This is a genomic window from Stenotrophomonas sp. TWI1409 (assembly GCF_039673015.1).
GTDB lineage: Bacteria > Pseudomonadota > Gammaproteobacteria > Xanthomonadales > Xanthomonadaceae > Stenotrophomonas > Stenotrophomonas maltophilia_A.
Genome location: NZ_JBDJKU010000026.1, coordinates 1 through 55,435 on the forward strand (window position 1 = coordinate 1; position 55,435 = coordinate 55,435).

General features: G+C 64.4%; 58 protein-coding genes and 5 tRNA genes (1 of these 63 cut by a window edge). 57 read left to right on the forward strand and 6 right to left on the reverse strand.

Going from position 1 to position 55,435, the window contains the following annotated elements:
* Positions 1-135: 135 nt before the first annotated feature.
* Genes ppk2 through hemA form a run of 4 tightly spaced genes read right to left on the reverse strand, consistent with a single transcriptional unit; the run spans position 136 to position 5,020 of the window.
* On the reverse strand, positions 136-918 hold the full coding sequence (gene ppk2, locus ABE423_RS10460) for a polyphosphate kinase 2 (RefSeq protein WP_024957330.1): 783 nt from the start codon (positions 916-918) through the stop codon (positions 136-138).
* A 46-nt stretch (positions 919-964) separates the two neighbouring features.
* The gene (locus tag ABE423_RS10465; RefSeq protein WP_346485981.1) at positions 965-2,671 is read right to left on the reverse strand and encodes a tetratricopeptide repeat protein; all 1,707 of its coding nucleotides are present in this window, start codon (positions 2,669-2,671) and stop codon (positions 965-967) included.
* A gap of 5 nt (positions 2,672-2,676) precedes the next feature.
* Entirely contained in the window at positions 2,677-3,759 is a 1,083-nt protein-coding gene (prfA, locus tag ABE423_RS10470; RefSeq protein WP_010481754.1) for a peptide chain release factor 1, read from the reverse strand.
* A complete protein-coding gene (gene hemA / locus ABE423_RS10475) occupies positions 3,737-5,020 on the reverse strand; it encodes a glutamyl-tRNA reductase (RefSeq protein ID WP_010481752.1) in 1,284 nt (427 codons plus the stop codon). Before hemA ends, prfA begins: the two co-directional genes overlap by 23 nt.
* 63 nt (positions 5,021-5,083) lie before the next feature.
* Between hemA and ABE423_RS10480 the strand changes: the two genes are divergently transcribed.
* From ABE423_RS10480 to ychF, 9 genes are all read left to right on the forward strand, one after another.
* Positions 5,084-6,769 carry a tetratricopeptide repeat protein gene (locus tag ABE423_RS10480; protein ID WP_180838369.1) on the forward strand — a complete coding sequence of 562 codons (1,686 nt, stop codon included), beginning with the start codon at positions 5,084-5,086 and terminating at the stop codon, positions 6,767-6,769.
* Entirely contained in the window at positions 6,766-7,425 is a 660-nt protein-coding gene (gene lolB / locus ABE423_RS10485) for a lipoprotein insertase outer membrane protein LolB (protein WP_125895165.1), read from the forward strand. Before ABE423_RS10480 ends, lolB begins: the two co-directional genes overlap by 4 nt.
* Positions 7,422-8,291 carry a 4-(cytidine 5'-diphospho)-2-C-methyl-D-erythritol kinase gene (gene ispE / locus ABE423_RS10490; protein WP_180838368.1) on the forward strand — a complete coding sequence of 290 codons (870 nt, stop codon included), beginning with the start codon at positions 7,422-7,424 and terminating at the stop codon, positions 8,289-8,291. Before lolB ends, ispE begins: the two co-directional genes overlap by 4 nt.
* A gap of 11 nt (positions 8,292-8,302) precedes the next feature.
* Positions 8,303-8,379, forward strand: a tRNA-Gln gene (locus ABE423_RS10495).
* A 139-nt stretch (positions 8,380-8,518) separates the two neighbouring features.
* Positions 8,519-9,478 carry a ribose-phosphate diphosphokinase gene (locus ABE423_RS10500; protein WP_005415400.1) on the forward strand — a complete coding sequence of 320 codons (960 nt, stop codon included), beginning with the start codon at positions 8,519-8,521 and terminating at the stop codon, positions 9,476-9,478.
* Positions 9,479-9,588: 110 nt separating this feature from the next.
* Positions 9,589-10,206 (forward strand): 50S ribosomal protein L25/general stress protein Ctc, encoded by a 618-nt coding sequence (locus ABE423_RS10505; protein ID WP_014036085.1) that lies wholly within the window; start codon positions 9,589-9,591, stop codon positions 10,204-10,206.
* A 48-nt stretch (positions 10,207-10,254) separates the two neighbouring features.
* A complete protein-coding gene (pth, locus tag ABE423_RS10510) occupies positions 10,255-10,833 on the forward strand; it encodes an aminoacyl-tRNA hydrolase (RefSeq protein ID WP_019338143.1) in 579 nt (192 codons plus the stop codon).
* 41 nt (positions 10,834-10,874) lie between these two features.
* Positions 10,875-11,456, forward strand: a complete 582-nt coding sequence (locus ABE423_RS10515) for a DUF4375 domain-containing protein (RefSeq protein WP_232528226.1) — start codon at positions 10,875-10,877, stop codon at positions 11,454-11,456.
* Positions 11,457-11,554: 98 nt separating this feature from the next.
* Positions 11,555-12,646, forward strand: a complete 1,092-nt coding sequence (ychF, locus tag ABE423_RS10520) for a redox-regulated ATPase YchF (RefSeq protein WP_049422893.1) — start codon at positions 11,555-11,557, stop codon at positions 12,644-12,646.
* Positions 12,647-13,236: 590 nt separating this feature from the next.
* On the opposite strand, the gene ABE423_RS10525 is transcribed toward ychF, so the two are convergent.
* Positions 13,237-15,975 (reverse strand): TonB-dependent receptor, encoded by a 2,739-nt coding sequence (locus ABE423_RS10525; protein WP_182267310.1) that lies wholly within the window; start codon positions 15,973-15,975, stop codon positions 13,237-13,239.
* Between the two features lie 170 nt (positions 15,976-16,145).
* On the opposite strand from ABE423_RS10525, the gene ABE423_RS10530 reads away from it, so the two are divergent.
* The 47 genes from ABE423_RS10530 to ABE423_RS10760 all read left to right on the forward strand — a co-directional run bounded on the left by ABE423_RS10530 (position 16,146) and on the right by ABE423_RS10760 (position 52,766).
* Positions 16,146-17,165 (forward strand): cyanophycinase, encoded by a 1,020-nt coding sequence (locus ABE423_RS10530; RefSeq protein WP_134951748.1) that lies wholly within the window; start codon positions 16,146-16,148, stop codon positions 17,163-17,165.
* A gap of 105 nt (positions 17,166-17,270) precedes the next feature.
* Positions 17,271-18,287: an isoaspartyl peptidase/L-asparaginase gene (locus tag ABE423_RS10535; RefSeq protein ID WP_121504929.1), complete on the forward strand. Its 1,017-nt coding sequence runs from the start codon at positions 17,271-17,273 to the stop codon at positions 18,285-18,287.
* A 137-nt stretch (positions 18,288-18,424) separates the two neighbouring features.
* Positions 18,425-18,510 (forward strand) — tRNA-Tyr (locus ABE423_RS10540).
* A 24-nt stretch (positions 18,511-18,534) separates the two neighbouring features.
* A tRNA-Gly gene (locus ABE423_RS10545) sits at positions 18,535-18,608 on the forward strand.
* A gap of 49 nt (positions 18,609-18,657) precedes the next feature.
* Positions 18,658-18,733 (forward strand) — tRNA-Thr (locus ABE423_RS10550).
* 41 nt (positions 18,734-18,774) lie between these two features.
* Complete coding sequence (gene tuf, locus ABE423_RS10555; RefSeq protein WP_004154360.1) at positions 18,775-19,965, forward strand: elongation factor Tu; 1,191 nt, start codon at positions 18,775-18,777, stop codon at positions 19,963-19,965.
* Positions 19,966-20,068: 103 nt separating this feature from the next.
* Positions 20,069-20,144, forward strand: a tRNA-Trp gene (locus ABE423_RS10560).
* Positions 20,145-20,193: 49 nt separating this feature from the next.
* A complete protein-coding gene (gene secE, locus ABE423_RS10565; RefSeq protein WP_005408202.1) occupies positions 20,194-20,607 on the forward strand; it encodes a preprotein translocase subunit SecE in 414 nt (137 codons plus the stop codon).
* Positions 20,608-20,617: 10 nt separating this feature from the next.
* Positions 20,618-21,178, forward strand: coding sequence for a transcription termination/antitermination protein NusG (gene nusG, locus ABE423_RS10570; protein WP_004154362.1), 561 nt, complete (start codon positions 20,618-20,620; stop codon positions 21,176-21,178).
* Between the two features lie 298 nt (positions 21,179-21,476).
* Positions 21,477-21,905, forward strand: a complete 429-nt coding sequence (rplK, locus tag ABE423_RS10575; protein ID WP_004145248.1) for a 50S ribosomal protein L11 — start codon at positions 21,477-21,479, stop codon at positions 21,903-21,905.
* Positions 21,906-21,909: 4 nt separating this feature from the next.
* Entirely contained in the window at positions 21,910-22,608 is a 699-nt protein-coding gene (gene rplA / locus ABE423_RS10580) for a 50S ribosomal protein L1 (protein WP_004154350.1), read from the forward strand.
* A 386-nt stretch (positions 22,609-22,994) separates the two neighbouring features.
* Positions 22,995-23,531: a 50S ribosomal protein L10 gene (rplJ, locus tag ABE423_RS10585; protein ID WP_010480377.1), complete on the forward strand. Its 537-nt coding sequence runs from the start codon at positions 22,995-22,997 to the stop codon at positions 23,529-23,531.
* Positions 23,532-23,594: 63 nt separating this feature from the next.
* Entirely contained in the window at positions 23,595-23,963 is a 369-nt protein-coding gene (gene rplL / locus ABE423_RS10590; protein WP_010480374.1) for a 50S ribosomal protein L7/L12, read from the forward strand.
* Positions 23,964-24,291: 328 nt separating this feature from the next.
* Positions 24,292-28,446: a DNA-directed RNA polymerase subunit beta gene (gene rpoB, locus ABE423_RS10595; protein ID WP_049401089.1), complete on the forward strand. Its 4,155-nt coding sequence runs from the start codon at positions 24,292-24,294 to the stop codon at positions 28,444-28,446.
* Between the two features lie 89 nt (positions 28,447-28,535).
* Positions 28,536-32,759, forward strand: a complete 4,224-nt coding sequence (gene rpoC / locus ABE423_RS10600) for a DNA-directed RNA polymerase subunit beta' (protein WP_125895178.1) — start codon at positions 28,536-28,538, stop codon at positions 32,757-32,759.
* A 284-nt stretch (positions 32,760-33,043) separates the two neighbouring features.
* On the forward strand, positions 33,044-33,418 hold the full coding sequence (rpsL, locus tag ABE423_RS10605) for a 30S ribosomal protein S12 (protein WP_004145320.1): 375 nt from the start codon (positions 33,044-33,046) through the stop codon (positions 33,416-33,418).
* Between the two features lie 12 nt (positions 33,419-33,430).
* Complete coding sequence (rpsG, locus tag ABE423_RS10610) at positions 33,431-33,904, forward strand: 30S ribosomal protein S7 (protein ID WP_004145321.1); 474 nt, start codon at positions 33,431-33,433, stop codon at positions 33,902-33,904.
* A gap of 141 nt (positions 33,905-34,045) precedes the next feature.
* Positions 34,046-36,187, forward strand: coding sequence for an elongation factor G (gene fusA / locus ABE423_RS10615; RefSeq protein WP_049435135.1), 2,142 nt, complete (start codon positions 34,046-34,048; stop codon positions 36,185-36,187).
* Positions 36,188-36,239: 52 nt separating this feature from the next.
* Entirely contained in the window at positions 36,240-37,430 is a 1,191-nt protein-coding gene (gene tuf / locus ABE423_RS10620) for an elongation factor Tu (RefSeq protein WP_004154360.1), read from the forward strand.
* A 332-nt stretch (positions 37,431-37,762) separates the two neighbouring features.
* Entirely contained in the window at positions 37,763-38,074 is a 312-nt protein-coding gene (gene rpsJ, locus ABE423_RS10625; protein ID WP_005408208.1) for a 30S ribosomal protein S10, read from the forward strand.
* A gap of 11 nt (positions 38,075-38,085) precedes the next feature.
* Complete coding sequence (gene rplC, locus ABE423_RS10630; protein WP_004145336.1) at positions 38,086-38,736, forward strand: 50S ribosomal protein L3; 651 nt, start codon at positions 38,086-38,088, stop codon at positions 38,734-38,736.
* 12 nt (positions 38,737-38,748) lie between these two features.
* Entirely contained in the window at positions 38,749-39,354 is a 606-nt protein-coding gene (gene rplD / locus ABE423_RS10635) for a 50S ribosomal protein L4 (RefSeq protein ID WP_004145337.1), read from the forward strand.
* Positions 39,351-39,650 carry a 50S ribosomal protein L23 gene (gene rplW, locus ABE423_RS10640; protein ID WP_004145338.1) on the forward strand — a complete coding sequence of 100 codons (300 nt, stop codon included), beginning with the start codon at positions 39,351-39,353 and terminating at the stop codon, positions 39,648-39,650. The genes rplD and rplW overlap by 4 nt, the downstream gene beginning before the upstream one ends.
* A gap of 10 nt (positions 39,651-39,660) precedes the next feature.
* Entirely contained in the window at positions 39,661-40,488 is an 828-nt protein-coding gene (rplB, locus tag ABE423_RS10645) for a 50S ribosomal protein L2 (RefSeq protein WP_004145339.1), read from the forward strand.
* Between the two features lie 6 nt (positions 40,489-40,494).
* On the forward strand, positions 40,495-40,764 hold the full coding sequence (gene rpsS, locus ABE423_RS10650) for a 30S ribosomal protein S19 (RefSeq protein WP_004154485.1): 270 nt from the start codon (positions 40,495-40,497) through the stop codon (positions 40,762-40,764).
* Positions 40,765-40,776: 12 nt separating this feature from the next.
* Positions 40,777-41,112 carry a 50S ribosomal protein L22 gene (gene rplV / locus ABE423_RS10655; protein ID WP_004145348.1) on the forward strand — a complete coding sequence of 112 codons (336 nt, stop codon included), beginning with the start codon at positions 40,777-40,779 and terminating at the stop codon, positions 41,110-41,112.
* Between the two features lie 18 nt (positions 41,113-41,130).
* Entirely contained in the window at positions 41,131-41,865 is a 735-nt protein-coding gene (gene rpsC, locus ABE423_RS10660) for a 30S ribosomal protein S3 (RefSeq protein ID WP_004145350.1), read from the forward strand.
* A gap of 5 nt (positions 41,866-41,870) precedes the next feature.
* On the forward strand, positions 41,871-42,284 hold the full coding sequence (rplP, locus tag ABE423_RS10665) for a 50S ribosomal protein L16 (protein WP_004154486.1): 414 nt from the start codon (positions 41,871-41,873) through the stop codon (positions 42,282-42,284).
* A complete protein-coding gene (rpmC, locus tag ABE423_RS10670; RefSeq protein ID WP_004154487.1) occupies positions 42,284-42,469 on the forward strand; it encodes a 50S ribosomal protein L29 in 186 nt (61 codons plus the stop codon). Before rplP ends, rpmC begins: the two co-directional genes overlap by 1 nt.
* An 11-nt stretch (positions 42,470-42,480) precedes the next feature.
* A complete protein-coding gene (gene rpsQ, locus ABE423_RS10675) occupies positions 42,481-42,750 on the forward strand; it encodes a 30S ribosomal protein S17 (RefSeq protein ID WP_004154489.1) in 270 nt (89 codons plus the stop codon).
* 11 nt (positions 42,751-42,761) lie between these two features.
* Complete coding sequence (rplN, locus tag ABE423_RS10680; protein ID WP_004145357.1) at positions 42,762-43,130, forward strand: 50S ribosomal protein L14; 369 nt, start codon at positions 42,762-42,764, stop codon at positions 43,128-43,130.
* A 16-nt stretch (positions 43,131-43,146) separates the two neighbouring features.
* Positions 43,147-43,464 (forward strand): 50S ribosomal protein L24, encoded by a 318-nt coding sequence (rplX, locus tag ABE423_RS10685; RefSeq protein ID WP_004154490.1) that lies wholly within the window; start codon positions 43,147-43,149, stop codon positions 43,462-43,464.
* Between the two features lie 11 nt (positions 43,465-43,475).
* Complete coding sequence (rplE, locus tag ABE423_RS10690; RefSeq protein ID WP_004154491.1) at positions 43,476-44,018, forward strand: 50S ribosomal protein L5; 543 nt, start codon at positions 43,476-43,478, stop codon at positions 44,016-44,018.
* An 18-nt stretch (positions 44,019-44,036) separates the two neighbouring features.
* On the forward strand, positions 44,037-44,342 hold the full coding sequence (gene rpsN, locus ABE423_RS10695) for a 30S ribosomal protein S14 (protein WP_005408209.1): 306 nt from the start codon (positions 44,037-44,039) through the stop codon (positions 44,340-44,342).
* 258 nt (positions 44,343-44,600) lie between these two features.
* Positions 44,601-44,999, forward strand: a complete 399-nt coding sequence (gene rpsH, locus ABE423_RS10700) for a 30S ribosomal protein S8 (RefSeq protein WP_005408210.1) — start codon at positions 44,601-44,603, stop codon at positions 44,997-44,999.
* 18 nt (positions 45,000-45,017) lie between these two features.
* Positions 45,018-45,542 (forward strand): 50S ribosomal protein L6, encoded by a 525-nt coding sequence (rplF, locus tag ABE423_RS10705; RefSeq protein WP_010483977.1) that lies wholly within the window; start codon positions 45,018-45,020, stop codon positions 45,540-45,542.
* A gap of 80 nt (positions 45,543-45,622) precedes the next feature.
* Positions 45,623-45,982, forward strand: coding sequence for a 50S ribosomal protein L18 (rplR, locus tag ABE423_RS10710; RefSeq protein ID WP_024957318.1), 360 nt, complete (start codon positions 45,623-45,625; stop codon positions 45,980-45,982).
* Positions 45,983-46,143: 161 nt separating this feature from the next.
* Entirely contained in the window at positions 46,144-46,686 is a 543-nt protein-coding gene (rpsE, locus tag ABE423_RS10715; protein WP_004145411.1) for a 30S ribosomal protein S5, read from the forward strand.
* On the forward strand, positions 46,679-46,870 hold the full coding sequence (gene rpmD / locus ABE423_RS10720; RefSeq protein WP_004145412.1) for a 50S ribosomal protein L30: 192 nt from the start codon (positions 46,679-46,681) through the stop codon (positions 46,868-46,870). Before rpsE ends, rpmD begins: the two co-directional genes overlap by 8 nt.
* 6 nt (positions 46,871-46,876) lie before the next feature.
* Complete coding sequence (gene rplO, locus ABE423_RS10725) at positions 46,877-47,320, forward strand: 50S ribosomal protein L15 (RefSeq protein ID WP_004154498.1); 444 nt, start codon at positions 46,877-46,879, stop codon at positions 47,318-47,320.
* A gap of 7 nt (positions 47,321-47,327) precedes the next feature.
* On the forward strand, positions 47,328-48,695 hold the full coding sequence (gene secY, locus ABE423_RS10730; protein ID WP_125895182.1) for a preprotein translocase subunit SecY: 1,368 nt from the start codon (positions 47,328-47,330) through the stop codon (positions 48,693-48,695).
* 347 nt (positions 48,696-49,042) lie between these two features.
* Positions 49,043-49,399 carry a 30S ribosomal protein S13 gene (gene rpsM / locus ABE423_RS10735; RefSeq protein WP_004154500.1) on the forward strand — a complete coding sequence of 119 codons (357 nt, stop codon included), beginning with the start codon at positions 49,043-49,045 and terminating at the stop codon, positions 49,397-49,399.
* Positions 49,400-49,410: 11 nt separating this feature from the next.
* Entirely contained in the window at positions 49,411-49,800 is a 390-nt protein-coding gene (gene rpsK, locus ABE423_RS10740) for a 30S ribosomal protein S11 (protein WP_004145443.1), read from the forward strand.
* 15 nt (positions 49,801-49,815) lie between these two features.
* Entirely contained in the window at positions 49,816-50,445 is a 630-nt protein-coding gene (rpsD, locus tag ABE423_RS10745; RefSeq protein ID WP_004145446.1) for a 30S ribosomal protein S4, read from the forward strand.
* A 55-nt stretch (positions 50,446-50,500) separates the two neighbouring features.
* Positions 50,501-51,499: a DNA-directed RNA polymerase subunit alpha gene (gene rpoA / locus ABE423_RS10750; protein WP_010483975.1), complete on the forward strand. Its 999-nt coding sequence runs from the start codon at positions 50,501-50,503 to the stop codon at positions 51,497-51,499.
* A gap of 191 nt (positions 51,500-51,690) precedes the next feature.
* Positions 51,691-52,074 (forward strand): 50S ribosomal protein L17, encoded by a 384-nt coding sequence (gene rplQ, locus ABE423_RS10755; RefSeq protein WP_005408217.1) that lies wholly within the window; start codon positions 51,691-51,693, stop codon positions 52,072-52,074.
* A gap of 185 nt (positions 52,075-52,259) precedes the next feature.
* Positions 52,260-52,766 carry a disulfide bond formation protein B gene (locus tag ABE423_RS10760; RefSeq protein ID WP_010483974.1) on the forward strand — a complete coding sequence of 169 codons (507 nt, stop codon included), beginning with the start codon at positions 52,260-52,262 and terminating at the stop codon, positions 52,764-52,766.
* A gap of 108 nt (positions 52,767-52,874) precedes the next feature.
* Here ABE423_RS10760 and ABE423_RS10765 read toward each other — a convergent pair whose 3' ends face one another.
* Complete coding sequence (locus ABE423_RS10765; protein WP_346485993.1) at positions 52,875-55,001, reverse strand: TonB-dependent receptor; 2,127 nt, start codon at positions 54,999-55,001, stop codon at positions 52,875-52,877.
* A 221-nt stretch (positions 55,002-55,222) separates the two neighbouring features.
* Between ABE423_RS10765 and ABE423_RS10770 the strand changes: the two genes are divergently transcribed.
* On the forward strand, positions 55,223-55,435 hold the 5' end (the start) of the coding sequence (locus tag ABE423_RS10770) for a 3-deoxy-7-phosphoheptulonate synthase class II (RefSeq protein WP_032129763.1). Its footprint extends 1,179 nt past the window's final position; the window shows 213 of its 1,392 coding nt (coding positions 1-213); it begins with the start codon at positions 55,223-55,225; the stop codon falls past the right edge of the window.

Sequence of the window (55,435 nt, forward strand, 5' to 3'; positions counted from 1 at the left end):
GCGCCAGCGAGCCCCCATGGACGGGTCTACGGCGTGTCCTGCCCACCCACACCGCCCCGCCATCCCGCGGATAGCCGCTGTTGCTGTTGCCGTTGCGTTGAGCAGGTGCAGGGCCGCAGGCCCTGCCGACCCACCCTAATCTTCGACCGGGAAGTCCTCGATCGGCTTCAGTACATCGTAGTGCTCGCGATGCAGCTTGCCCTTCAGCTTCGGCAGCTCCGGCAACGGTGCATCCACCCGCGTGTCCGGCAACCGGTCCAGCAGGTTGCGCACCAGCGTCAGCCGACCCAGCCGCTGGTCGTTGAAATCCACCAGCGTCCACGGTGCCGCCTCGCGATGCGTCGCGCGCAGCATCGCCTCGCGGGCCTCGGTGTAGGCGCTGTACTTGCTGCGGGATTTCAGGTCCACCGGGGAGAGCTTCCAGCCCTTCAGCGGATCGAGGTGGCGCTCGGCGAAGCGTTTTTCCTGCTGTTCCTGATCCACGCACAGCCAGTACTTGAACAGCAGGATGCCGTCGTCCACCAGCAGTTGCTCGAATACCGGCGCCTGATGCAGGAACTGCTGGTACTCGGTTTCGCTGCAGTAGCCCATCACCCGCTCCACGCCGGCACGGTTGTACCAGCTGCGGTCCATCAGCACGATCTCGCCGGCGGCCGGAAGGTGCGAGGCGTAGCGCTGGAAATACCACTGCGTGGCTTCGCGGTCGGTCGGCTTGGGCAGTGCCACCACCCGGCATTGACGCGGGTTGAGGTGCTGGCTGATGGCCTGGATCGCGCCGCCTTTGCCTGCGGTATCTCGGCCTTCGAACAGCACCAGCAGGCGTTGCCCGCTGTGCTGCACCCAGCGCGCCATCGCGGTCAGTTCCAGCTGCAGCGGCAGCAGCAATTCGTCGTAGTCCTTGCGCTTGAGCTTGGCCATCATCACACCACGCGGGGAGGGAGCCCGAGCGTAGCGCAGGGATCGCTCAGGCGATGTCGAGGCCCTGCCAGCCATGCTCGCCGGCCAGTCGCTGCAGCAGCGCCGACAGGTCGCGGGCGAAGCTGGCCATGTCGAACAATCCACTGCGCTCGCGTGCCTGCGCCAGCTCGGCGTGCAACGCTGCCAGTGCTGCCGGGTCGTTGCCCAGCACGCTAGCGGTGGCGATGAATGCCGCATCGTCGGCGACATTCATCCGTGCCAGCCCCAGATGGTGATTGAGGCTGCCGGCCACGCGCGCGGCGAAGGTGTCGCCCGGGCAGGTCAGTACCGGGCAGCCGGCCCACAGCGCATCGGAGGCGGTGGTGTGTGCGTTGTACGGATGCGTGTCGAGGAACAGGTCGGCCAGCGGATAGCGAGCCAGGTACTGCGGATGTGGCAGCTTGGCCATGAACACCAGGCGGGCCGGGTCCAGGCCGGCAGCCTGCGCGGCGGTGCGCAGGCGGCCGTCGGCCTGGCCGGGACCGGACAGCAGCCACAGCACGCTGCCGGGCACCGCCTGCAGCACCGCGAAGGCGCGGCCCATGCTGCGTGGATTGAGCTTGTAGCTGTTGTTGAAGCAGCAGAACACCACGCCCTGTTCGGGCAGGCCGCACTCGGCCCGGGACGGTGCCGGTTCGAGCAAGCGGGTGTTGTCCGAGGGCTGGAACGCACGCGGCAGGCGCAGTACGCGCTCGCTGTAGTGGGGTTCCAGTGACGGCGGCAGAACGAAGCTGTCGCCGATCACCGCATCCATCCACGGCGCACCGGACGTGCCGGGATAGGCCAGCCAGTTCAACTGCAGCGGGGCAGGGCGCATCGCCAGCACTTCCGGCGTACCGCCGCCGCCCCAGCCGCGCAGGTCGAACAGCAGGTCGATGCCCTGTGCGCGGATGCGTGCAGCAGTGTCTGCATGGCGCAGCGCGGCCACATCATGCAGCTGCGTGGCCACCTGCAGGCGCTGGCGGATGCGGCTGCCGTCATCGTGGTTCAACGCGAACAGGTGCAGCTGCAACGCCGGGTCACGACGCAACTGCTCGAACAGGGCCACGGTCAACAATCCGGTGGGATGGGCGCCGAAACCATTGGAAAGGAAGCCGACCCGCAGCGGGCCCTGGGAACGCACCTTCACTGGCGGCAACGGCCGCACTGAAGTGGCAACGGCGGATGCACGGGCACGCGCGCAGGCCAACTGCTCGGCTGCGCTGGCATCTTCGCTGAGGAACGCGAACGGTTCGACCACGCCCTGCCCAGAGGCAAGTGCACCACGTACCTGTGCCGCCAGCGCGTCCACGTCCTGCCAGTCGCACAGGCGACGCTGCCAGGCCAGGCGCTGGGCGGCGATATAGGGTTCGCCCGGCATCAGTGCATGCGCACGGCGATAGGCTGCCGCCGCGCCTTCGGCATCATCGGCATCTTCCAGCGCATGGCCCAGCCACAGGGCAATGCCCGGGTGCTGCGGGGCCAACGCCGAGGCCTGGCCGAGCAGTTTCGCCGCATCGGCATGCGCGCCGGCCATCCAGGCCACGCGGCCCAGCCGCGCCAGCGCTTCAGGGTGGTTCGGGCGCAGCTGCAGTGCACGGCGCGCGGCCTGCTCGCCGGCGGCGATGTCGCCGGCTTCCAGTTCCAGGTCCGCCAGCATCACCCAGGCGACGAAGTCGCCCGGCTGGCGTGCAATCGCCTGTTGCAGGTGCTGCCGCTGCTGCCAGGCCGACATGCGACTCAGCCCGCCGACAACTGGGCCAGGGCGTCGACCTGGTGCTCGTGGCTGAGCCGCTGCAGCAGCGGGTCGAGGTCGCCGGCCAGCACGTTGGGCAGGTCGTACAGGGTCAGGCCTTCCACGCGGTGGTCGGTGATCCGGCCCTGCGGGAAGTTGTAGGTGCGGATGCGCTGGCTGCGGTCACCGCTGCCCACCTGCAGGCGCCGCGATTCGGCCTGCGCCGCGTCCTGGCGCTGGCGCTCGGCATCGAGCAGCTGTGCCTTCAGGCGCTTCATCGCCTTGTCGCGGTTGGCGTGCTGGCTGCGCTCGGTCTGGCATTCCACCACCACGCCGGTCGGCACGTGGGTGATGCGGATGGCCGATTCGGTCTTGTTGACGTGCTGGCCGCCGGCACCGGACGAACGGAACGTATCCACCTTCAGGTCGGCCGGGTTGATGACGATGTCATCGACCTCATCGGCCTCGGGAATGATCGCCACGGTGGCCGCCGAGGTATGGATGCGGCCCTGCGATTCGGTGGCCGGCACGCGCTGCACGCGGTGCGTGCCCGATTCGAACTTCAGGCGCGAGAACGCGCCACGCCCGACCACGCGCGCCACCACTTCCTTGTAGCCGCCATGCTCGCCCGGGCTGTCCGATTCGATCTCGACCTTCCAGCCCTGGCGCTCGGCGTAGCGGGCGTACATGCGGAACAGGTCGCCGGCAAAGATCGCGGCCTCGTCGCCGCCGGTACCCGCGCGCACTTCCAGGAACAGGTTGCCTTCGTCACGCGGGTCGCGCGGCACCAGCAGCAGCGCCAGCTCCTGCTCCAGTTCCTGCAGGCGCGCCTGTGCAGCAGCGATTTCCTCATCGGCCAGCTCGCGCAGGTCCGGGTCGGCGCGCATGCCTTCGGCGGCGGCCAGATCGGCCTTGGCACGGGCTTCATCGGCCAGGGCGATGGCGATCGGTTCAAGTTGGGCGAATTCGCGCGAAAGGTCGCGGAAACGAGTGTTGTCGGCGACCACATCGGGTTCGGCGAGCAGGCGTTCCAGTTCTTCGCGGCGCTCGGCCAGCGCTTCCAGCTTACGGCGCAGGGTCGGCGTCATCGGGTCTCACGGGTGGGTGGCGGTAACCCGGCGTGGCCGGGAACAGGCGCTCGGCGGCGCGGGTCAGGTCGGCATCGCCACTCAGCGCGGCCGCACGCAGGGCGGCGGTCGGCGGATGCAGCAGGCGGTTGGTCAGGCCGTGGGCAAGCAGCTCCAGCACTTCGTCGGCCGGCTTGCCGTTGGCCAGTTGCTGGCGTGCGCGCTCCAGCAGCTCGGCACGGGTGGCTTCGCCGAACGCGCGCAGCTGCCGCAGCGGCGCCTGATGGGCGCTGGCCTGCTGGGTCTCGACGAAGCGCGACACCTGCAGGTCGATGATCGCCTCGGCTTCGGCGGCGGCCTCGCGGCGGCCACGGCGGTTGTCTTCCACCGCGCGTTCGAGATCGTCTACGGTGTAGAGGAAGGCATCGTTGAGCGTGCCGACCTCGGCCTCGATGTCGCGCGGTACGGCCAGGTCGAACAGCAGCATCGGCTTGTGCCGGCGCGCGCGCAGGGCCTTGGCCACCATTTCGCGATGGATCACCGGTTCGCGCGCAGCGGTGGCCGAGAACACCACGTCGGCCTCACCCAGGTGGCGGTCCAGTTCGGTCAGCGGCAGCGCCACGCCACCATGTCGGCTGGCCAGTTCCTGCGCGTGGGCGAGGGTGCGGTTGGCGATCAGCAGCCGGCGTACCTTGCCTTCGCTCAGGTGCCGTGCAGCCAGTTCGATGGTCTCGCCGGCACCGACCAGCAGTACGGTGGAATCGTCCAGCCGCGCGAACGCGTTCTGCGCCAGGCGCACCGCCGCCGACGCCACCGATACCGGGTTGGCGCCGACCTGGGTATCGGTGCGCGCACGCTTGGCCACCGAGAAGGTCTGCTGGAACAGGCGGTCCAGGCGTTGGCCGAGCAGGCCATGGTCGCGCGCGGTCGACCAGGCATCCTTCACCTGGCCGAGGATCTGCGGTTCACCCAGCACCATCGAGTCCAGCCCGGTGGCGACCCGGAACAGGTGGCGCACGGCCTCGGCGTCGGCGTGCTGGTACAGGTAGCCCTGCAGGTCGCCGGCCTGGGTGTGCAGCCACTGGTCCAGCGCCTGTGCCGAATCGGCCACGGCGTACAGCTCGGTGCGGTTGCAGGTGGACAGCAGCACCGCCTCGGCGATCTGCGGGGTATCGCGCAGCGAACCGAGCGCGCGCGGCAACGCCTCACCGGCGAAGGCCGCGCGTTCGCGCAGCTCCACCGGTGCGGTCTGGTGATTCAGTCCGAGCACCCACAGGGTCATTGTTCAGTTGCTTGCGATAAGCTGCTGGCCATTGGACGACATTTTAAGGCCCCGATGCCGACGATGCCCGCATTGATTCGCATCCCCAGTGTTCTGCTGCTGTCCCTGGCCTGCAGCCAGGCCCTGGCAGCGGTGCCGGCCAAGGCCCCCGTGCGGGCCGCGGCCACTGAGCAACTGGCGCTGGAACCGGTGATGGCCGGGGAATTTGCCCTGCAGGCCGGCAAGCTGGCCGAGGCCGCGCGCTGGTACCTGCAGGCGGCCCAGCAGACCGACGGCGACGCCGGCCTGGCCGAGCGCGCGACCCGCATTTCCATGCTCGCCAACGATGATGCCAGCGCCGCCAAGGGCCTGGCCCTGTGGCAGCAGCGCGCCCCGCGTTCGTTGACCATGCGCAGTGCGGCCGGTGCGCTGGCCATGCGCCAGGGCGATGTGAAGGCTGCCCGCACCGAACTGCAGGGCCTGCTGGCCGACCCCGACGAGCGCGGCTGGAAGTTCGCCCTGGCCGCACTGATCGGTGGCGGCCGTGATCCAGCGGTGCCCGCGCAGGTGCTGGGTGAGCTGGTCGACGCCAATGCCATTCCGCCGAAGATCGAAGCCTGGCAGGAGTTTGGCCGCCTTGCCCTGCGCATGGAAAAGCCCGAGCTGGCCCGGCGCATGATCGATGAAGTGGTCAAGCGCTTCCCGGAAGAGCCACGTGTGGCGCTGCTGCGTGCCAGCCAGCTGCAACAGGCGGGCGAGACCGGCAAGGCGTTGTCGCTGCTGCACGATGTGGAGCCGAAGACCCGCCAGGACCCGGAACTGCGCAATGCGGTGGCCATTGCCTATGACAGTCTCGGCCAGCCGTCCGCCGCCGAGCGCGTGCTGGCGTTCGGCCCGCAGGACGTGCAGACCTGGGGCATGCGGGCCTCGCTGCTGGCCAAGCAGGGCGACAAGGCCGCGCTGTCCAATCTCTACAACGAACTGTCGCGGCAGGCGGCCAAGCCGGACCCGGCGCAGCGCCTGCTGCTGGGCAAGATCGCCGAGTACCTGAAGCGTTATCCCGAGGCGGTGCAGTGGTACCACAGCGTGCCCGGTGGCGATGAGCTGAGCGAGGCGCGCCTGCGCGCGGCCAATGCCCAGGCCCTGGCCGGGCGTCTGCCGCTGGCGCTGGACGAAGTGCATGCGATCCAGTCCGATGCGGTGGTCGACGACGACGTGCGCCGCGACGCCTACCTGCTGGAAGCCGAACTGCGCCAGCGCGCCGACGACAGCGCCGGTGAACTGGATGCGCTGGCCCGCGGCCTGGCCGCTTACCCGGATGACAACGGCCTGCTGTACGCCCGAGCGCTCACCTGGGAACGCCGCGACGACATCCCGCGCGCCGAGGCCGATCTGCGCAAGATCCTGGTGACGGAGCCGGAGAACGTGCCGGCTTTGAACGCGCTGGGTTACACCCTGGCCGATCGCACCGGCCGCCTGCAGGAAGCACTGGAGCTGATCGACCGCGCCCGCGTGGCCGAACCGGACAACGCCGCCATCGTCGACAGCTACGGCTGGGTGCTGTATCGCCTGGGCCGCAAGGAAGAGGCTCTGGTGCAACTGCGCCGGGCCTGGACCCTGGCCAAGGACCCGGAGATCGCTTCGCACGTTGGCGAAGTGCTGTGGGTGCTGGGCAAGCACGATGAGGCCCGTCATTTCTTCGAGGAAGCGGCCAAGCTCGACCCTGAAAACCGCGCGCTGCTGCGCGCCCGCGAGAAATTCAATCCATGAGTGTTTTCCTGATCCGGCCGCTGCTGTTGGCGGCCGCGACCCTGGCGGTCAGCGCCTGCACCAGCGTGGGCACGCAGAAGACCCCGGCGCCGGCGGTGGTCGAGATCGTTTCGGCCGAAGCGGCGCAGGCCGAGGCCGCACGCGTGGCCGCGCTGCAGGCACAGCCGGACTGGGCCTTCCAGGGCCGGGTCGCGGTCAGCAAGGGCAAGGATGGCGGCAGTGGCCGCATCGACTGGAAGCAGGACGGCCGCCGCTACGTGGTCGAATTGAGCGCGCCGGTGACCCGGCAGAGCTGGAAGCTGACCGGCGATACCCATTCCGAAGCTGGGCGCCTGGAAGGGCTGGCCGGCGGTCCGCGCGATGGCGAGGATGCCCAGCAGCTGCTGCTGGAGGCGACCGGCTGGGACATTCCGGTCAACCAGCTGCCGGAGTGGATCCGTGGCCTGGTGGCCGGCGACGCCGCTGGCCCGGAGAAGGTCGAGCGCGATGGTGAAGGCCGGCCGCGTCGCATGCAGCAGATGGGCTGGCAGGTGCAGTACCTGGACTGGTACCCGGCCGAGGCCGGGCGCCCGGCGTTGCCGCGCCGGATCGAAGCCAGCAATGGCGACGCCAAGGTACGCCTGCTGGTGGACCAGTGGGGGCAGGGCGCGCCATGAGCGGGGCAGTCGACGACGCGGGCTGGTCCTGGTGGCCGGCCCCGGCCAAGCTGAACCTGTTCCTGCACATCACCGGCCGCCGCGCCGACGGTTACCACGAGCTGCAGACCGTGTTCCGTCTGCTGGACTGGGGCGACCGCATCGGCCTGCGCCTGCGTGAAGACGGCCAGGTGCGCCGGCAGGGCGAGGGGCTGGCTGGCGTGGCCGAGGCCGATGATCTGGCGGTGCGTGCCGCGCGATTGCTCAAAGAAGTGGCAAATGTCGCGCAAGGTGCGGACATCATCGTTGAAAAGCATGTATCTGCCGGTGGTGGCTTCGGCGGCGGTTCGTCCGATGCCGCCACCGTGCTGGTGGTGCTGAACCGCCTGTGGCGGGCCGGTCTGGACGAGGGCGCGCTTGCCGCGCTGGGCCTGCGCCTGGGGGCGGACGTGCCGGTGTTCGTGCGCGGGCGCAATGCCTGGGCCGAAGGGGTGGGCGAGCGCCTGCAGCCGATCGCGCTGGAACCGGCCTGGTATGTGGTGGTTGAACCGGGCGTTCATGTTCCCACCCCGGCCCTGTTCGCAGACCCGGATTTGACGCGCGACAGCCCAGTGGCGAAAATAGAGGACTTCGCTTCCGGAACCCTGGTCGGGAACGCGTTCGAACCGGTGCTGCGCCGCCGTGAGCCTGCCGTCGAGGCAGCGTTCGCAGCGTTGAGCGACATCGGCACGGCGCGGCTGACCGGTTCGGGAAGTGGTTGTTTCGTCGAGTTCGCATCGCAGTCTGCCGCAGAGCAGGGACGGTCGAAGTTGCCGAAGGAGTTGCGGGCAAGGGTGGCAGCGGGCGTTGCGCGTTCGCCACTGCTGGATGCACTCGAGCAACACTGATTTATCAATGCAGGGGCGTCGCCAAGAGGCCCAAGGCACCAGGTTTTGATCCTGGCATTCGTAGGTTCGAATCCTACCGCCCCTGCCAATAGCGGCTGTGTCCGCGCCTTCCAGCGCATCGCCTGCGCGGGACGTGGAAACAACCGCGGTGTTGTCAGCAGCAAGGGTCCATCGGGTCCTTGCCGACTCCGGATCCCCGCCACTCGTCCCCGCCCGAGACAATCATGATGCAAGAGTCCCCGAACCTGCTGGTCTTTTCCGGCAACGCCAACAAACGTCTGGCGCAGAACATCTGCAAGGAACTGGGGGTTCGCCCGGGCAAGGCGTTGGTCTCGCACTTCTCCGATGGTGAAGTGCAGGTGGAAATCGAAGAGAACGTCCGCAAGCAGGACGTGTTCGTGATCCAGCCGACCTGCGCGCCGAGCGCGGAAAACCTGATGGAACTGCTGGTGCTGATCGACGCGCTCAAGCGCGCATCGGTGGCCAGCGTGACCGCCGTGGTGCCGTACTTCGGCTACTCGCGCCAGGATCGCCGCATGCGTTCCTCGCGCGTGCCGATCACCGCCAAGCTGGCGGCGAAGATGTTCAGCACCGCTGGCGCTGATCGCGTGCTGACCGTCGACCTGCACGCCGACCAGATCCAGGGCTTCTTCGATATTCCGGTGGACAACGTGTATGCGTCCCCGCTGCTGCTGGCCGACATCTGGCGCGCCTACGGCACCGAGAACCTGATCGTTGTGTCGCCGGACGTGGGCGGCGTGGTCCGCGCCCGTGCGGTCGCCAAGCGCCTGGATGACGCCGATCTGGCGATCATCGACAAGCGCCGCCCGCGCGCCAACGTCTCCACCGTGATGAACATCATCGGTGACGTCGAAGGCAAGACCTGCGTGATGGTCGATGACATCGTCGATACCGCCGGCACCCTGTGCGCCGCTGCCGCTGCCCTGAAGGCGCGCGGTGCGCTCAAGGTCGCCGCCTACTGCACCCACGCGGTGCTGTCGGGCCCGGCGGTGGACAACATCACCAATTCCCAGCTCGACGAGCTGGTGGTGACCGACACCATCCCGCTGAAGGACGCCGCGCGGGTGTGCAGCAAGATCCGCCAGCTGAGCGTGGCGGAAATGCTGGCCGAAACGATGCGCCGCATCGCCTTCGGCGAGTCGGTCAGCTCGCTGTACGTCGACTGAGTTTTTCGTCCCTGCCGGCAACGGCGGGGACATACCCCGGGTGCTTCTGGTCGCGGAAGCATCTTCAACCGCCACGCCGCAAGGCGCGGCAACAACCTGAGTAGTCGAAAATGTCGAAGACCCATGAAATCAAGGTCACCAAGCGTGAACTGCAGCGTAAGGGTGCGAGCCGCCGCCTGCGTCACGCTGGTGTGATCCCGGCCATCGTGTACGGCGGCAACGCCGAGCCGGTCGCCATCAGCCTGGACCACAACGAAATCTGGCTGGCCCAGCAGAACGAGTGGTTCTATGCCTCGATCCTGGACCTGAACCTGGACGGCCAGGTGCAGAAGGTCCTGCTGCGTGACATGCAGCGCCATCCGTACAAGCAGCTGATCATGCATCTGGACTTCCAGCGCGTGAACGAGAACGAAGCCCTGACCGCTTCGGTCCCGCTGCACTTCATCAACGAAGACACCTCGCCGGCCGGCAAGGCTGCCGACGTCGTGGTCACCCACGAACTGAAGGAAGTGACCATCACCTGCCTGCCGAAGGACCTGCCGGAGTCGATCGAAGTCGACCTGGGAGAGCTGAAGGCCGGTGACGTGGTGTACCTGTCCAACATCAAGCTGCCGAAGGGCGTGGAAATCCCGGCCCTGGCGCTGGGCAAGGACCACGACGACGCCATCGTCACCGCCAAGGCCGGCAAGGCCGACGCGGCTGACGAAGAAGCGGCTGCCGCCGAGTAATACCGCTACGGTGCCTGCCTCCGGGCAGGCACCGTATTGGAAGGAACCATGGCAGGACTGCGACTGATCGTCGGTCTGGGCAACCCCGGATCGGAACACGCCCGGACCCGGCACAATGCCGGGTTTCATTTCGTTGAGGCCCTGGCGGAAAAAGCCGGTGCACGATGGAATGTGGACAGCAAGCTGTTCGGTGAGACCGCCAAGGTCGAGATCGCCGGGCAGACGGTGTGGCTGCTCAAGCCCGCCACCTTCATGAACCTCAGCGGCAAGTCGGTCACCGCCGCACAGCGGTTCTGGAAGATCGAGCCGGAAGAAACCCTGCTGGCCCACGACGAACTGGACCTGGCGCCCGGCGTGGCGCGGCTGAAGTTCGACGGTGGCCACGGTGGCCAGAACGGCCTGCGCGACACCATCCGCCTGCTCGGCCACGGCAAGTTCCATCGCCTGCGCGTGGGTATCGGCCATCCCGGCCATAAGGACCGCGTGGTGGGTTGGGTGCTGGGACGCCCTTCCAAGGACGATGAAGTACTGATTTCGCGCGCCATCGATGATGCGATCGACGTGCTGCCGCTGGCGGTGCAGGGCGATTTCAGCGAAGCGATGAAGCGGCTGCACACCCCGCGCTGACCATGACCGACCCGCGTACTCCCTGCACCGTGTGTGGCGCCATGATCCTGCTGGCGACGGCGGCCCGGAACAATGGGCTCTGCATGCCGTGCCGGAATGGAACGCGGCAAAGCATGGAAATGGCGAGAACGCGGGATCGGGAGATTCGCGAAGAGCGGAAGCGCTTCGGAGAATCCGCAGAGGGGCGGCATTGGCATTGGTTGATCGAACAGGTCCACGGGAACGGTTGTGGATTTGCCGGATTGTCAGTGCAGGATCAGCGTTACTTTGCGATCAACGCGCTCATCAATGATGTCTATCGTGGAGGGCTTGATGCCTATTTCCTCAATTCTGCTGGCGCTTACATTGCTGAAGCGCTTGCAGGGCTTGGGGAGATGCAGCAGCTTGGCGTGCGAGACATCGTGCTCGCTGCCCAGCAGCTACTGTTTGGCAATGAGGCCATGGAAGATCATCATGCGCAAAGACGCCTGCAGATCTATCGTGCTGACGGGTGGCTCGACGATGAAGTCGAAACAGCACTTGATGCGCTGGATGGGCGATTCTATGCACTGGTCGACGAGGGCCAGCTTGAAGAACTGCTGAAAGCGTACGCAGAACGTCACAGGTTGTACGCCGCGTTCTAGCGCGGGCTACTGGAAGGACGATTGGGGATTGAAGGCATGCCCGCAGGCGAGCCTTGAATCCCGAATCATCCACTTACACTCAAACCCGGATTCAACCCATGGGTATCAAATGCGGCATCGTCGGCCTGCCCAACGTCGGCAAGTCGACCCTGTTCAATGCGCTGACCAAGGCGGGTATCGCCGCGGCGAACTTCCCGTTCTGCACCATCGAACCGAACGTCGGCATCGTGCCGGTGCCGGATCCGCGCCTGAACGAGCTGGCAGCGATCATCAACCCACAGAAGGTCATCCCGACCGCAGTCGAATTCGTCGACATCGCCGGCCTGGTGGCCGGTGCCGCCAGCGGTGAAGGCCTGGGCAACAAGTTCCTGGCGCACATCCGCGAAGTCGATGCGATCACCCACGTGGTGCGCTGCTTCGAGAACGCCGACGTCATCCACGTCAACAACAAGGTCGACCCGATCTCGGACATCGAAACCATCGATACCGAGCTGGCGCTGGCCGACCTGGACAGCGTCGAGAAGGCGCTGAACCGTGCCGAGCGTGCGGCCAAGGGGGGTGACAAGGACGCCGCGGCGCGCAAGCCGGTGCTGGCCAAGCTGCAGGCTGCGTTGTCCGACGGCAAGTCCGGCCGTTCGGTGGGCCTGGATGAGGAAGAGAAGGCGCTGGTGCGCGATCTGTTCCTGCTGACCCTGAAGCCGGTGATGTACATCGCCAACGTGCTGGAAGACGGTTTCGACAACAACCCGCACCTGGAAGCCGTGCGTGCGCATGCTGCCGCCGAAGGCGCGCAGGTGGTGCCGGTGTCGGCCGCGATCGAAGAGGAGCTGTCCCAGCTCGATGACGAAGACCGCGATACCTTCCTGGCCGATCTGGGCCTGAGCGAGCCGGGCCTGAACCGCGTGATCAACGCGGCCTACAGCCTGCTCGGCCTGCAGACCTACTTCACCGCCGGCGTGAAGGAAGTCCGTGCGTGGACCGTGCGCAAGGGCGCCACCGCCCCGCAGGCCGCCGCGGTCATCCACACCGACTTCGAGAAGGGCTTCATCCGCGCCGAAACCATCGCGTATGACGACTTCATCAAGTACAAGGGCGAAGCCGGCGCCAAGGAAGCCGGTCGCCTGCGCCTGGAAGGAAAGGAATACCGCGTGCAGGAAGGCGACGTGCTGCACTTCCGCTTCAACGTCTGATCCAGCAGCAACGGATCGACCCCGGGACGCCCCGCCTTGTGCGGGGCGTTCGCGTTTCTGGTGATGGACAAAAAAGCACCAGGCTGCGAAACGCTTGCGGTGCGACGTTTGCCGGCACTTGTCCACAGCAAACTCCCATCGCTTTCCACGTCGGATGTGGAAAACCGTGGGGGCGGATCCCTTTCCACGGGAAAGGGCTCCGACCCCGATCAGTGCAGTCGGACCGTGGACAGAATTTCACCACGTTTCGAAACGCCTGCGCTGCAATGCTCGCGCCCACTTGTCCACACCAAGTTCCCATCGCTCTCCACGTCCGGTGTGGAAAACAATCGAAGGGCATGGACAAAAAATCACCACGTCCGGAAACGCCCGCACTGCAAGCCTCGCGGCCACTTGTCCACACCAAGTTCCCATCGCTTTCCACGCGCGGTGTGGAAAACCCGCGTGGCCCGCTCTGGTAGTCGCCCACCTTGGTGGGCGCGTGGCAGATCAGTGCCCACCAAGGTGGGCATCTACCAGAGCCAGGTTCCCAAACAACAAGGCCCGCCAATGGCGGGCCCTGTCGTCCACGTTCTGCAATGCGGCGTGCCTTACAGCGCGCTGCCACCGAACTTGTGGGTGTACTGCAGGTTGATGGTGCGGCCGACGCTGTCGAACCAGGACACGTCGTAGTACGGATACGCGGTGTACGTGGCGTCCTTCGGCGGCATCTTGTTGAACACGTTGACCACCGACAGCGACAGGCGCGAGTGGTCGTCGAAGCGGTACTGCAGCGACGCGTTGTAGCGGTAGGTTGCCTTGATGTACGGGCTGTCACCGCTGTCCCACTTGAATACCTGGTCGTAGCTGTCCGAGGTCGGCAGCTTGCCCAGGCGCGAACCATAGACCGTGGCCGACCACGCGTCCTTCTCCCAGGTCACGCTCAGGCTGGTCTTGGTACGCGGGATGTCGAAGTTGCTGTTGACCGCGAACTGGTCCTGGATCGGATCACCGGGGTAGCGCTGGAAATCGTGCTTCTTCACCCAGGTGTGGGTGCCGTTGAGGATGAAGTCGCCGATGCCGGTCTGCAGGCGGTAGCGCAGGCCAATGTCGATGCCGGAGGTCGATTCGCGGGCGACGTTGATCGGGGCGACACGCACGCCGTACAGGCGGCCATCACTGGTGCGGGTGATGCGGTCGAGCGCGTCCACGCAGGTCGGCGAGTTGATGTCGGCACTGCCGAGGCGGCAGTTCGCTTCGCTGGCCAGGATCGTGCGCACGTCCATGTCCTGCACCTGCTTGCGCATGTCGATGTCGAACCAGTCCACCGACAGGTCCAGGCCGATCGCCGGCGACCAGACGAAGCCGGCACTCCACGAGGTGCTGGTTTCCGGGTCGAGCTGGCGGTTGCCGGTGCGGCTGCGGATCAGGTTGTGCTCGTAGTCGGAACAGTCGGCGGCATCGTCGGCGCGGCAGCTGTACAGGTCCACTGCGCTGGTCTCGTCGTTGCCCGGGCCGGCGAACACGTAGTGGAGGTCCGGCGCACGGAACGCGGTGCCGTATGAACCGCGGACCAGCAGCGTGTCGATCGGGCGCCATTCCAGACCACCGCTCCAGGTCGCCTTGCCGATGGTGTGGCCGGAATAGCGGTACTGGTCGTAGCGGCCGGCCACGCTCAGGTTGACCGTCTCGTGCAGCGGCATGCGCAGCTCCGCAGCGGTCGCCCAGCGGTTGCGCGAGCCCTTGCCGTCCGAATCCTTCCAGCTGTAGTAGTAGTACTCGGTCGCCAGCGGATCGGGGTTCAGCGAGTACGCCTGCTGGCCCACTTCCACGGTCGCGGCGAAGCCGGCATCACCGCCCGGCAGGCCGAACAGCGCGGAATTGGTCAGCGTGAACGCAGCCGTCTCGGTGCGCGACTTCGGGGTGTAGGTGGTGCGCGCCGCGATCGAATCGTACTCGGCGCGAGTCAGCGGCCGGTACAGACGCGACGGGTCGGCGTTGTAGATCGGGAAGCCGTCGTCGTCCACGCCCAGCTGCGGGCCCAGGAACAGGTCATTGGCTTTGGCGGCGATGATCTGTGCCCAGCTGATCCGCGACTGGTACTGCGAATGGCTCAGGGCCGCTTCGTAGTCCCAGTTGCCGGCCAGGTTGCCCTTGAAGCCGGTGGTCACGCTGAAGGTCTTCTGCGTGCTGCGCACCATTGCATTGCGCAGGCCACCCATCTCCTCGGGCGAGAACTGGCGCTGCCAGAACTCGATCTCGCCGGTGGCCTGGTTGTTGAAATAGCCCGACTCATCGCCGTTGGCGTCCATGCGGCCCCACTTGGTGACGTCTCGCATCAGCGACATCGTGTGGTAGCCCAGCTGCACATCGGCGAACCACTGCTGGCCGTTGTCGAAGTCGTAGCTCAGCGAGGCGTAGCCATTGGCGCCGCGGCGCTTGCTGAGGATGGTGCCGTAGCCGATCGAGCTGTCGCTGCCGCAGTAGTAACCGTAGCGCGGGCGGTAGGCGCGGTAGGTGCTGCCCTGGTTCTGCCCGGCCAGCGCTTCGCAGGTGGCCGCGCCCGGATCCAGGTAGTCGTCGTTGTAGTCCGTGCGCAGGTAAGCGCGGCGTGCGATGCGTGAGCCCTCGGTGGGGCCGTCCTGGGTCGAATCCTGGATATCGCGCTCGTACGCCCACAGCGGGGTCTGCGACTGCAGTTCAACGCTGTACACGGCGTTGAAGTTGCCACGGCTGAAGCCACTGGCCAGGCTCATGTCGAACGACTCGCCACCGCCTTCGCTGGTGGTGCCCATGCGCATGTCGACGGTGGTGCCGTCGGCCTTCTTCTTCAGGATGAAGTTGACCACGCCGGCGATCGCGTCCGAACCGTAGATGGCCGAGGCACTGCCGGTCAGCACTTCGATGCGCTCGATCATGCCCAGCGGAATGTTGGAGACATCGGTGAAGTTGCTGCGGCCCTTGAACGGCATCGGGAAGTCGGCGATGCGGCGGCCATTGACCAGCACCAGCGTGTGGTTCGGGCCCAGCCCGCGCAGGTCCACCTGCTGGGCGCCCGGCGAGAAGTCGGCGCCGCTGGACGACTGCTGGCTCTGCGTCTCACCGCCGTTCTGGGTCATCGAGCGCAGCACGTCGGGCACGCTGGTGAAGCCGCTGGAGCGGATCTGCTCGGCGCTGATCACCGTGATCGGGGCGGGGCCTTCCACCTGGGCGCGCGGAATGCGCGAACCGGTGACCTGCACCGCATCCAGTTGTTGAACCGAAGAGGAGGCCGGTGCCTGGGCCGCCGCGGAAGCAGCCACGCCCATCAACGCCAGCTGGATCGACCACGCCATCGCCTTTCTACGCATGAGGAATTCTCGGAAATGAAGCCGGCCCGCAGAGGAGGGGCCCTGTCCCCCATTCAGATTTCCGGAATGGGCGCGCGCATTTAACGCCTTTTTTATGCCCTTGACTACTGGGTCCCTATCTGGCAAAGAGTGAAAACGCTTGCAAGTCGATTTTGTTCAGGGAGATCAAGATGCGACGCCTCCATTGCACCCTGCGTGCCCCCTTCGCCTGGCTGGCGCTGCTGGTGTTGGCCGTGCCGTTGGCCGCCCTTGCGCAGGACCTGCAGGGCCCGGGCTTCGCCTACTACGAAGCCGGGGATCTTGACGCACCCCGGCCCGGCCCGCGCGCGCCGGCCATGATGCTGATGGGCGGTGGCGAATGGGTGCCGGAGGCCTTTCACTGGTGGCTGAAGCAGGCCGGCAACGGCCGCGTGCTGATCCTGCGCGCTTCCGGTAGCGATGAGCTGCAGGACCGGCTCTATCGCGAGATCGGTGGGACCACCGCGGTGCAGACGCTGGTCTTCGACAGCCGCCGCGGCGCCGACGATCCGGCCGTGCTGCGCGTGGTGGCTGCGGCCGATGCCATCTTCATTGCCGGTGGTGACCAGTCGCGCTACATCCGCTTCTGGAAGGGCACCGCGCTCAACCGCGCGCTCAATGCCCATGTGCGCGCCGGCAAGCCGATTGCCGGTACCAGCGCCGGGCTGGCCATCCTCGGTGGCTACGCCTACGGCGCGATGGACGGCGGCAGCATCACCTCCGCCGGTGCGCTGGCCGACCCGATGGGCAGTGCGGTGACCATGGACAGTGGCTTCCTGCAGATGCCCTACCTGCAGCGCGTGGTCACCGACACCCACTTCGACAAGCGCGATCGGCTCGGCCGCCTGATCGTGTTCGTGGCGCGCGCCGCGCAGGACAGTGGCGACCCCGACATCGTCGGCATCGGCGTCGACGAGGACACCGCCCTGTGCGTGGAGCCCGATGGCCAGGCACAGGTCTACAGCGCTGACGGCGAGGGCAAGGTCTGGGTGGTCAGCCCCGGCCGCGATGCCGACCGCCTGGTCGAGGGCGAGCCGCTGCGCTTCCACGCGGTGCCTGTAACGGTGGTCGCCAGCGGCAGCCGCATGCGCCTGGATGACTTCCAGGCCGAGGCCGATTACCAGGCGATGGCCGACGTCAGCGACGGCGAGATTGAGTTCACGCTTCGGTAATGCCGGTCGCTGGCCGGCAACTCGCCTTCCCTGATGCGCCCCTTGCCGGCCAGCGGCCGGCACTACCCCGCAATCCATTCCCTCGTTCTGCTGGAGACGTACCCGATGAAACTGCGCCTGGCGCTGTCCGCACTGTTGTCCCTGCCCATGCTTGCCCAGGCCGCACCGGCGGCTTCACCGCTGCTGGTCATCCACGGCGGCGCCGGCGTCGAGCGCAAGGACCTGTCGCCGGCCGAGGAAAAGGCCGCACGTGACGCGCTGCGGGCGGCCCTGTTGAAGGGGCATGCGGAGCTGGCGGCGGGTCGCCCCGCGTTGGCTGCAGTCACCGCTGCGATCACTGTCCTGGAGGACGATCCCACCTTCAACGCCGGCAAGGGCGCGGTGTTCACCCACGACGGCCATAACGAGCTGGATGCGGCTGTCATGGATGGCGCGAGCCAGGCGGCGGGCGCGGTGGCCGGCGTGCAGCGGGTGCGCAACCCGATCCTGCTGGCGCAGACCGTGATGCAGAAATCCAGGCACGTGATGATGGTGGGGCAGGGCGCCGAAGCCTTCGCGGTCGAGCAGGGGATGTCTCTGGTCGATCCCTCCTACTTCCGTACGGAGAAGCGTTGGCAGCAGCTGCAGCGTGCACTGAAAGAAGAGGCCAGTGGCCAGGCGCATGCCGACCTGGAGACTGCAAAGCACTTCGGGACCGTCGGTGCAGTCGCATTGGATGCGCAGGGGCACCTGGCCGCCGGTACCTCCACTGGTGGCATGACCAACAAGCGCTATGGCCGGGTGGGTGACTCGCCGATCATCGGTGCAGGCACCTGGGCCGATGCGCGCTGTGCGGTGTCCGGCACCGGCTGGGGCGAGTACTACATCCGCACCGCGGCCGCGCACGAGATCTGCGCACGCATGCGCTACCAGGGGCAGACGCCGGAACAGGCCGGCAAGGGCGTGATCAACGAGACGATTCCGCAGATGGGGGGTGACGGCGGTGCGATCGTGCTCGCTGCAGACGGAAAAATGGCCACGCCATTCAACACCCAGGGCATGTATCGGGGCTGGATCGGCGGCGACGGCGTCCCTCATGTCGCAATTTTCGCCAACGAGACCCTTGCGGTCCCGGGGCAATAACCTTGCGTATCAATGGGTTTGCGACAGCGTGTGAAAAAAGTGGAAAAAAGCGTTGACAGCCCCCCGTCCCATCAGCAGAATAAGCGGCTCACCACCACACACCGCAACGCTTCGGCGGCAACGGAATGGGGTGGTAAGGAGGGATACCCAAGCGGCCAACGGGGGCAGACTGTAAATCTGCTGGCTTACGCCTTCGGTGGTTCGAATCCACCTCCCTCCACCAGTTTCACGTTGTGACATTCCCGGCGCGGGAGTAGTTCAATGGTAGAACCTCAGCCTTCCAAGCTGATGGTGCGGGTTCGATTCCCGTCTCCCGCTCCATTGAATGAACTTTGAATATTATCGAGTTCATGTCATAATGCAAAACTCGGCTCACGTAGCTCAGTCGGTAGAGCACTTCCTTGGTAAGGAAGAGGTCGAAGGTTCGATTCCTTTCGTGAGCACCATCTTAAGCATCACCTCTCAGACGAATTCGAGATAAGCAGCCATGGCCAAGGGTAAGTTCGAGCGCACCAAGCCGCACGTCAATGTCGGCACCATCGGTCACGTCGACCACGGCAAGACCACGCTGACCGCCGCACTGACCAAGATCGGTGCCGAGCGCTTCGGTGGCGAGTTCAAGGACTACTCCTCGATCGACGCCGCGCCGGAAGAAAAGGCTCGTGGTATCACGATCTCGACCGCGCACGTCGAATACGAATCCCCGGTCCGTCACTACGCCCACGTCGATTGCCCGGGCCACGCTGACTACGTCAAGAACATGATCACCGGTGCCGCCCAGATGGACGGCGCGATCCTGGTGTGCTCGGCCGCTGACGGCCCGATGCCGCAGACCCGCGAGCACATCCTGCTGTCGCGTCAGGTCGGCGTGCCGTACATCGTCGTGTTCCTGAACAAGGCCGACATGGTTGACGACGCCGAGCTGCTCGAGCTGGTCGAAATGGAAGTGCGCGAGCTGCTGAGCAAGTACGACTTCCCGGGCGACGACACCCCGATCATCGCCGGTTCGGCCCGTCTGGCGCTGGAAGGCGACCAGAGCGACATCGGCGTGCCGGCCATCCTGAAGCTGGTCGATGCCCTGGACAGCTGGATTCCGGAGCCGGAGCGCGCTATCGACAAGCCGTTCCTGATGCCGGTGGAAGACGTGTTCTCGATCTCGGGCCGCGGCACCGTGGTGACCGGTCGTATCGAGCGCGGCGTGATCAAGGTTGGCGACGAAATCGAAATCGTCGGCATCCGTCCGGTGCAGAAGACCACCGTGACCGGCGTTGAAATGTTCCGCAAGCTGCTGGACCAGGGTCAGGCAGGCGACAACGCTGGCCTGCTGCTGCGCGGCACCAAGCGTGACGACGTCGAGCGTGGCCAGGTTCTGGCCAAGCCGGGTTCGATCAAGCCGCACACCAAGTTCGAAGGCGAAGTCTACGTCCTGTCGAAGGACGAGGGCGGCCGTCACACCCCGTTCTTCAACGGCTACCGTCCGCAGTTCTACTTCCGCACCACCGACATCACCGGCGCAGCTGCTCTGCCGGAAGGCGTCGAAATGGTGATGCCGGGTGACAACGTCAAGATGGTCGTCACCCTGATCAACCCGGTGGCAATGGACGAAGGCCTGCGCTTCGCTATCCGCGAAGGCGGCCGTACCGTCGGCGCCGGCGTGGTCTCGAAGATCATCGAGTAAGCCTGCAGTACCGGTGGTTGCATAGCGCCGCCGGTTACGCGAATGGCGGGCCGGGAACCTCGGTCCGCCTTCGCCGTCTAAGGGAAGGCAAGTTTCAACACGTACGCCAGTAGCTCAATTGGCAGAGCAGCGGTCTCCAAAACCGCAGGTTGGGGGTTCGAGTCCCTCCTGGCGTGCCATCTGCCCACCTTATCCAGCGGCCTGGGCCGCTAAAGCAGACACAGCCGGATGAATAGCAAGATCGAACACTCCAAGGACAACTCCGCCAACGGCGGGGATATCGTCAAGTACGTCGCCGCATCGCTGCTGGTGCTGGCCGGTCTGTTCGTCTGGTTCTGGTTCTCCGCCGACTCCGGTCGCGCCACCCAGCTGGGTGCGTGGGCGGGTCAGCTGCGTGCGTTGGCGGTTGTGGTCGGTCTGGTTGGCGGTATCGGCGTGTTCATGCTGACCGGCAAGGGGCGCGACACCCGCGAATTCCTCTCCGAGTCGCGCTTCGAACTGCGCAAGGTGGTCTGGCCGACGCGCCAGGAAGCCATCCGCATGACCTGGGTCGTGATGGTGGTGGTGACCATTCTCAGTCTGTTGCTGGGTGGGTTCGATTACGTCATTCAGTGGCTGGTTCAGTTGTTCCTGAGCCGCTAAGGAGAATTGCATGAAGCGTTGGTACGTCGTTCACGCCTATTCGGGCTTCGAGAAGTCGGTGGCGCAGGCTCTGCGCGATCGCATCGTCCGTGACGGCATGGAAGAGCGCTTCGGCGATGTCCTGGTCCCGACCGAAGAAGTGGTCGAGATGCGCGCTGGCCAGAAGCGCCGCTCCGAGCGCAAGTTCTTCCCGGGTTACGTGCTGGTCCAGATCGAGACCCACGAAGAAGCCGGTATTCCGCGCATCGACAACGAAAGCTGGCACCTGGTCAAGGAAACCCCGCGCGTGATGGGCTTCATCGGCGGCACCGCCGACCGTCCGCTGCCGATCGCCGATTCCGAGGCCGAAGCCATCCTGAATCGCGTTCAGGAAGGTGTCGAGAAGCCGCGTCCGAAGGTGCTGTTCGAGCCGGGCCAGATGGTCCGCGTTACCGACGGCCCGTTCAACGATTTCAATGGCGTCGTCGAAGAAGTCAACTACGAGAAGAGCCGTCTGCGCGTCTCGGTGCTGATCTTCGGTCGTGCCACTCCGGTCGAACTCGAGTTCGGCCAGGTCGAAAAGGCCGTCTGACCGGTCCTGTAGGGTCGAGCCATGCTCGACTCCAGGCTCCGGATGGCGGTGCAGTCGAGCATGGCTCGACTCTACAAGGGGAACCGGGCTTTGCCCGGTTTCGTCCGTTTACGTGCCGCTTCAGGCATGTGAAGAAAAAACCTGATATAGTGCGCGGCTCCCCGCTGGGAAGCCAGCAGGACGAGGCCGCCGCAAGGTGGCCTTCAGCATGATTTCAAAACGCGATGCCGGGACGCGTGATTCCCGGTCCGATGGGGAGCCTGTTGTCGAAAGGCGCTAGCACCCGGAGAGTACTCACATGGCAAAGAAAGTTGTCGGTTACATCAAGCTGCAGGTGAAGGCCGGTCAGGCCAACCCCTCGCCGCCGGTCGGTCCTGCGCTGGGTCAGCGCGGTCTGAACATCATGGAATTCTGTAAGGCGTTCAACGCTGCCACGCAGAAGCTCGAGCCGGGTCTGCCGGTTCCGGTGATCATCACGGCCTACTCGGACCGTACGTTCACCTTCATCACCAAGAGCACCCCGGCCACCACCCTGCTGAAGAAGGCCGCTGGCATCTCGTCGGGCTCCAAGCGCCCGAACACCGAGAAGGTCGGCAAGGTCACCCGTAAGCAGCTGGAAGAGATCGCCAAGGCGAAGGAACCGGATCTGACTGCCGCCGATCTGGACGCCGCCGTGCGTACCATCGCTGGCTCTGCCCGTTCCATGGGCCTCGTGGTGGAGGGTTAATAAGATGGCACAGACCAAGCGTGAGAAGGCCATCAAGGCCGCCGTCGTTCCGGGCAAGGCATACGCCTTCGAGGACGCGATCAACATCCTGAAGAGCGCCACCAAGGCCAAGTTCGTCGAGTCGATCGACGTCGCTGTGCGCCTGGGCGTCGATGCGAAGAAGTCCGACCAGCAGGTCCGTGGCTCCACCGTGCTGCCGGCCGGTACCGGCAAGTCGGTCCGCGTCGCCGTGTTCGCTCCGGCCGGTGCCAAGGCTGACGAAGCCCTGGCCGCTGGCGCCGAAGCCGTCGGTATGGATGATCTGGCCGAGAAGATGCAGGCCGGCGATCTGAACTACGACGTCGTCATCGCGACCCCGGACGCCATGCGCGTCGTCGGTAAGCTGGGCACCGTGCTGGGCCCGCGCGGCCTGATGCCGAACCCGAAGGTCGGCACCGTTTCCCCGAACCCGGGTGAAGCCGTGAAGAACGCCAAGTCGGGTCAGGTCCGTTACCGCACCGACAAGGCTGGCATCATCCACTGCACCATCGGCAAGGCCGACTTCGCCGAAGACGCGCTGAAGTCGAACCTGACCGCGCTGCTGCTGGACCTGATCAAGGCCAAGCCGGCCACCTCGAAGGGCACCTACCTGCAGAAGGTTTCGGTCAGCTCGACGATGGGCCCGGGCGTCACCGTCGACCAGTCGTCGCTGACCCTGAAGTAATTGTTTCAAGCGGTCACGGTACCTTCGGTGCCGTGACCGTGACATTTGAAGGCATCGCTGGCCGTACATCGCCCGCGGTAGCCGTCAAAGACCGCAGGCGCGGTCGTGGCAATACCGGCGACGGGCACGGAAGCTCGATCTGGCAAGGAGTCGCCGCCGGAGCAGTCATGAGCGCTTAATCGATTCCCCGGAATCACCCTGCGTAGATGGTGCCCTTCTGGAGTTTTTCTGGTTCACGCACGTCTGGGTTTCCCAGGTTGGCCCACTCCAGGTCTAGAACGGCCCACCCCCGGAACATCATCCCGATGTTCCCGGCGTCCAGGACGGATGCCGCACAGGACCGCACACGGCAGGAGCCGTAAGCGGAGTTCAATAGGAGGAGTGCAATGGCTCTCAATCTGTCCCAGAAGCAAGAAGTAGTCGCCGAGCTGGCAGACGTCGCCGCCAAGGCCCACTCCTTGATCGCAGCCGAATACGCTGGCACCACGGTCGCCCAGATGACCGCGATGCGCAAGCAGGCTCGTGAAACCGGTGTTTTCTTGAAGGTTGTCAAGAACACCCTGGCTTCGCGCGCCGTTGAAGGCACCGAGTTCGCAGTCGCCCAGGACCAGATGGTTGGTCCGCTGCTGTACGCGTTCTCGCTCGAGGAGCCCGGCGCTGCCGGTCGCCTGATCAAGGAAGCCGCCAAGGGCAACGACAAGCTGAAGGCTAAGGTCGTCGCCATCGGTGGCGAAGTGTTCCCGGCAAGCCACGTCGAAGTGCTGGCCTCGCTGCCGACCCGCGACCAGGCCCTGGCCATGCTGGCCCGCGTCCTGACCGAGCCGGTCACGATGTTTGCCCGCGCCATCAAGGCCGTTGGCGAGAAGCAGGGTGGTGGCGACGTCGCCGCCGACGCTGCCGAGCCGGCCGCCGAGACCGCCTGAGTTTCGACTTACCGTGGTTCCTGACGGAACCTCAACCCAGAAAATCATCCAAAGGTATTAATCATGTCCCTTACCAACGAACAGATCGTCGACGCCATCGCCGAGAAGTCCCTGATGGAAGTGATGGAGCTGGTCAAGGCCATCGAAGAGAAGTTCGGCGTCTCCGCCGCTGCTCCGGTTGCCGTGGCTGCTGCTGCTGGCCCGGCCGCTGCTGTTGAAGAGCAGACCGAGTTCACCGTCACCCTGAAGTCGGCCGGCGACAAGAAGGTCGAAGTCATCAAGGCCGTCCGCGCCATCACCGGCCTGGGCCTGAAGGAAGCGAAGGACCTGGCCGAAGCCGGTGGCGTCCTGAAGGAAGGCGCTTCGAAGGACGACGCCGAGAAGATGAAGAAGGACCTGGAAGCTGCTGGCGCGACTGTCGAAGTCAAGTAAGCAGTTACCTTGCATCGTCACCGATTCACGGCGATGCAGCCAAGGCTGGGGGCGTAAGCCCCCGGCCTTTGGTCGTTGTTGCAGTACCGGTAGGGTCGACTGTTAGTCGACTGTTTCAAAAGCAGAAAAAGCCCAACACGGGCTGCGGTCAGACCCCGGCAGGCCAGCGCAGAGCGCGGCAGCGGGGGAGTGGATGCAGACGAGTTGGCAGTTGGAAGTAGCGGGAGAAGGCGTGCTGGTGCCGGCAATACCAGCGACTTCCAACTGACAATTTCAAGTTCCCTTCGGATCGTGGGCGCACGATCCGCACAACAAGGTGGAAGACCTCATGACGTCCTATTCGTTCACCGAAAAAAAGCGTATCCGCAAGGATTTCGGCAAGCAGCGCTCGATTCTCGAAGTGCCGTTCCTGCTCGCCATCCAGGTGGATTCCTATCGTGAATTCCTGCAGGAAAACGTCGATCCGGCCAAGCGCACGGACCACGGCCTGCACGCTGCGCTGAAGTCGGTCTTCCCGATCGCCAGCTACAGCGGCAACGCTGCCCTGGAATACGTCGGCTACAAGCTGGGCGAACCGGTCTTCGACGAGCGTGAGTGCCGCCAGCGTGGCATGAGCTACGGCGCCCCGCTGCGCGTGACCGTGCGCCTGGTGATCTACGACCGTGAGTCGTCGACCAAGGCCATCAAGTACGTGAAGGAGCAGGAGGTCTATCTGGGCGAAATCCCGCTGATGACCGAGAACGGCACCTTCATCGTCAACGGCACCGAGCGCGTCATCGTCTCGCAGCTGCACCGTTCGCCGGGCGTGTTCTTCGACCACGACCGTGGCAAGACCCACAGCTCGGGCAAGCTGCTGTACAGCGCCCGCATCATTCCTTACCGCGGTTCCTGGCTGGACTTCGAGTTCGACCCGAAGGATGCGCTGTTCACCCGTATCGACCGTCGCCGCAAGCTGCCGGTGTCGATCCTGCTGCGCGCGCTCGGCTACAGCAACGAAGAGATGCTGGCCGAGTTCTTCGAGATCAACACCTTCCACATCAACCCGGATGAAGGCGTCCAGCTGGAGCTGGTGCCGGAGCGCCTGCGCGGCGAAACCCTGGGCTTCGACCTCGCCGACGGCGACAAGGTCATCGTGGAAGCCGGCAAGCGCATCACCGCGCGCCACATCAAGCAGCTGGAAGCCTCGGGCATCGCCGCCCTGGCCGTGCCGGACGACTACATCGTCGGCCGCATCCTGTCGCACGACGTGGTCGATGCTTCGACCGGCGAACTGCTGGCCCAGGCCAACGACGAGATCACCGACGAGCAGCTGCAGGCCTTCCGCAAGGCAGGTGTGGATGCCGTGGGCACCCTGTGGGTGAACGATCTGGATCGTGGCCCGTACCTGTCCAACACCCTGCGCATCGACCCGACCAAGACCCAGCTGGAAGCCCTGGTCGAGATCTACCGCATGATGCGTCCGGGCGAGCCGCCGACCAAGGACGCCGCGCAGAACCTGTTCCACAACCTGTTCTTCACCTTCGAGCGCTACGACCTGTCCGCGGTCGGCCGCATGAAGTTCAACCGTCGCGTGGGCCGCAAGGAAACCACCGGCGAAGCCGTGCTGTACGACCGCAAGTACTACGGTGAGCGCAACGACGAAGAGTCCAAGCGCCTGGTTGCCGCCCATGGCGACAGCTCCGACATCCTGGACGTGATCAAGGTCCTGACCGAGATCCGCAACGGTCGCGGCGTGGTCGATGACATCGATCACCTGGGCAACCGTCGCGTGCGTTCGGTCGGCGAAATGGCCGAGAACGTGTTCCGCGTGGGCCTGGTCCGCGTCGAGCGCGCGGTCAAGGAGCGCCTGTCGATGGCCGAGTCGGAAGGCCTGACCCCGCAGGAGCTGATCAACGCCAAGCCGGTCGCCGCTGCCATCAAGGAGTTCTTCGGCTCCTCGCAGCTGTCGCAGTTCATGGACCAGAACAACCCGCTGTCGGAAGTGACCCACAAGCGTCGCGTCTCGGCCCTGGGCCCGGGCGGCCTGACCCGTGAGCGCGCCGGCTTCGAAGTGCGCGACGTGCACCCGACCCATTACGGCCGCGTCTGCACCATCGAAACCCCGGAAGGCCCGAACATCGGCCTGATCAACTCGCTGGCCGTGTACGCCCGCACCAACCAGTACGGTTTCCTCGAGACCCCGTACCGCAAGGTCGTGGACGGCAAGGTCTATGACGAAGTCGAGTTCCTGTCGGCCATCGAAGAAAACGAGTACGTCATTGCGCAGGCCAACGCCCTGACCAATGCCGACAGCGTGCTGACCGAGCAGTTCGTTCCGTGCCGCTTCCAGGGCGAGTCGCTGCTGAAGCCGCCGGCGGAAGTCCACTTCATGGACGTCTCGCCGATGCAGACCGTGTCGATCGCAGCCGCGCTGGTTCCGTTCCTGGAGCACGATGACGCCAACCGCGCACTGATGGGCGCCAACATGCAGCGTCAGGCCGTGCCGACCCTGCGTGCGCAGAAGCCGCTGGTCGGTACCGGCATCGAGCGCGCCGTGGCGCGTGACTCCGGTGTGACCGTGAATGCCCGTCGTGGTGGCGAGATCGTGCAGATCGATGCCGCCCGTATCGTGGTCAAGGTCAACGAGGAAGAGATCGTTGGCGCCACCGACGCAGGCGTGGACATCTACAACCTGGTCAAGTACACCCGTTCGAACCAGAACACCTGCATCAACCAGCGTCCGCTGGTGCAGGTGGGTGACGTCATCGCCCGCGGCGACGTGCTGGCCGACGGTCCGTCCACCGACATCGGCGAACTGGCCCTGGGTCAGAACATGCTGATCGCGTTCATGCCGTGGAACGGCTACAACTTCGAAGACTCCATCCTGCTCTCCGAGCGCGTGGTGGAAGAGGATCGTTACACCACGATCCACATCGAAGAGCTGACCTGCGTCGCGCGTGACACCAAGCTGGGGCCGGAGGAAATCTCGGCCGACATCCCGAACGTCTCCGAGCAGGCGCTGAACCGCCTGGACGAGAGCGGCGTGGTGTACATCGGTGCGGAAGTCCGCGCCGGCGACATCATGGTCGGCAAGGTCACCCCGAAGGGCGAAAGCCAGCTGACCCCGGAAGAAAAGCTGCTGCGCGCGATCTTCGGCGAGAAGGCTTCGGACGTGAAGGACAGCTCGCTGCGCGTTCCGCCGGGCATGGACGGCACCGTCATCGACGTGCAGGTCTTCACCCGCGACGGCATCGAGAAGGACAAGCGCGCCCGCCAGATCGAAGAGTCTGAAATCAAGCGCGTCAAGAAGGACTTCGACGACCAGTTCCGCATCCTGGAAGCCGCCATCTACATGCGTCTGCGTTCGCAGATCGTGGGCAAGGTGGTCAACGGTGGCGCTGGCCTGAAGAAGGGCGACGTCATCAGCGACGCGTTCCTGGACGGCCTGAAGAAGGCTGACTGGTTCGCCCTGCGCATGAAGGACGAGGACGCCTCGGAAGCCATCGAGCGCGCGCAGAAGCAGATCCAGGCGCACGAGAAGGAATTCGAGCGTCGCTTCGCCGACAAGCGCGGCAAGATCACCGCCGGTGACGACCTCGCCCCGGGCGTGCTGAAGATGGTCAAGGTGTTCCTGGCCGTGAAGCGCCGCATCCAGCCGGGCGACAAGATGGCAGGCCGCCACGGCAACAAGGGTGTGGTCTCCAACGTGGTGCCGGTCGAGGACATGCCGTACATGGCCTCGGGCGAAACCGTGGACATCGTGCTGAACCCGCTGGGCGTGCCGTCGCGTATGAACATCGGCCAGATCCTGGAAGTGCATCTGGGCTGGGCTGCCAAGGGCCTGGGCCGCAAGATCCAGGCGATGATGGAAGCCCAGGCGGCGGTTGCCGACCTGCGCAAGTTCCTGGACGACATCTACAACCACGACGACACCAACGTGGCCAACCGTGTCGACCTGTCGCAGTTCAGCGACGAGGAACTGCTGCGTCTGGCCCGTAACCTCACCGACGGCGTGCCGATGGCCACCCCGGTGTTCGACGGCGCCACCGAAGCGGAAATCAAGCGCATGCTGGAACTGGCCGACCTGCCGAGCAGTGGCCAGACCCAGCTGTACGACGGCCGCACCGGTGAAGCGTTCGATCGCCACACCACCGTGGGTTACATGCACTACCTGAAGCTGAACCACCTGGTCGACGACAAGATGCACGCCCGTTCGACCGGTCCGTACTCGCTCGTCACCCAGCAGCCGCTGGGCGGCAAGGCGCAGTTCGGCGGCCAGCGCTTCGGTGAAATGGAAGTCTGGGCGCTGGAAGCCTACGGCGCGGCCTACACCCTGCAGGAAATGCTGACGGTGAAGTCCGATGACGTGCAGGGCCGCAACCAGATGTACAAGAACATCGTCGACGGTGAGCACGAGATGGTCGCGGGCATGCCGGAATCCTTCAACGTGCTCGTGAAGGAAATCCGCTCGCTGGCCATCAACATGGAACTGGAAGACAACTGATCCATGCCGGCGCGGCGGCCGCGGCCGCCCCGCCGCTGGCAGTCAACTGAAAGCCCATCGACACAGCATTCCTCCTTCTGGAGAACACCATGAAAGACCTGCTCAACCTCTTCAACCAGCAGCGCCAGACGCTGGACTTCGACGCGATCAAGATCGCGCTGGCCTCGCCGGACCTGATCCGTTCGTGGTCCTTCGGCGAAGTGAAGAAGCCGGAAACCATCAACTACCGTACCTTCAAGCCGGAACGCGACGGCCTGTTCTGCGCCGCCATCTTCGGCCCGGTGAAGGACTACGAGTGCCTGTGCGGCAAGTACAAGCGCATGAAGCACCGCGGCGTGGTCTGCGAAAAGTGCGGCACCGAAGTGACCCTGGCCAAGGTGCGTCGTGAGCGCATGGGCCACATCGACCTGGCCTCGCCGGTCGCGCACATCTGGTTCCTCAAGTCGCTGCCGTCGCGCATCGGCCTGATGCTGGACATGACCCTGCGCGACATCGAGCGCGTGCTGTACTTCGAAGCCTACGTGGTGACCGAGCCGGGCCTGACCGCCCTGGAGCGCCGCCAGCTGCTGACCGAAGAACAGTACCTGCAGGCCCGCCAGGAGCACGGTGACGACTTCGACGCCGCGATGGGCGCCGAGGCCGTGTACGAACTGCTGCGCACCATCGACCTGCAGTCGGAAATGACCCGCCTGCGCGAGGAAATCGCCGCTACCGGTTCGGAAACCAAGCTCAAGCGCCTCACCAAGCGCATCAAGCTGATCGAAGCCTTCCTGGAATCGGGCAACCGTCCGGAGTGGATGGTCATGACCGTGCTGCCGGTGCTGCCGCCGGACCTGCGTCCGCTGGTTCCGCTGGATGGCGGCCGCTTCGCGACCTCCGACCTGAACGACCTGTACCGCCGCGTCATCAACCGTAACAACCGCCTGCGCCGCCTGCTCGAACTGAGCGCGCCGGACATCATCGTGCGCAATGAAAAGCGCATGCTGCAGGAATCGGTCGATGCGCTGCTGGACAACGGCCGTCGTGGCCGTGCCATCACCGGCACCAACAAGCGCCCGCTGAAGTCGCTGGCCGACATGATCAAGGGCAAGCAGGGTCGCTTCCGCCAGAACCTGCTGGGCAAGCGCGTCGACTACTCGGGCCGTTCGGTCATCGTGGTCGGTCCGTACCTGCGCCTGCACCAGTGCGGCCTGCCGAAGAAGATGGCGCTTGAGCTGTTCAAGCCGTTCGTCTTCGCCAAGCTGCAGCGTCGTGGCCTGGCCACCACCATCAAGGCCGCCAAGAAGCTGGTCGAGCGCGAAGAAGCCGAAGTCTGGGACATCCTGGAAGAGGTCATCCGCGAGCATCCGGTGATGCTGAACCGTGCGCCGACCCTGCACCGTCTGGGCATCCAGGCGTTCGAGCCGGTGCTGATCGAAGGCAAGGCCATCCAGCTGCACCCGCTGGTCTGCACCGCGTTCAACGCCGACTTCGACGGTGACCAGATGGCCGTCCACGTGCCGCTCTCGCTGGAAGCCCAGCTGGAAGCGCGTGCGCTGATGATGTCGACCAACAACATCCTGTCGCCGGCCAACGGCGAGCCGATCATCGTGCCGTCGCAGGACGTCGTGCTGGGTCTGTACTACATGACCCGCTCGCTGGAAAACAAGAAGGGCGAGGGCATGGCCTTCGCCAACATCGCCGAAGTGAAGCGTGCCTACGACAACCGCGTGGTGGAACTGCACGCGCGCGTCAAGGTCCGCATCACCGAGGTGGTGACCGACGAAGACGGTGTGAAGCAGAACAAGACCTCGATCGTGGACACCACGATCGGTCGCGCCCTGCTGGCTGAAATCCTGCCGGAAGGCCTGCCGTTTGCGCTGGCCAACACCGAGCTGACCAAGAAGAACATCAGCCGCCTGATCAACTCCAGCTACCGCCAGCTGGGTCTGAAGGACACGGTCGTGTTCGCCGACAAGCTGATGTACACCGGCTTCGCCTACGCGACCCGCGCCGGCGTCTCCATCGGCATCGACGACATGCTGATCCCGGACGAGAAGAAGGGCATCCTCACCGAGGCCGAAGCCGAAGTGCTGGAAATCCAGGAGCAGTACCAGTCGGGTCTGGTCACCGCCGGTGAGCGCTACAACAAGGTGGTCGACATCTGGTCGCGCACCAACGAGCGCATCGCCAAGGCGATGATGGACACCATCGGTACCGAAAAGGTCGTCAATGCCAAGGGTGAGACCATCGACCAGAAGTCGATGAACTCGCTGTACATCATGGCCGACTCCGGTGCGCGTGGTTCGCAGGCGCAGATCCGTCAGCTGGCCGGTATGCGTGGCCTGATGGCGCGTCCGGACGGCTCGATCATCGAGACGCCCATCAAGGCGAACTTCCGTGAAGGCCTGAACGTGCAGGAGTACTTCAACTCCACCCACGGTGCCCGTAAGGGTCTGGCTGATACCGCGCTGAAGACCGCGAACTCGGGTTACCTGACCCGTCGTCTGGTCGACGTCGCGCAGGACGTGGTGATCACCGAGGTGGATTGCGGTACCACCGAAGGCCTGATCATGACCCCGATCGTGGAAGGCGGCGACGTGGTCGAGCCGCTGAAGGACCGCGTGCTGGGTCGCGTGGTTGCCGAGGACGTGTTCCTGCCGGGCAACGACGAAGATCCGATCGTCACCCGCAACACCCTGCTGGACGAAGCCTGGGTCGCCAAGCTGGAAGACGCCGGCGTGCAGAGCATCAAGGTGCGTTCGACGATCTCGTGCGAATCGGCCTTCGGTGTCTGCGGTCGCTGCTACGGCCGCGATCTGGCCCGTGGTCACCTGGTCAACATCGGTGAAGCGGTCGGCGTCATCGCCGCCCAGTCCATCGGTGAGCCGGGTACCCAGCTGACCATGCGTACGTTCCACATCGGTGGTGCGGCGTCGCGAGCTGCTGCGGTTGACAACATCACCGTCAAGACCACCGGCTCGGTCAAGTTCAGCAACCTCAAGTCCGTCGAGCATGCCAACGGCTCGCTGGTGGCAGTGTCGCGCTCGGGCGAAATCTCGGTGCTCGATGCCCACGGCCGTGAGCGTGAGCGCTACAAGCTGCCGTACGGTGCGACCATCACGTCCAAGGACGGTGATGCGATCAAGGCTGGCCAGACCGTGGCCAACTGGGATCCGCATAACCACCCGATCGTGTCGGAAGTGGCCGGTTTCATCCGCTTCATCGACTTCGTCGACGGCATCACCGTCATCGAGAAGACCGACGAGCTGACCGGCCTGGCGTCGCGCGAAATCACCGATCCGAAGCGTCGTGGTACCCAGGCCAAGGACCTGCGCCCGATCGTGCGCATCGTCGACGCCAAGGGCAACGACCTGTCGATCCCGGGCACCGACCTGCCGGCGCAGTACCTGCTGCCGCCGCGCTCGATCGTCAACCTGCAGGACGGCGCTGCCGTCGGCGTGGGTGACGTGGTCGCCAAGATTCCGCAGGAAGCGTCGAAGACCCGCGACATCACCGGTGGTCTGCCGCGCGTGGCCGATCTGTTCGAAGCGCGCAAGCCGAAGGATCCGGCGGTGCTGGCCGAGCGTTCGGGCATCATCAGCTTCGGCAAGGACACCAAGGGCAAGCAGCGCCTGATCATCAAGGACACCGATGGTTCGGAGCACGAAGAGCTGATCCCGAAGTACCGCCAGGTCATCGTGTTCGAAGGCGAGCATGTCACCAAGGGTGAAACCATCGTGGACGGCGAGCCGAGCCCGCAGGACATCCTGCGTCTGCTGGGTGTCGAACCGCTGGCGGCCTACCTGGTGAAGGAAATCCAGGACGTGTACCGCCTGCAGGGCGTGAAGATCAACGACAAGCACATCGAGGTGATCACCCGCCAGATGCTGCGCAAGGTCGAGATTACCGACCAGGGCAGCAGCAAGTTCCTGAACGGCGAACAGGTGGAGCGTCAGCGCGTTATCGAGGAGAATGCGCGCCTGTCGACCCGCAACGAGCTGCCGGCGCACTTCGATCCGGTCCTGCTGGGTATCACCAAGGCCTCGCTGGCGACCGAATCGTTCATCTCGGCCGCGTCGTTCCAGGAAACCACCCGCGTGCTGACCGAAGCGGCCGTCCGCGGCACCTCGGACAACCTGCGTGGCCTGAAGGAAAACGTCATCGTGGGTCGCCTGATTCCGGCCGGTACCGGCCTGGCGTACCACAGCAACCGCCGTCGCGGTGCTTCCGGTCTCACCGAGTCGGAAATGCAGACCCTGGCCGGCACCCCGGCTGCGGTCGAGGCACCGGTGGTTGAAGCCGAAGCTGAACAGGCCTCGGGCGAAGAATGAGGTATCCGGTCCGGCCGCAGGGCCGGACCACCCCATCGGTCCATCGATGGGATAGGGAAAGGGCAGGGGAGATCGTCCGCGATCGACCCGGCCAACCTGAACGGGGTACATGGAGGCCCCCCAGTAACGTTCCGGGATCAGGAACGGGCTTGACAGGAGGCGTTTGACTGCTTTCCTGGCAGGTTGCTACAATCGTCTGTCTCAGCAGGCCAGAATTTTGGCCTGCTTTAACATTTCCGCATCTCTGGTCGGATTTTCCGGCCACCAATCAGAAGAACCTACTGATGGCGACGATCAACCAGCTGGTCCGCAAGCCGCGGCAAGCGACCACCTACAAGAGTGCCTCGCCGGCGCTCGACAAGTGCCCGCAGCGCCGTGGCGTCTGCACCCGTGTCTACACCACCACTCCGAAGAAGCCGAACTCGGCTCTGCGCAAGGTTGCCAAGGTCCGCCTGACCAACCAGGAAGAAGTGATTTCCTACATCGGTGGTGAAGGTCACAACCTGCAGGAGCACTCCGTGGTCCTGATCCGCGGCGGTCGCGTCAAGGACCTGCCGGGTGTGCGTTACCACACCGTTCGTGGCTCGCTCGACGCCGCCGGCGTTGCCAAGCGTCGCCAGGCCCGTTCCAAGTACGGCGCCAAGCGTCCGAAGGCATAAGGAGAGAGCACTATGTCGCGTAAGGGTAATACTCCGCAGCGTTCCGTCCTGCCCGATCCGAAGCACGGAAGCGAAACCATCGCCCGCTTCATCAACATGGTCATGCAGAGCGGCAAGAAGTCCGTCGCCGAAAAGATCGTGTACGGCGCCATGGACGTGATCACCGAGAAGAACAGCAGCGCCAACGCCATTGAACTGGTGCAGAAGGCTCTGGACAACGTCGCTCCGGCGGTCGAAGTCAAGTCGCGTCGCGTCGGTGGTGCCACCTACCAGGTGCCGGTCGAAGTGCGTTCGTCGCGCAAGATGGCCCTGGCCATGCGCTGGCTGATCGACTCCGCGCGCAAGCGTGGTGAGAACACCATGCCGAAGAAGCTGGCTGCTGAACTGATCGACGCCTCGGAAAACCGTGGCGGCGCCATCAAGAAGCGCGAAGAAACCCACCGCATGGCCGAAGCCAACAAGGCATTCGCGCACTACCGCTGGTGAGTTTGACGGCCTTGTAAAACAGGCAGGGCAGCACCACTTCGGTGCGTGCTGCCTCGCGGTCCCAGAAGGACTGCGCCAATCCGAAGGCCGCCGAAAGGCGGCGTTCGGCCATCCGAAATCCAAGAAATCTGAGAGGCTCCCGTGGCCCGTTCCACTCCCATCGAGCGTTACCGTAACTTCGGCATCATGGCTCACATCGATGCCGGCAAGACCACCACGTCCGAGCGCATCCTGTTCTACACCGGCAAGAGCCACAAGATCGGTGAAGTGCACGACGGCGCCGCCACCATGGACTGGATGGAGCAGGAGCAGGAGCGTGGCATCACGATCCAGTCCGCTGCCACCACCGCGTTCTGGAAGGGCATGGACAAGTCCCTGCCGGAGCACCGCTTCAACATCATCGACACCCCCGGGCACGTCGACTTCACCATCGAAGTGGAGCGCTCGCTGCGCGTGCTCGACGGTGCCGTCTTCGTCCTGTGCGCCGTCGGTGGCGTGCAGCCGCAGTCGGAAACCGTGTGGCGCCAGGCCAACAAGTACCACGTGCCGCGCATCGCGTTCGTCAACAAGATGGACCGCACCGGTGCCAACTTCCAGAAGGTCGTCGGCCAGCTGAAGGCCAAGCTGGGCGCGGTTGCCGTGCCGATGCAGCTGCCGATCGGCGCTGAAGACAACTTCAAGGGCGTTGTCGACCTGCTGAAGATGAAGGCCATCCATTGGGATGAGGCTTCGCAGGGCATGAAGTTCGAATACGGTGAAATCCCGGCCGATCTGCAGGGCCCGGCTGAAGAGGCTCGCCAGTTCATGGTCGAGACCGCTGCCGAAGCCAGCGAAGAGCTGATGGAAAAGTACCTGGGCGGCGAAGAGCTGGCCGAGGCTGAAATCATCAACGCGCTGCGTACCCGCACCCTGGCCACCGAGATCGTGCCGATGTACTGCGGCTCGGCCTTCAAGAACAAGGGCGTGCAGGCCATGCTGGACGGCGTGATCCAGCTGCTGCCGTCGCCGGTCGACGTGCCGGACGTGAAGGGCGTGGACGTTGACGACGACACCGTCGAAATGACCCGCAAGTCGGACGACAAGGCTCCGTTCTCGTCGCTGGCCTTCAAGATCATCACCGACCCGTTCGTCGGCGCGCTGACCTTCTTCCGTGTCTACTCGGGCACCCTGAACGGTGGCGACACCGTGCTGAACTCGGTGAAGGGCAAGAAGGAGCGCATCGGCCGCATCCTGCAGATGCACTCGAACAACCGCGAGGAAATCAAGGAAGTTCTGGCCGGTGACATCGCCGCTGCCGTGGGCCTGAAGGACACCACCACCGGTGACACCCTGTGCGCCGTGGACGCCCCGATCATCCTGGAGCGCATGACGTTCCCGGAGCCGGTGATCTCGATGGCCGTCGAGCCGAAGACCAAGTCGGACCAGGAAAAGATGGGTCTGGCCCTGGGCCGTCTGGCGCAGGAAGATCCGTCGTTCCGCGTCAAGACCGACGAAGAATCCGGCCAGACCATCATCTCGGGCATGGGCGAGCTGCACCTGGACATCATCGTCGACCGCCTGAAGCGCGAGTTCAACGTTGAAGCCAACGTCGGCGCGCCGCAGGTGGCCTACCGCGAAACCATCACCCTGGCCGACGTCAAGTCGGACTACAAGCACGCCAAGCAGTCCGGTGGTAAGGGTCAGTACGGTCACGTCGTGATCGAACTGTCGCCGATCACCGCTGCCGACCGTGCCGATCCGAAGCTGGCTCCGGCCATCAAGGACGACTTCCTGTTCATCAACGACATCACCGGCGGCGTGATCCCGAAGGAATTCATTCCGTCGGTTGAAAAGGGCCTGCGCGAAACCATCACCAGCGGTCCGCTGGCTGGCTTCCCGGTCGTGGACGTCAAGGTGAAGCTGGTGTTCGGTTCGTACCACGACGTCGACTCCTCGGAAATGGCGTTCAAGCTGGCTTCGTCGATGGCCTTCAAGCAGGGCTTCGCCAAGGCCAAGCCGGTGCTGCTGGAGCCGATCATGAAGGTCGAGATCGTGACCCCGGAGGATTACCAGGGTGACGTGATGGGCGACGTCAGCCGTCGTCGCGGCGTGCTGCAGGGTTCCGACACCACCGGTGACGGCTCCGCTTCGATCATCAACGCGATGATCCCGCTGGGTGAAATGTTCGGCTACGCCACTGCGCTGCGTTCGCAGACCCAGGGCCGCGCCACCTTCACCATGGAATTCGATCACTACGAGCCGGCTCCGACCAACATCGCCGAAGCCGTCATGAAGAAGGGCTGAGCCTCGCTCAGCCTCTCTTGAAACCACTTACGAACAATCAAGGTATAGAACAATGGCAAAGGGTAAGTTCGAGCGCACCAAGCCGCACGTCAACGTCGGCACCATCGGTCACGTCGATCACGGCAAGACCACGCTGACCGCTGCACTGACCAAGATCGGTGCCGAGCGCTTCGGTGGCGAGTTCAAGGATTACTCCTCGATCGACGCCGCGCCGGAAGAAAAGGCGCGTGGTATCACGATCTCGACCGCGCACGTCGAATACGAATCCCCGGTCCGTCACTACGCCCACGTCGATTGCCCGGGCCACGCTGACTACGTCAAGAACATGATCACCGGTGCCGCCCAGATGGACGGCGCGATCCTGGTGTGCTCGGCCGCTGACGGCCCGATGCCGCAGACCCGCGAGCACATCCTGCTGTCGCGTCAGGTCGGCGTGCCGTACATCGTCGTGTTCCTGAACAAGGCCGACATGGTTGACGACGCCGAGCTGCTCGAGCTGGTCGAAATGGAAGTGCGCGAGCTGCTGAGCAAGTACGACTTCCCGGGCGACGACACCCCGATCATCGCCGGTTCGGCCCGTCTGGCGCTGGAAGGCGACCAGAGCGACATCGGCGTGCCGGCCATCCTGAAGCTGGTCGATGCCCTGGACAGCTGGATTCCGGAGCCGGAGCGCGCTATCGACAAGCCGTTCCTGATGCCGGTGGAAGACGTGTTCTCGATCTCGGGCCGCGGCACCGTGGTGACCGGTCGTATCGAGCGCGGCGTGATCAAGGTTGGCGACGAAATCGAAATCGTCGGCATCCGTCCGGTGCAGAAGACCACCGTGACCGGCGTTGAAATGTTCCGCAAGCTGCTGGACCAGGGTCAGGCAGGCGACAACGCTGGCCTGCTGCTGCGCGGCACCAAGCGTGACGACGTCGAGCGTGGCCAGGTTCTGGCCAAGCCGGGTTCGATCAAGCCGCACACCAAGTTCGAAGGCGAAGTCTACGTCCTGTCGAAGGACGAGGGCGGCCGTCACACCCCGTTCTTCAACGGCTACCGTCCGCAGTTCTACTTCCGCACCACCGACATCACCGGCGCAGCTGCTCTGCCGGAAGGCGTCGAAATGGTGATGCCGGGTGACAACGTCAAGATGGTCGTCACCCTGATCAACCCGGTGGCAATGGACGAAGGCCTGCGCTTCGCCATCCGCGAAGGCGGCCGTACCGTCGGCGCCGGCGTGGTCTCGAAGATCATCGAGTAATCTGGTAGTATCTGCGCCCCGATGTTGCCTGGGTAGGGCATCGGGGCGTATCAAATGGGAAAGCAGGCACAGGATGTGCCTTGTGTTCCCCGGACCAGGAAGGGTCAATGCCATTCAGGCGGCGTCAACAGGCGACTGTTGACAGCTGCCTTGCGTGCCATTATGCTTCTACGTCTGGGCAGGCCGGGTAACTGGTCTGCCTACGTTTTTGAGGTCTATGGAGTGACCTTGGCGGCCTGCAGGACTGTGGGTCGTCCGTATTCAGGAATTTCATGGGACAAAGCAACCCAGAGGCTTTGTCTGTCGCTCTTTTAACGAAGGAACCTACCGCCATGGCGGACCAAAAGATCCGGATCCGGCTGAAAGCGTTCGATCATCGTCTGATCGACCGTTCGGCCAGCGAGATCGTTGAAACGGCAAAGCGGACCGGCGCGCAAGTGCGTGGCCCGATCCCGCTGCCGACCAAGATCGAGCGTTACACCGTTCTCGTTTCCCCGCACGTCGACAAGGACGCGCGTGACCAGTACGAGACCCGCACGCACAAGCGCGTGCTCGATATCGTTGACCCGAATGACAAGACCGTGGACGCGCTGATGAAGCTCGAACTGGCTGCCGGCGTCGACGTTCAGATCAAGCTGACCTGAGGACTACGACCATGACGAAGAAGTATTCGTTGGGCTTCGTGGGCCGCAAGGCTGGCATGAGCCGCGTGTTCACTGAAGATGGCCGCTCCATCCCGGTGACCCTGATCGAAGCAACCCCGAACCGCATCGCGCAGATCAAGACCGTCGAAACCGACGGCTACAGCGCCGTGCAGGTGACCGTCGGCGCGCGTCGCGCTGCCCTGGTCAACAAGCCGGAAGCCGGCCACTTCGCCAAGGCGAAGGTGGAAGCGGGTCGTGGCCTGTGGGAATTCCGCGTTGAAGACGCGCAGCTCGGCGATTTCGCCGTTGGCGGCGAAGTCAAGGCGGACATCTTCGAAGTCGGCCAGATCGTCGACGTCCAGGGTGTCACCAAGGGTAAGGGCTTCCAGGGCACCATCAAGCGCCACAACTTCCGTATGGGCGATGCAACCCACGGTAACTCGCTGTCGCATCGCGCGCCGGGTTCGCTGGGTCAGCGCCAGACCCCGGGTCGCGTTTTCCCGGGCAAGAAGATGTCGGGCCACATGGGCGCGGTGCAGCAGAGCACCCAGAACCTGGAAGTGGTCAAGGTCGACGTCGAGCGCGGTCTGATCGCCGTTCGCGGCGCCGTTCCGGGCGCGGCGGGTGGCGACGTGATCGTCCGTCCGGCGAGCAAGGCATAAGGAGAGATGACGATGGAACTCGTTATCACGGGTAGCAACAACAAGGTCTCGGTCTCCGACGCCGTGTTCGGTCGCGATTTCAGCGAAGATCTGGTCCACCAGGTCGTCGTTGCCTACCGCAACGCCGGTCGCGCCGGCACCAAGGCACAGAAGACTCGCTCCGAAGTGGCTGGTACCACCAAGAAGTCGAAGAAGCAGAAGGGCGGCGGCGCGCGTCATGGCGCACTGACGGCTCCGATCTTCGTCGGCGGCGGTGTCACCTTCGCGGCCAAGCCGCGCAGCTTCGAGCAGAAGGTCAATCGTAAGCAGTACCGTGCCGCCATGTGCGCGATCCTGTCCGAGCTGAACCGTCAGGGCCGTCTGACCATCGTGGAGTCCTTCGACGTCGAAGTGACCAACACGAAGGGTCTGATCGCCAAGCTGGCCGGCCTGGAAGTGGGCAAGCGCCCGCTGATCGTCACCGAAGAAGCGTCCGAGCACCTGTACCTGTCCGCCCGCAATCTGCCGTACGTGCAGGTGCGTGACGTCCAGGGTCTGGATCCGGTCTCGCTGGTGGGTGCCGACACGGTCGTCATCACCGCTGACGCGGTCAAGAAGGTCGAGGAGTGGCTGGCATGAACAGCAACGAAAAAATCTTCAGCGTGCTGCGTGCCCCGCGTGTCTCCGAAAAGACCGCGCGCCTGCAGGAACTCTCCAACCAGTATGTCTTCGAAGTTTCGAACGAAGCCACCAAGGCCGATGTAAAGGCCGCGGTTGAGCAGCTGTTCGACGTCAAGGTCGAAGCCGTCAACGTGGTCAACGTCAAGGGCAAGAACAAGTCCTTCCGTAACCGTGCTGGCCGCCGCGGCGATTGGCGCAAGGCGTACGTTCGCCTGGCCGATGGCCAGTCGATCGATGTAACGGCCAAGGCCTGAGGTACATCCCATGCCATTGATGAAATTCAAGCCCACTTCCCCCGGCCGCCGTTCGGCCGTGCGCGTGGTCACTCCCGACCTGCACAAGGGTGCTCCGCACGCTGCGCTGGTCGAGTCGCAGAGCCGCTCGGGTGGTCGTAACCACCATGGCCGCATCACCGTGCGTCACGTCGGTGGTGGTGCCAAGCAGCACTACCGCATCATCGACTTCAAGCGCAACAAGCTGGGCATCCCGGCGCGCGTGGAACGCATCGAATACGATCCGAACCGCACCGCGCACATCGCTCTGCTGTGCTACGTCGACGGTGAGCGTCGCTACATCATCGCCCCGAAGGGCCTGAAGGCTGGTGATCAGGTGATCGCTGGTTCGGATGCCCCGATCAAGGCTGGCAACACCCTGCCGCTGCGCAACATCCCGGTCGGCACCACCATCCACTGCATCGAACTGAAGCCGGGCAAGGGCGCTCAGATCGCTCGCGCCGCTGGTGCGGCCGTGCAGCTGGTGGCTCGCGAAGGCATCTACGCCACCCTGCGCCTGCGCTCGGGTGAAATGCGTAAGGTTCCGGTCGAGTGCTGCGCCACCATCGGCGAAGTCGGCAACGACGAGCACAGCCTGGAAAAGCTGGGCAAGGCCGGTGCCAAGCGTTGGCGCGGCGTCCGCCCGACCGTTCGTGGTGCTGCCATGAACCCGGTTGACCACCCGCACGGTGGTGGTGAGGCGAAGGCCGGCCAGGGTAATCCGCATCCGGTCACCCCGTGGGGTGTCCCGACCAAGGGTTACAAGACGCGCCATAACAAGCGCACTCAGCAGTTCATCGTCCGCGATCGTAGGGGCTAATCGACCATGGCACGTTCACTCAAGAAGGGCCCGTTCGTCGATCACCACCTCGTCAAGAAGGTGGAGGCCGCTGCGGGCAGCAAGAAGCCGATCAAGACCTGGTCGCGCCGTTCGATGATCCTGCCTGACATGGTAGGCGTCACCATTGCCGTGCATAACGGCAAGAACCACATCCCGGTTCTCGTCAACGAGAACATGGTCGGCCACAAGCTCGGCGAATTTGCCATCACCCGGACCTTCAAGGGTCACGGTGGTGACAAGAAGTCGGGCAAGTAAGGAGAGATGACAATGGAAGCGAAAGCCATCCTGCGCACTGCGCGCATCTCCCCGCAGAAGGCTCGTCTGGTCGCTGACCAGGTGCGCGGTCTGCCGGCCGAGCGTGCGGTCAACCTGCTGAAGTTCTCGGACAAGAAGGCTGCCCACCTGATCAAGAAGGTGGTGGAGTCGGCAATTGCCAACGCCGAGAACAACCAGGGCGCCGACGTCGACGAGCTGAAGGTTCAGACCATCATGGTTGATGAAGGTCCGACCCTGAAGCGTTTCATGGCGCGGGCGAAAGGCCGCGGTACCCGCATCCTCAAGCGCACCAGCCACATCACTGTGGTTGTGGGCGCCGCCAAGTAAGCGGATAAGGAAAAGACCATGGGTCATAAAGTTCATCCGATTGGTATCCGCCTCGGCATTTCCAAGGACTGGAACTCCAAGTGGTACGCCAACAAGGCCGAGTTCGCTGGTTACCTGGCAGCCGACCTGAAAGTGCGCGAAATGCTGCGCAAGAAGCTGGCTCAGGCCGGCATCAGCAAGATCCTGATCGAGCGTCCGGCCAAGACCGCTCGCGTGACGATCCACACCGCCCGTCCGGGCGTGGTGATCGGCAAGCGCGGTGAGGACATCGAGAAGCTGCGCAAGGAAGTGAGCGAGATGATGGGCGTCCCGGCGCACATCAACGTCACCGAAGTGCGCAAGCCGGAACTGGACGCGCAGCTCGTTGCCGAGTCGATCGCCCAGCAGCTGGAGCGTCGCATCATGTTCCGCCGTGCAATGAAGCGCTCGGTCGGCAACGCGATGCGTCTGGGTGCCCTGGGCATCAAGGTCAACGTCGGTGGCCGCCTCAACGGTGCAGAAATCGCCCGTTCGGAGTGGTACCGCGAAGGCCGCGTGCCGCTGCACACCCTGCGTGCCGACATCGACTATGGCTTCGCTGAAGCCAAGACGACCTACGGCATCATCGGCATCAAGGTCTGGATCTACAAGGGCGAGGTCTTCGATTTCTCCCAGGTTGGCCAGGAAAAGCAGGACGACACCCCGTCGCGCAACGATCGTCACGATCGCGGCGACCGTGGTGACCGTCAGCGCCCGGCCCGTGAAGCGAGGTAACGACAATGTTGCAACCCAAGCGAACCAAGTACCGCAAGGTACACAAGGGCCGTAACGATGGCCTGAGCTGGAGCGCCAACGCTGTCAGCTTCGGCGAATACGGCCTGAAGGCAACCGCACACGGTCAGCTGACCGCGCGTCAGATCGAAGCGGCCCGCCGCTCGATCAGCCGCTACGTCAAGCGCGGCGGCAAGATGTGGATCCGCGTGTTCCCCGACAAGCCCATCACCAAGAAGCCCATCGAAGTCCGAATGGGTTCTGGTAAGGGCAACGTGGAATACTGGGTGGCCCAGATCCAGCCCGGCCGCATGATCTATGAAATCGAGGGTGTTTCCGAGGAAGTGGCTCGCGAGGCGTTCCGCCTGGCCGCCGCCAAGCTCTCGGTCACCACCACTTTCGTGACCCGTACGGTGCGCTGATGGATATCAAAACTCTCCGTGAAAAGTCGGCTGACGAACTCAAGGCCCACCTGATCGACCTGCGTAAGGAACAGTTCTCTGTCCGTATGCAGCAGGTCACCGGCCAGCTGCCGAAGACCCACGACATTCGCCGGGTCCGTCGCGAGATTGCTCGCGTCAAGACCCTGCTCGGCAGCACGAAGTAAGGATGGCCGCTATGAGCGACAATACTGAAAAGAAGACGCTGCGCACGGTCGAAGGCCGTGTCGTCAGCAACAAGATGGACAAGACGGTTACCGTCCTGGTTGAGCGTCAGGTCAAGCACGCGCTGTACGGCAAGTACATCAAGCGCTCGACGAAGCTGCACGCCCACGATGCCGACAACGCCTGCAAGGAAGGCGATGTCGTCCGCGTGACCGAGATTGCTCCGATGTCCAAGACCAAGAACTGGCGCGTGGTGGAAGTCATCACGCGCGCGGCTGAATAAGGAGCTGAATCATGATCCAGATGCAGAGCTACCTTGACGTCGCGGACAATTCGGGTGCCAAGCAGGTGATGTGCTTCAAGGTGCTGGGTGGTTCCAAGCGCCGTTACGCCGGCATCGGCGACATCATCAAGGTCACCGTGAAGGATGCGATTCCGCGCGGCAAGGTCAAGAAGGGTGAAGTGTATGACGCCGTCGTGGTGCGTACCCGCAAGGGTGTGCGTCGCGCCGACGGCTCGCTGATCCGCTTCGACGGCAACGCTGCCGTTCTGCTGAACAGCAAGCAGGAGCCGATCGGTACCCGTATCTTCGGGCCGGTGACCCGTGAACTTCGTTCGGAGAAGTTCATGAAGATCGTCTCGCTCGCTCCCGAAGTGCTGTGAGCGACAGGAGATAATCATGGCTAACCGTATCAAGAAGGGCGACCAGGTTGTCGTCAACGCTGGCAAGGACAAGGGCAAGCAGGGCGAAGTCGTCCGCGTCGACGGCGACCGTGTGGTCGTCGCCAACGTGAACATCGTCAAGCGCCACACCAAGCCGAACCCGCAGGCAGGTGTTGCCGGCGGCGTGGTCGAGCGCGAAGCTTCGATCCATATCTCCAACGTGAATGTTCTGAACCCGGCTTCGGGCAAGGGCGAACGCGTTGGCTTCAAGGTGCTGGAGGATGGACGCAAACTGCGTGTGTTCCGCTCCAGCGGTGAGGCGCTCGACGCCTGAGGAATGAGAAGATGAGTTCCCGTCTCGAAAAGTTCTACAAGGACGAAGTGGTGCCGGCGCTGATGAAGCAGTTCGGCTACACCAATCCGATGGAAGTGCCGAAGCTGGTCAAGGTCACCCTGAACATGGGTGTCGGCGAAGCGGCCACCAACAAGAAGATCCTGGAAAACGCCGTCGGCGACATGACCAAGATTTCCGGCCAGAAGCCGGTTGTCACCAAGTCGCGTGTGTCGGTTGCGTCGTTCAAGATCCGCGATGGTTGGCCGATCGGCTGCAAGACCACGCTGCGTCGCCACAAGATGTACGAGTTCCTGGATCGCCTGATCAACATCTCGCTGCCGCGCGTGCGCGACTTCCGTGGTGTTTCCGGTCGTTCCTTCGACGGCCGCGGCAACTTCAACATGGGTGTGAAGGAGCAGATCATCTTCCCGGAAATCGACTTCGACGCCGTCGACGCGATCCGCGGTATGGATATCGCCATCACCACCACTGCGAAGACCGATGCGGAAGCGAAGGCGCTGCTGGCAGCGTTCAAGTTCCCGTTCCGTAACTGATCTGTCGAGGAAACCGAAATGGCAAAGACCTCCATGGTCAACCGCGACATCAAGCGGGAAAAGCTGGCAAAGAAGTACGCTGAAAAGCGTGCAGCTCTGAAGAAGATCGTGTCCTCCGTGGACGCGACCTACGAAGAGAAGATCGACGCCGCAACCAAGCTGGCCAAGCTGCCGCGCGATTCGTCGCCGAGCCGCCAGCGCAACCGTTGCGAGCTGTCGGGTCGTCCGCGTGGCGTCTACAGCAAGTTCGGCCTGGGCCGTAACAAGCTGCGTGAAGCCACCATGCGTGGCGACGTCCCGGGTCTGCGCAAGGCCAGCTGGTAATCCCAGCCGGCCCTGCGATCAGGCGCCCCTTCGGGGGTGCCTGAACCGGGCAGGGGAGGCATTCAGCTTTCCCGACGCAAAAAAACCGAAGAGCCCGGCGCAAGCCGGGCTCTTTTGGCGTATACTCCCGCGTCTTGCCCTGTGCAAACGGGGTTGTAGGAGTGGGCCCTTGGCCCGCTGCATCAAGGGACCTGGCCCGTTTCCAGGAGACAACAGATTTTCGCGAAAGCGGATATCGGTGCACTCAAAGGTACTCATATGAGCATGACTGATCCCATCGCCGACCTGCTGGTCCGCATCAAGAATGCGGCCGCGGTTGGCAAGCAGACGGTGAAAGCCCCGTCGTCCAAGATCAAGGTTGCGATCGCCCAGGTCCTGAAGGACGAGGGTTACATCACCGACCTGCGCGTGACCCAGCTGGAAAACAACAAGTCCGAGCTGGAAATCGTGCTGAAGTATTTCGAAGGCAAGCCGGTCATCGCGACCCTGAAGCGCTTCTCGCGTTCGGGCCTGCGCCAGTACCGCGGCAAGAGCGAGCTGCCGAAGGTCATGAACGGCCTGGGTATCTCCATCATTTCCACCTCCAAGGGCATCATGACTGATGCGCAGGCGCGCCAGCTGGGCGTCGGCGGCGAAGTCCTGTGCTTCGTGGCCTAAGGCGAAAGGAGTAGAACTATGTCCCGCGTAGCCAAGAAGCCGATCGACCTGGGTAAGGTTGAACTGAACGTCCAGTCGGACAGCGTCACCGCCAAGGGCCCGAAGGGTTCCCTGTCGCTGGCCAAGCCGGCCGGTATTGCCATCAACGTCGACAACGGCGTTGCCACCCTGAGCACCGAGAACGCCGAGCTGGTTGCACTGACCGGTACCGTGCGTGCGATCCTGGCCAACATGGTCAAGGGCGTGTCCGAAGGCTTCGAGCGCAAGCTGGAGCTGGTCGGCGTGGGTTACCGCGCTGCCATGCAGGGCAAGGACCTGAGCCTGTCGCTGGGCTTCTCGCACCCGGTCGTGTTCGTGGCGCCGGAAGGCATCACCATCACCACCCCGACCCAGACCGAGATCCTGGTCCAGGGCGCTGACAAGCAGGTCGTCGGTGAAGTTGCCGCCAAGATCCGTGCGTTCCGCAAGCCGGAGCCGTACAAGGGCAAGGGCGTGAAGTACTCCGACGAAGTCATCATCCGTAAGGAAGCCAAGAAGGCGTAAGTGCGAGTCCCTCGCAAGAGCCCGCACATCCTTGTGCGGACTCCTCAGGGAAAAGCCCAACCTTCAGCTTTCAAGGAATAATCAAAATGAACAAGAACATCGCCCGCCTGCGTCGCGCCAAGTCGACCCGCGCCCACATCCGTGAGCTCGGCGTCGCCCGCCTGTCGGTGCTGCGCACCGGCCAGCACCTGTACGCCCAGGTCTTCACCGCCGACGGTTCCAAGGTGCTGGCTGCTGCCAACACCACCCAGACCGACGTCATGGAAGGCCTGAAGAACGGCAAGAACGCCGACGCCGCCGCCAAGGTCGGCCGTATCGTCGCTGAGCGCGCCAAGGCCGCCGGCGTCGAGAAGGTTGCCTTCGATCGTTCGGGCTACCGCTACCACGGCCGCATCAAGGCCCTGGCAGAAGCCGCCCGCGAAGCCGGCCTGCAGTTCTAAGGGATAAGGGCAGGGGACCTGTGGTCTCCTGCCCGCCTGCTCGCCCGCCTGAGTGAGGCTGGACGGCGCCACTCTTCTGCAGTGGCCCACCGGAACAACGCGACATTCCACAACCATAAGCGGCCCCGAGCCGTACATACCCAAACTACCAAGGAATCAAAATGGCAGAAGAGCGTCAGCAGCGGGGTCGCGATCGCGACCGTAACCGCGAAGAGAAAGTCGATGACGGCATGATCGAAAAGCTGGTCGCGGTCAACCGCGTCAGCAAGACCGTCAAGGGTGGCCGCCAGTTCACCTTCACCGCCCTGACCGTGGTCGGCGACGGCGAAGGCAAGGTCGGTTTCGGCTATGGCAAGGCCCGCGAAGTGCCGGTCGCCATCCAGAAGTCGATGGAACAGGCCCGCAAGAACCTGGTCAGCGTTGACCTGAACAACGGCACCCTGTGGCACACCATCAAGGATGGTCACGGCGCAGCCCGCGTGTTCATGCAGCCGGCTTCGGAAGGTACCGGCGTCATCGCCGGCGGTGCCATGCGCGCCGTGCTGGAAGCCGTTGGCGTGAAGAACGTGCTGGCCAAGGCCACCGGTTCGCGCAACCCGATCAACCTGGTGCGTGCCACCGTGAAGGGCCTGTCTGCTGCGCAGTCGCCGGCTCGCATCGCGGCCAAGCGCGGCAAGAAGGTGGAGGAACTCAACCATGGCTAATGAGTCCAACAAGACTGTGAAGGTGCGCCTGGTGCGCGGCCTGCGTGGTGCTCAGTCGCGTCACCGCCTGTCGGTGCGTGCTCTGGGTCTGAACAAGCTCAACGATGTGCGTGAACTGAAGGACAGCCCGCAGGTTCGCGGTCTGATCAACACCGTTCACTACCTCGTCAAGGTTGAGGAGTAATCGATCATGACTCTGCGTCTCAATGAACTGAGCCCGGCACCGGGCGCCCGCACCGAGCGCACCCGCGTCGGTCGCGGTATCGGCTCGGGCCTGGGCAAGACTGCCGGCCGCGGCCACAAGGGTTCGTTCGCCCGTAAGGGTGGCGGCAAGATCAAGGCTGGCTTCGAAGGCGGCCAGACCCCCATGCAGCGTCGTCTGCCGAAGATCGGCTTCCGTTCGCCGATCGCCAAGGACACCGCTGAAGTGCTGCTGTACGCGCTGGACAAGCTGCCGGCCGGTGAGATCGACTTCGCCGCCCTGCGTGCTGCCAAGCTGGTCCCGAGCACTGCAAAGAAGGCCAAGGTCGTCGTCAAGGGCGAAGTGACCAAGGCGTTCACCCTGAAGGGTATCGCTGCCACGGCTGGTGCCAAGGCTGCGATCGAAGCTGCCGGCGGCAGCGTAACGGAGTAAGAAAATCATGGCGCAAGCTGGCATCGGTAACCTCGCGGGCGGAATGGGCAAGTTCACTGAACTTCGCCAACGTTTGCTGTTCGTCGTCGGGGCTTTGATCGTCTATCGCATCGGCTGCTACGTGCCGGTGCCGGGCGTCAATCCCGATGCCATGCTTGCCATGATGCAACAGCAGGGCGGCGGCATCGTGGACATGTTCAACATGTTCTCGGGCGGCGCCCTGCACCGTTTCAGCATCTTCGCGCTGAACGTGATGCCGTACATTTCGGCATCGATCGTGATGCAGCTGGCCGTGCACATCTTCCCCGCCCTGAAGGCGATGCAGAAGGAAGGTGAGTCCGGCCGCCGCAAGATCACCCAGTATTCGCGCATCGGCGCCGTGCTGCTGGCAGTGGTGCAGGGCGGCTCGATCGCACTGGCCCTGCAGGGCCAGGTCTCGCCGTCGGGCGCTCCGGTCGTGTACGCGCCGGGCATGGGCTTCGTGCTCACCGCCGTGGTCGCGCTGACCGCCGGCACCATGTTCCTGATGTGGGTCGGTGAGCAGGTCACCGAGCGCGGCATCGGCAATGGCGTGTCGCTGATCATCTTCGCCGGTATCGTCGCTGGCCTGCCGGGTGCGATCATCCACACCTTCGACGCCTACCGCGACGGCAACATCCAGTTCATCCAGCTGCTGCTGATCGCCATCGTCGTGCTCGCCTTCACCTTCTTCGTGGTGTTCGTCGAGCGTGGCCAGCGCCGGATCACGGTCAACTACGCGCGCCGCCAGGGCGGTCGCAACGCGTACATGAACCAGACCTCGTTCCTGCCGCTGAAGCTCAACATGGCCGGCGTCATCCCGGCGATCTTCGCCTCGAGCCTGCTGGCCTTCCCGGCCACCCTGGCCATGTGGTCCGGCCAGGCTGCCAACCAGAGCAGCTTCGGCCAGGCCCTGCAGAAGGTCGCCAACGCGCTCGGCCCGGGCGAGCCGCTGCACATGATCGTGTTCGCTGCGCTGATCACCGGTTTCGCGTTCTTCTATACCGCGCTGGTGTTCAACTCGCAGGAAACCGCCGACAACCTGAAGAAGTCGGGCGCGCTGATTCCGGGCATCCGTCCGGGCAAGGCCACTGCCGATTACATCGACGGCGTGCTGACCCGCCTGACCGCGGCCGGCTCGGCCTACCTGGTGATCGTCTGCCTGCTGCCGGAGCTGATGCGCACGCAGCTGAACGCCTCGTTCTACTTCGGCGGTACTTCGCTGCTGATCGTGGTGGTGGTGGTGATGGACTTCATCGCCCAGGTGCAGGCGCACCTGATGTCCCACCAGTACGAGAGCCTGCTGAAGAAGGCCAACCTGAAGGGTGGCAACCGCGGCGGTTTTGCCCGCGGCTGATTGGCCTGTTATACTTTCGTCTTCCTGACGTGATGGTCCCTCCGCTTCGCGGACTCCGGCCACACAAACGAAGGGCGGCCCCCGCAGCGGTTCCGGGTGGGGGTGTGATGAGGTGGTCCCGCGCTGGAGTAGCGCGGGCGGCTCCGGGGGAAACCCCAGGTCCAACCCCATCCGGCGCCGGAGCCTGGGCACACTCCCCAGGCCGGGTTCATGAAACCAATGGTTTCACGGGCTTCCATGTAAACCGGAACCTTGTTAGTATCGCTAGTTCACTTTTTTGATCCATCCTGCCGGATTGGCGTGCCCGAGGCGCGCTGTCGGCCATCACTCAGCTGGAGAACCGCGTCATGGCGCGTATTGCAGGCGTCAACCTGCCAGCCCAGAAGCACGTCTGGGTCGGGTTGCAAAGCATTTACGGCATCGGCCGTACCCGTTCGAAGAAGGTCTGCGAAGTCGCAGGCGTTGCTTCGACCACCAAGATCCGCGATCTGTCGGAGCCGGAAATCGAGCGCCTGCGCGCCGAAGTCGGCAAGTACATCGTGGAAGGCGATCTGCGCCGTGAGATCGGCATCGCGATCAAGCGCCTGATGGACCTGGGCTGCTACCGCGGCCTGCGTCACCGTCGTGGCCTCCCGCTGCGTGGCCAGCGCACCCGTACCAACGCCCGCACCCGCAAGGGTCCGCGCAAGGCGATCAAGAAGTAAGGGACTGAGAAATGGCTAAGCCCGCTGCTAAGACCAAGAAGAAGATCAAGCGCGTCGTCACCGACGGCGTTGCCCACGTCCACGCTTCGTTCAACAACACCATCGTCACCATTACCGACCGCCAGGGCAACGCTCTGTCGTGGGCGACCTCCGGTGGCGCTGGCTTCCGCGGTTCGCGCAAGTCGACCCCGTTCGCTGCCCAGGTGGCTGCTGAAAAGGCCGGTCGTGCTGCGCTGGACTACGGCGTGAAGTCGCTGGAAGTCCGCATCAAGGGCCCGGGTCCGGGCCGTGAGTCGGCCGTGCGTTCGTTGAACAACGTCGGCTACAAGATCACCAACATCATCGACGTGACGCCTATCCCGCACAACGGGTGCCGTCCGCCGAAGAAGCGTCGCGTCTAAAGGGAGCGATAAGAAATGGCTCGTTATATCGGTCCTACCTGTAAGCTCGCCCGTCGCGAAGGCGCCGACCTGTCCCTGAAGAGCCCGGCGCGTGCGCTGGACTCGAAGTGCAAGCTGGAGCAGAAGCCCGGCCAGCACGGCGCCACTGCCCGCAAGGGCAAGCTGTCCGACTACGCCACCCAGCTGCGTGAAAAGCAGAAGGTCAAGCGTATCTACGGCCTGCTGGAGCGTCAGTTCCGCAACTACTACAAGAAGGCCTCGACCAAGAAGGGCAACACCGGCGAGAACCTGCTGCAGCTGCTGGAAACCCGCCTGGACAACGTCGTCTACCGCATGGGCTTCGCCGTGACCCGTCCGGCTGCCCGTCAGCTGGTGTCGCACCGCGGCGTCACCGTGAATGGCAAGTCGGTCAACCTGGCTTCGTACCAGGTCAAGGCTGGCGACGCCATCGCTCTGTCTGAAAAGGCTGCCAAGCAGCTGCGCGTCCAGGAAGCCCTGACCGTCGCCGCCCAGCATGACCTGAGCCCGTCGTGGGTTGAAGTGGATTCCGGTAAGTTCACCGGCATCTTCAAGGCTGTTCCGGATCGTTCGGATCTGCCTGCGGACATCAACGAAGCGCTGATCGTCGAGCTGTATTCGAAGTAATTCACATTGGAGAGCCCCCGGCGACGGCCGGGGGTTCACTAGGAGAACCCGCAACATGACGGTTACCGCCAACCAGGTTCTGCGTCCTCGCGGTCCGCAGATCGAACGCCTTACCGACACCCGTGCAAAGGTCGTTATCGAACCTTTGGAGCGGGGTTACGGGCATACGCTGGGTAATGCCCTGCGTCGCGTGCTGCTGTCGTCCATCCCGGGCTTCGCCATCACGGAAGTCGAAATCGACGGCGTGTTGCATGAGTACACCACGGTCGAAGGTCTGCAGGAGGACGTGCTCGAAGTCCTGCTGAACCTCAAGGACGTGGCCATCCGTATGCACTCCGGCGACAGCGCCACCCTGTCCCTGTCCAAGCAGGGCCCGGGCGTTGTCACCGCTGCCGACATCAAGGTCGACCACAATGTGGAGATCCTGAACGGCGAACACGTGATCTGCCACCTGACCAAGGATACGGCGATCAACATGCGTCTGAAGATCGAACGTGGTTTCGGCTACCAGCCGGCTGCCGCGCGTCGTCGTCCGGACGAAGAAACCCGTGCCATCGGCCGTCTGGTCCTGGATGCCTCGTTCTCGCCGGTCCGCCGCGTCGCCTATGCCGTGGAAGCGGCCCGCGTCGAACAGCGTACCGACCTGGACAAGCTGGTCATCGATATCGAGACCAACGGCACCATCGACGCCGAGGAAGCCGTGCGCACCGCCGCCGACATCCTCAGCGACCAGCTGTCGGTGTTCGGTGACTTCACCCACCGCGACCGCGGTGCAGCCAAGCCGGCCAACAACGGCGTGGATCCGGTGCTGCTGCGCCCGATCGACGATCTGGAGCTGACCGTGCGTTCGGCCAACTGCCTGAAGGCTGAAAGCATCTACTACATCGGCGATCTGATCCAGAAGACCGAAGTGGAGCTGCTGAAGACCCCGAACCTGGGCAAGAAGTCGCTCACCGAGATCAAGGAAGTGCTGGCTCAGCGCGGCCTGTCGCTCGGCATGAAGCTGGAGAACTGGCCGCCGGCCGGTGTCGCCAGCCACGGCATGCTGGGCTGATATCGGTAATGTCTGAAGGCTCCACCGTTCGCGGTGGGGCCTTCAACGCAACACAACATGCCATGACGAACCCCAGGTTCGCGTGGCAGGTCGTCCAGGACGGGCGGCCAGGACCAACCGCAGTCCGCGCAGCAACGCCAGGATGGCGACAACGATCCGCACAGTCTCATCATTAACCAAGGAATATCACCATGCGTCACCAGAAGTCTGGCCGTAAGTTCAGCCGTACCAGCGCCCACCGCGAAGCGATGTTCAAGAACATGGCTGCCTCGCTGTTCAAGCACGAGCTGATCAAGACCACCCTGCCGAAGGCCAAGGAACTGCGCCGCGTTGCCGAGCCGCTGATCACCCTGGCCAAGGTCGATTCCGTCGCCAACCGCCGTCTGGCCTTCGCCCGCCTGCGCGACAACGAAGCCGTGGGCAACCTGTTCACCATCCTGGGCCCGCGCTACGCGAACCGTCCGGGCGGCTACCTGCGTCTGCTGAAGTGCGGCTTCCGCGCTGGCGACAACGCGCCGATGGCCTACGTCGAGCTGGTTGACCGTCCGGTCGTGGCCGAGGAAGTGGCCGAGTAATCGGACCGCTCCAATGCGACACAGCGAAAGCCCGGCCTCTGCCGGGCTTTTGCGTTTCCGGGGGCGGATCCCTTTCTGCAGGAAAGGGCTCTGACCCACACCGTTCCGACAGGCGTCACCTGTGGCGGTTCGAATGGCGCGCACTCTCGGTTACGCTTGGCGCCTGATCCATTCGAGCGTTGACGATGAATCCACTGCGCTGGCCCTTCCGCGCCCAGTTCTTCCTGGGCTTCCTGATCTGCGCGGGCCTGCTTGGCTACGCGATCTTCCTGCAGCTGAAGATGGGCCTGGAGCCGTGTCCGCTGTGCATCTTCCAGCGCCTGGCCTTCGCTGCGCTTGGCCTGCTGTTCCTGATCGGTGCACTGCATGGTCCGTCCAACCGCCCCGGACGCGCGACCTATGGCGTGCTGGCGTTCATTGCCGCCGCAGTGGGCGTGGGCATCGCCGCGCGCCACGTCTACGTGCAGATGCTGCCGCCGGAAATGGGGTCCACCTGTGGCCCGCCGCTGGCCTTCCTGAGCGAAACCATGGGGCCGCTGGAAGTGTTCCGCACGGTGCTGACCGGCACTGGCAACTGCGGCAACATCGACTGGACCTTCCTGGGCCTGACCATGCCGATGTGGTCGGGCGTGTGGTTCGTGCTGCTGGCGCTGTGGGCGCTGGTGGTGTCGCTGCGCAAGGTCAAGCGCTGAAGCAGGGTAGTGGGGGGGGGGGGGCGCCGTCGCCCCCGCGGGGCGGGGGGGGGGGCCGGCGCGGCGGCCCCCCCACCGCGGGAAGGCCGGCCAGCGGCCGGCACTATCTCAGAAATCCTGCTGCAGGCTCAGGTAGGCGCCGCGGCGCGGTCCCCATTGCGGGGCGAACACGCCGACGCCACCGCCATCGCGCAGCTGGTAGCTGCGGTCCAACGCGTTGATCACCGCCAGCTGCACATGCAGTGGATGGCCGCTGTCGACGTTGAAGTCGTGCCCGGCGCTGAGGTTCACCTGCAGGTAGGACGGCAGCTCGCCACCGTTGGGTACGCCCTCGATGTCCGAACGCAGGCCACTGCCGAACACGTAGTTGGCCCCGATCCGGTTGTGCCCGGCGAAGGCGTAGCTGAGGCCACCCGACGAGGTCAGCTTCTGGTCGTGGTCCAGGTGGATCCAGTGGTTGGCCACATAGGCCAGCGCCTCGGGATCGAGGTTGTACTGGCTGGTGATGACATCCGTACCGATGGCCTTGTTCAGCGCCGCATTGAAGTAGGCGCTGAACGGGCCGTTGCTGTAGTCGGCACTGAACTCCAGGCCACGGATGTGTCCGCGGCGGTAGTTGAAGGTCGAGTAGATGTAGGCGGCGCCGAACTGGCCTTCGTCCTGCAGGCGCGCGACGCGGCGGTCGTACGCATCCAGTCCAAGGGTCAGGTGTTCGCCCAGTTGCTGCGAGACGCCGATGTCGTAGTAGTCGCTGCGCTCGGCCAGCGGCGTGTTGTTGCCGCCGCTGGGCTGCTGGTTGGTGGTGCCGTCGTACAGGGCGATGTCGCTGCTGGCGATCAGTTCACTGGCCGGTGGCGTGAAATAGCGCGAATAGCCGGCATGCACGGTGGTGCTGTCGCTGGCATTCCAGACCACGCCCACGCGCGGGCTGAGCTGGCCCTCGGTGCGGCCGAAGGCCTTGTAGCGGTCACCGCGCAGACCGTAGTTGACGGTCCAGTCGTCGCCGATTTTCCACTCATCCTGTACGTACAACGCCAGCGTGCTGGCATGGAAGGCGCTGTGGTCAGGAATCAGCAGCGGCGTGGTGCTGGACTGCTGGCCGCCGTCATCAACCGGGAACACCCAGCTGTTGCTGCTGGCCCGTGCGTTCTCGTAGTTGCCGTACAAGCCGTAGCGCAGCGTGTGGTCGTTGCCCAGTGGTGTGGAGAAGTCGGCCTGCAGGGTGTTGGCACGGTTGCTGCGCCGCACCTGCGAGGCGACGCCACTGAACACCAGATCGCCGATGACGTCCGGGTTGAACGCTGCATCGCTGTAGCGCTGCCCGGCGGACAGCTGGTAGGCGGTGCTGCCCAGCGTGCCCTGCAGTACCAGCATGCCGAAGCGGGTGGTCTCGCGCTGGGTCTCATCCAGCTGGCTGGAATCGAAGGTGGTGGTGTCCAGGTAACCGAACTGCGGCGTCTGCCCTGGATTGACCGGAATCTGGAAACGGTTGTTGGCGAAACCGGCGAACACACTCAGGCGGGTGTTCTCGTTGACCAGGTAGGTCAGGTCGGCGAAGGCCTTGCCCTGGTGGGTATCGTCGTGCAACGGCTTGCGCGAGTTGGTCGGATTCTCCAGGCCGACTTCGTTCTGGTCGTAGTTGCCGGTCAGGAACCAGCTCCAGCGTCCCTGGTTGCCCCACCAGGAGGCATTCGGGTTCACCTTGCCGAACGAGCCGGTGGTCAGTCCGGCGCTGCCACCGTTGCCCAGCTCGGCGCCATTGCGGGTGGTGATGTCGACCACCGCCGCGGTGCGCTCGCCGAACTGCGCCGACAACGCGCCGTCCATCAGGCGGATGCTCTTGATGGTGCGCGCATCCAGGGTCTGGCCGAAGCCGGAAATCGACTCGGGCAGCAGTACGCCGTTGATCCGGTACTGCAGGTTGGCGTGGTCGCCGCGCACGTGCACGCCGCCATAGGAATCCTGGACCACGCCGGGTGCCTGCAGCAGCACCTGGCTGAGCGGCGCGGAGGCGCCCAGCGGCTGCTTCTGGATGTCCTCGGCGGTGATCTGGTACTGGCTGCTGCCGATGTCCGGCGACAACGCGTTGCGGGCCTGGTCGAGCTGGGCGCTGACGGTGACCGTGTCCAGGTCCTTGACCGCAGGCCCGGCACCATCGGCGGCGGCCGCGAAGGCGGGCAGGCTGGCCAGGGCCAGGGCGAAGGTGATGCCGGTAGCGAGGGGCGAGGGCTTCATGATGGGAAGAGTGATGGCAGGGCGTGGAAGGGGCCGGTCCATGACGTGGAAGTGTTACTCCGTAACAGATCATGCGCCTGCCTTGAGCGGCTGACCATGCTGGATCTGGCTGCTCGCATCGGCCTTTCCCTGCCGTTCAGGCGGCCTGGCCGAGCAGGTCGGCCCTTTGCGCCAGCGGCTGGCTCTGCGACCATGACCGCCCCCCATCCCGGAAGTCTGCAATGAGCCTGTCCGCCGTTCCGCCCGTGCCCGATCCCGCCGCAGCCGCCACTGGCGCCGCCTGGTCGCCGGAGAGCTGGCGTGGCAAGACCGCGCTGCAGATGCCGACCTACCCGGACCCGGTGGCGCTGGACGCCGCCCTGCACGAGCTGAAGCGGCTGCCGCCGCTGGTGACTTCCTGGGAGATCCTGGCGCTGAAGCAGCAGCTGGCCGAG

Bases quoted from the DNA above. Each gene is read 5' to 3' on its own strand.
- rplL (WP_010480374.1), top strand. From the start codon at position 23,595: ATGTCCCTTACCAACGAACAGATCGTCGACGCCATCGCCGAGAAGTCC.
- ychF (WP_049422893.1), top strand. From the start codon at position 11,555: ATGGGTATCAAATGCGGCATCGTCGGCCTGCCCAACGTCGGCAAGTCG.
- rpoC (WP_125895178.1), top strand. From the start codon at position 28,536: ATGAAAGACCTGCTCAACCTCTTCAACCAGCAGCGCCAGACGCTGGAC.
- rplC (WP_004145336.1), top strand. From the start codon at position 38,086: ATGACGAAGAAGTATTCGTTGGGCTTCGTGGGCCGCAAGGCTGGCATG.
- rpsD (WP_004145446.1), top strand. From the start codon at position 49,816: ATGGCTCGTTATATCGGTCCTACCTGTAAGCTCGCCCGTCGCGAAGGC.
- ABE423_RS10535 (WP_121504929.1), top strand. From the start codon at position 17,271: ATGAAACTGCGCCTGGCGCTGTCCGCACTGTTGTCCCTGCCCATGCTT.
- prfA (WP_010481754.1), bottom strand. From the start codon at position 3,759: ATGACGCCGACCCTGCGCCGTAAGCTGGAAGCGCTGGCCGAGCGCCGC.
- ispE (WP_180838368.1), top strand. From the start codon at position 7,422: ATGAGCGGGGCAGTCGACGACGCGGGCTGGTCCTGGTGGCCGGCCCCG.
- rplX (WP_004154490.1), top strand. From the start codon at position 43,147: ATGGCTAACCGTATCAAGAAGGGCGACCAGGTTGTCGTCAACGCTGGC.
- rpoA (WP_010483975.1), top strand. From the start codon at position 50,501: ATGACGGTTACCGCCAACCAGGTTCTGCGTCCTCGCGGTCCGCAGATC.
- ABE423_RS10480 (WP_180838369.1), top strand. From the start codon at position 5,084: ATGCCCGCATTGATTCGCATCCCCAGTGTTCTGCTGCTGTCCCTGGCC.
- hemA (WP_010481752.1), bottom strand. From the start codon at position 5,020: ATGACCCTGTGGGTGCTCGGACTGAATCACCAGACCGCACCGGTGGAG.
- rplN (WP_004145357.1), top strand. From the start codon at position 42,762: ATGATCCAGATGCAGAGCTACCTTGACGTCGCGGACAATTCGGGTGCC.
- rplQ (WP_005408217.1), top strand. From the start codon at position 51,691: ATGCGTCACCAGAAGTCTGGCCGTAAGTTCAGCCGTACCAGCGCCCAC.
- rpsS (WP_004154485.1), top strand. From the start codon at position 40,495: ATGGCACGTTCACTCAAGAAGGGCCCGTTCGTCGATCACCACCTCGTC.
- rpsM (WP_004154500.1), top strand. From the start codon at position 49,043: ATGGCGCGTATTGCAGGCGTCAACCTGCCAGCCCAGAAGCACGTCTGG.
- rpsJ (WP_005408208.1), top strand. From the start codon at position 37,763: ATGGCGGACCAAAAGATCCGGATCCGGCTGAAAGCGTTCGATCATCGT.
- rplA (WP_004154350.1), top strand. From the start codon at position 21,910: ATGGCACAGACCAAGCGTGAGAAGGCCATCAAGGCCGCCGTCGTTCCG.
- tuf (WP_004154360.1), top strand. From the start codon at position 36,240: ATGGCAAAGGGTAAGTTCGAGCGCACCAAGCCGCACGTCAACGTCGGC.
- rpoB (WP_049401089.1), top strand. From the start codon at position 24,292: ATGACGTCCTATTCGTTCACCGAAAAAAAGCGTATCCGCAAGGATTTC.
- ABE423_RS10515 (WP_232528226.1), top strand. From the start codon at position 10,875: ATGATCCTGCTGGCGACGGCGGCCCGGAACAATGGGCTCTGCATGCCG.
- pth (WP_019338143.1), top strand. From the start codon at position 10,255: ATGGCAGGACTGCGACTGATCGTCGGTCTGGGCAACCCCGGATCGGAA.
- rplV (WP_004145348.1), top strand. From the start codon at position 40,777: ATGGAAGCGAAAGCCATCCTGCGCACTGCGCGCATCTCCCCGCAGAAG.
- rplO (WP_004154498.1), top strand. From the start codon at position 46,877: ATGACTCTGCGTCTCAATGAACTGAGCCCGGCACCGGGCGCCCGCACC.
- rplJ (WP_010480377.1), top strand. From the start codon at position 22,995: ATGGCTCTCAATCTGTCCCAGAAGCAAGAAGTAGTCGCCGAGCTGGCA.
- ABE423_RS10505 (WP_014036085.1), top strand. From the start codon at position 9,589: ATGTCGAAGACCCATGAAATCAAGGTCACCAAGCGTGAACTGCAGCGT.
- secY (WP_125895182.1), top strand. From the start codon at position 47,328: ATGGCGCAAGCTGGCATCGGTAACCTCGCGGGCGGAATGGGCAAGTTC.
- ABE423_RS10760 (WP_010483974.1), top strand. From the start codon at position 52,260: ATGAATCCACTGCGCTGGCCCTTCCGCGCCCAGTTCTTCCTGGGCTTC.
- ABE423_RS10465 (WP_346485981.1), bottom strand. From the start codon at position 2,671: ATGTCGGCCTGGCAGCAGCGGCAGCACCTGCAACAGGCGATTGCACGC.
- secE (WP_005408202.1), top strand. From the start codon at position 20,194: ATGAATAGCAAGATCGAACACTCCAAGGACAACTCCGCCAACGGCGGG.
- rplK (WP_004145248.1), top strand. From the start codon at position 21,477: ATGGCAAAGAAAGTTGTCGGTTACATCAAGCTGCAGGTGAAGGCCGGT.
- rpmC (WP_004154487.1), top strand. From the start codon at position 42,284: ATGGATATCAAAACTCTCCGTGAAAAGTCGGCTGACGAACTCAAGGCC.
- rplD (WP_004145337.1), top strand. From the start codon at position 38,749: ATGGAACTCGTTATCACGGGTAGCAACAACAAGGTCTCGGTCTCCGAC.
- rplE (WP_004154491.1), top strand. From the start codon at position 43,476: ATGAGTTCCCGTCTCGAAAAGTTCTACAAGGACGAAGTGGTGCCGGCG.
- rplW (WP_004145338.1), top strand. From the start codon at position 39,351: ATGAACAGCAACGAAAAAATCTTCAGCGTGCTGCGTGCCCCGCGTGTC.
- tuf (WP_004154360.1), top strand. From the start codon at position 18,775: ATGGCCAAGGGTAAGTTCGAGCGCACCAAGCCGCACGTCAATGTCGGC.
- ppk2 (WP_024957330.1), bottom strand. From the start codon at position 918: ATGGCCAAGCTCAAGCGCAAGGACTACGACGAATTGCTGCTGCCGCTG.
- ABE423_RS10765 (WP_346485993.1), bottom strand. From the start codon at position 55,001: ATGAAGCCCTCGCCCCTCGCTACCGGCATCACCTTCGCCCTGGCCCTG.
- ABE423_RS10525 (WP_182267310.1), bottom strand. From the start codon at position 15,975: ATGCGTAGAAAGGCGATGGCGTGGTCGATCCAGCTGGCGTTGATGGGC.
- lolB (WP_125895165.1), top strand. From the start codon at position 6,766: ATGAGTGTTTTCCTGATCCGGCCGCTGCTGTTGGCGGCCGCGACCCTG.
- rpsE (WP_004145411.1), top strand. From the start codon at position 46,144: ATGGCAGAAGAGCGTCAGCAGCGGGGTCGCGATCGCGACCGTAACCGC.
- ABE423_RS10500 (WP_005415400.1), top strand. From the start codon at position 8,519: ATGCAAGAGTCCCCGAACCTGCTGGTCTTTTCCGGCAACGCCAACAAA.
- ABE423_RS10530 (WP_134951748.1), top strand. From the start codon at position 16,146: ATGCGACGCCTCCATTGCACCCTGCGTGCCCCCTTCGCCTGGCTGGCG.
- rpsH (WP_005408210.1), top strand. From the start codon at position 44,601: ATGAGCATGACTGATCCCATCGCCGACCTGCTGGTCCGCATCAAGAAT.
- rpsC (WP_004145350.1), top strand. From the start codon at position 41,131: ATGGGTCATAAAGTTCATCCGATTGGTATCCGCCTCGGCATTTCCAAG.
- rplF (WP_010483977.1), top strand. From the start codon at position 45,018: ATGTCCCGCGTAGCCAAGAAGCCGATCGACCTGGGTAAGGTTGAACTG.
- rpsG (WP_004145321.1), top strand. From the start codon at position 33,431: ATGTCGCGTAAGGGTAATACTCCGCAGCGTTCCGTCCTGCCCGATCCG.
- rpmD (WP_004145412.1), top strand. From the start codon at position 46,679: ATGGCTAATGAGTCCAACAAGACTGTGAAGGTGCGCCTGGTGCGCGGC.
- rpsL (WP_004145320.1), top strand. From the start codon at position 33,044: ATGGCGACGATCAACCAGCTGGTCCGCAAGCCGCGGCAAGCGACCACC.
- rplB (WP_004145339.1), top strand. From the start codon at position 39,661: ATGCCATTGATGAAATTCAAGCCCACTTCCCCCGGCCGCCGTTCGGCC.
- rpsN (WP_005408209.1), top strand. From the start codon at position 44,037: ATGGCAAAGACCTCCATGGTCAACCGCGACATCAAGCGGGAAAAGCTG.
- rplP (WP_004154486.1), top strand. From the start codon at position 41,871: ATGTTGCAACCCAAGCGAACCAAGTACCGCAAGGTACACAAGGGCCGT.
- nusG (WP_004154362.1), top strand. From the start codon at position 20,618: ATGAAGCGTTGGTACGTCGTTCACGCCTATTCGGGCTTCGAGAAGTCG.
- rpsQ (WP_004154489.1), top strand. From the start codon at position 42,481: ATGAGCGACAATACTGAAAAGAAGACGCTGCGCACGGTCGAAGGCCGT.
- rpsK (WP_004145443.1), top strand. From the start codon at position 49,411: ATGGCTAAGCCCGCTGCTAAGACCAAGAAGAAGATCAAGCGCGTCGTC.